This is a genomic window from Salinisphaera sp. T31B1 (assembly GCF_040361275.1).
Taxonomy (GTDB): domain Bacteria; phylum Pseudomonadota; class Gammaproteobacteria; order Nevskiales; family Salinisphaeraceae; genus Salinisphaera.
The window spans coordinates 514,132-571,802 of sequence record NZ_APNH01000001.1 but is presented as its reverse complement, the minus strand read 5'-3'; the positions used below and the strand labels follow the sequence as shown (position 1 = coordinate 571,802).

Genomic DNA, 57,671 nt, shown 5'->3' with positions numbered 1-57,671 from the left:
GGAAGGCGGCCGTGTAACCGCCCGGGCCGGAGCCGAGGACGAGCACGTCGCAATCGTAGTCGTGATCGCCGCCGGCGGGATTTTCGGCCTTGTCTTTCGTTTGTTTCGATTCGGACGACTGTTTCTTGTCGGCCGATTTGTCCTTGGAGGCGGACTTCTTGTCGGATTGGGCGGACGATTTCTTGTCGTCCGACTTGTCGGACTTTTTCGATTTCGCCGCCTGGGCGTCCTCGTCCTTCTCGTCGTCGCTTTCGGATTCGCCGTCGTCGCCGTCATCCGCGTCGGCGTCGTCCGAATCGTCGTCGCCCTCATCGTCGCCGCCGTCTTCATCCGCGGCTTCGATGAGCGCGATCACGTCGCCTTCGGAGACGGTATCGCCTTCCGAGACTTTCAGCTCGGTGATCTTGCCGGCGACCGTGGACGGCACTTCGAGGGTGGCCTTGTCGGATTCCAGCGTGATGAGCGGCTGTTCTTCCTCGACCGTGTCGCCCTCGGCGACGAGCACTTCGATGATCTCGACGGAGTCGAAATCGCCGATGTCCGGAACCTTGATTTCCTGCGCCATGGTTTAACTACCTTGACCGGCCCGCAGGCCGGATTGTGCGTTCAAGAAGCGGGCCATCGAAGCGACAGGCTTCAGATCGCCCGGCGCGAGCGATGAGGCTGCAAGCCAAGGCGTCGAGAGCGCTGTGTAGCAACGCTACATAAGCGATCGGCAACGCCGTATTGCAGCCCCATAGCCGCGGCCTAGAGCAACAACGTCCTCAAGTCAGAGAGTTTCTCGCTGATGAATCCCGTAATCCGTGCCGCCTTGGCCCCGTCGATCACGCGGTGATCGTAAGAGAACGACAGCGGCAGAATCAGCCGCGGCTCGAACTCGGACCCGTTCCAGACCGGCTGCCAGCTGTGCTTGGACACGCCCAGAATGCCGACCTCGGGGGAGTTCACGATCGGCGTGAACGCCGTACCGCCGACGCCGCCGAGGCTGGAGATCGAGAAACAGGCGCCTTTCATGTCGTCGCCCTTGATCTTGCCTTCGCGGGCCCGGCCGGAGACCTCGTCCAGATCGCGGGCGATCTCGTAGATGCCTTTCTTGTCGACCTCCTTGATCACCGGCATGAGCAGGCCGTTGGGTGTGTCCACCGCCACGGCGATGTTCACGTACTTCTTGTGCACCAGCGATTCGCCGTCGGCCGTGAGCGAGCTGTTGAGGTCCGGGAAGGCCTTGAGCGCGGCCGCCGAGGCCTTGAGCAGGAAGGCCAGCGGCGTGAGCTTGACCCCATCCGCCTTGGCCTTTTCCTTGTTCGCCTGGCGGAATTCTTCCAGATCGGTGATATCGGCGTTGTCGAACTGGGTGACATGCGGAATGAGCAGCCAGTTCTTATGGACGGCCTTGGCCGAGATCTTGCGGATGCGCTCCAGCGGGACGGTTTCAACTTCGCCGAACTGGCTGAAATCGATATCCGGCTGGGCGGGCACGCCGCCCCCACCGCCGGCCGGTGCCGATGCACCGCCGCCGCTCTGCACCTGCGACAGGGCATTCTTCACATAGGACTGGACATCCTCGGCGGTGATCCGGCCCTTGCGTCCGCTGCCGTCCATTCGGCCCAGATCGGCCCCGAGCTCGCGCGCGTACTTGCGCACGCTGGGCGAGGCATGGGCCTTGCCGAAACGCTCTTCGTCGACGTTGTCGAGCTTGGAGGAATCGCCGCTGTCGTCTTTCGACGCCTGTTTCTTCGGCGCGTCGTCCTTTTTCGACGCCTTGCCGTCGGACTGCTTCTTGTCCGCCTTGTCGGCTTTCTTGGTGTCCTTCTTGGCGCGGTCGGCGCCGCCGGATTGCTTGCTCGACGCCTTGTCCTGTTTGGATTGCTTCTTGTCGCCGCCGGAGGATTTGCCGCCGGCTTTTTCCAGCATCGCGATCACGTCACCTTCGGAGACGGTATCGCCTTCCGAGACCTTCATTTCGGTGATCTTGCCGGCTGCGGACGAGGGCACTTCCAGCGTGGCCTTGTCGGATTCCAGCGTAATCAGCGGCTGTTCTTCCTCGACCTCGTCGCCTTCGGCCACCAGCACTTCGATGACTTCGACCGAGTCGAAGTCGCCGATGTCCGGCACCTTGACCTCGACGGTCTCGCCGCCGGCGTCTTCCTCTTCGTCGTCTTGGTCCAAATCGTCGGTCTCGGCGTCGTCCGACTCGTCGGCGTCGTCCTCGGCCTCATCTGCGGCCTGTGCCTCGTCGTCGCTGTCGTCTTCAGCGGCCTCGTCGTCGTCATCGCTGTCGTCGGCGTCGTCTTCGCCGGCCGCCTCGACGAGTGCGATGACGTCACCTTCGGAGACGGTGTCGCCCTCGGAGACCTTCATTTCAGTGATCTTGCCGGCCATCGTGGAAGGCACTTCCAGCGTGGCCTTGTCGGATTCGAGGGTGATGAGCGGCTGCTCTTCCTCGACCGTGTCGCCTTGTGAGACCAGCACTTCGATGACTTCGACCGAGTCGAAGTCGCCGATGTCCGGAACCTTGATTTCCTGCGCCGCCATAAAGCGTTTCCTTAAGCTCTGGGCGGGAAGGCCCGCAGGCCGTCCCGCCGTATCAGTCGATCATGCGTCGTCCGGTCGTCTCCCGCAGCGATCAATGCGTGATCGGCTCCGGCTTGTCCGGGTCGATGCCGTACTTGCGAATGGCTTCGCCGACGACCTTGCGTTCGATCTTGTCCTCGTCGGCCAGTGCCTTGAGCGCACAGACCGTGATCCAGCGCCGGTCGACCTCGAAGAACTCGCGCAGCGCCTCGCGTGTATCCGAACGGCCGTACCCGTCGGTGCCGAGGGTGTGATACGCCACCGGCATGTAGGGACGGATCATCTCCGGCAGACCGCGGACATAGTCGGTGGCAGCGATCGCCGGACCCTTGGCGTCGGCGAATTTCTTAGCCACGAAGCTCTGGCGCGGGTCCTCTTCGGGATGCAGCATGTTCCAGCGCTCGATCGACGCCCCGTCGCGCTTGAGCTGGGTGAAGCTGGGCGCACTCCAGACGGCGGTGCCGATACCGAATTCGGTTTCGAGCATCTCGGCGGCGGCGATGACTTCGTGCAGGATCGTGCCCGAACCCAGCAGGTTGACCTGCAGATCCTTGTCGGCGCCGGACTGCGAGAACTGGTACATGCCGGCGATGATGTCGTCTTCCACGCCTTCCGGCATCGGCGGATGGCTGTAGTTCTCGTTCATCATCGTCAGGTAGTAGTAGACGTCCTGCTGCTCTTCGTACATCTCCACCAGCCCGCGGTGCATGATCACGGCCATCTCGTAGGAGAAGGTCGGATCGTAGGCCCGGCAGTTCGGTACGAAGTCGAACATCACATGGCTGTGGCCGTCCTGATGCTGAAGGCCTTCGCCGTTGATGGTGGTCCGACCGGCCGTGCCGCCCAGCAGGAAGCCGCGTGCGCGCATGTCGCCGGCGGCCCAGCAGAAGTCGCCCACGCGCTGGAAGCCGAACATCGAATAGAAGGCATAGAACGGGATCATCGTCTTGCCGTGGTTCGAATACGACGTGGCCGCCGCGATGAACGACGAGATCGCGCCCGCTTCGGTGATGCCTTCCTCGAGAATCTGACCGGTGATCGACTCCTTGTAGAAGGCGAGCTGGTCGGAGTCTTCCGGCACGAACAGCTGGCCGACCGGCGAATAAATCCCCAGCGAGCGGAACATGCCTTCCATACCGAAGGTCCGCGCCTCGTCGGGAATGATCGGGACGATGCGGTCCTTGATGTTCTTGTCGCGGGTCAGGATCTGCAGGATGCGGGTGAACACCATGGTGGTGGCCATCTCGCGATCGCCGGAGCCCTGGAGCAGCTTGTCGAACACGCTCAGCTCGGGGATCTCGAGCTTGTCGCCCTGCGTGCGTCGCTGCGGCAGATAGCCGCCTAGCGCGGCGCGCCGCTCGTGGAGATACTTGATCTCCTCGGAGTCTTCGTCCGGCTTGTAGAAGGGCGCATCGGCGATCTTGTCGTCGTCGACGGGGATCTCGAAACGATCGCGGAATTCCTTGAGCGCGTCCTCGCCCATCTTCTTCTGCTGATGGGTGATGTTCTGGCCTTCACCGGCCTCGCCCATGCCGTAGCCCTTGACCGTCTTGGCCAGGATGACCGTCGGGCGACCATTGTTGTTGTTCACGGCCGCGTGATAGGCCGCATAGACCTTGTGCGGATCGTGGCCGCCGCGGTTGAGCCGGCGAATGTCCTCGTCGGACATGGACGCCACCATCTCTTCCAGCTCGGGATACTTGCCGAAGAAATGCTCGCGGGTGTAGTCGCCCCCGTTGGCCTTGTAGGCCTGGTATTCGCCGTCGACGGTCTCGTTCATCAGTTCGACGAGCTTGCCGTCGTGGTCCTGGGCGAGCAGACCGTCCCAGAGCGCGCCCCAGATCACCTTGATGACGTTCCAGCCGGCACCGCGGAACGAGCCTTCCAGTTCGTTGATGATCTTGGAGTCGCCGCGGACCGGGCCGTCCAGCCGCTGCAGGTTGCAGTTGACCACGAAGATGAGGTTGTCCAGACCTTCGCGCGCGGCGATATCGATCGCGCCCATGGATTCGGGCTCGTCCATCTCGCCGTCGCCGCAGAAACACCAGACATGGCGGTCGCTGGTGTCTTCGATGCCGCGGTTGTGCAGGTAACGCATGAAGCGCGCCTGGTAGATCGCGTTGATCGGGCCGATGCCCATCGACACGGTCGCGAACTGCCAGTAGTCGGGCATCAGCCAGGCGTGCGGGTAGCTCGACAGGCCCTTGCCGCCGGCTTCCGAGCGGAAGTTGAGCAGCTGGTCTTCGTCGATCCGGCCTTCCAGATAGGAACGCGCATAGATACCCGGCGCCGAATGCCCCTGGATATAGACCAGGTCGCCGCCGTGCTCTTCGGAGGGCGCATGGAAGAAGTGGTTGAAGCCGACTTCATAGAGCGTCGCCGCCGAGGCGTAGCTGGCGATATGGCCGCCCACACCTTCATGATGGCGGTTGGCCTGGATGACCATGGCCATCGCATTCCAGCGGATGATCGAGCGGATACGCCACTCGATGGCCGGATCGCCCGGGGAGCGCTCTTCCAGGTGCGGCGGAATCGTGTTGATATAGGCCGTGTTGGGCGAGTAGGGGATATAGGCCCCTGAACGCCGCGACCGCTCGATGAGCATTTCCAGCAGATAATGCGCCCGTTCCGGGCCTTCGATCTCGATGACGGCGTCGAGCGCGTCACGCCATTCGGCGGACTCCTGCGGATCGACGTCTTCTACGTCGTCGGCGTGCTCTGGGTGCGAACTCGCCTGGGCCATACGGCGCTCCTTGTTCAAACTCGTGAAAACGATTTGTAGTCGATGTTACGCCCGCCTCCCGAGCGCCGACAACTAGCCGTCGGAGGGCGTCAATGGCATGCTGGCACGGTTTCTTATTTATGCTGCGGTGCACGATACAATGAACGAACCTGAAGACGGTTCCGCCGATGCACCGCTGGACCGGCCATCGCGTATCCATACGACAGCGCACGGACAGCGTCGCGTGGGCGTGGAACTTGAATTTACCGGGCTGTCCATCGAACGCATCAGTCAGACGCTGCAGGCCACCTACGGCGGCGAAATCGTCGCGCACAGCGCCTACGAGTACAGCGTCAAGGACACCGAGCTGGGCGATTTCGCGGTCGAACTGGATTATGCCTACCTCAAGGAACGCGGTCGGCGCGAGCCGGAATCCGGCCTGCTCGAGGATATCGAGAAAGCCTCCGAAGACTTGCTCGGCGCCCTCGCCAAGCGCGTGGTCCCGCGGGAGATCGTGTGTCCGCCGATCGAGATCGACCAGCTGCACCGTATCAACACGGTCATTCGGGCATTGCGCGCCGCCGGGGCCCGCGGTACCAGCGACTCGGCGATCTATGCGTTCGGGTTGCACCTGAACCCGGAGCTGCCGGATCTGGAAACCGAAACGCTGCTGGGTTATATCCGTGCGTTCGCGGTGGCCTACGACTGGCTCAAGCGGGTCAGCGTCATCGATATAAGCCGCCGCGTATCGCCGTATATCCAGCCGTATCCCAAACCCTATGTGCGCACGGTCTGCGATCCGGGCTATCTACCCACCCGATCACGGCTGATCGGCGATTACCTGGCCGAGAACGCCAATCGCAACCGGGCCCTGGACATGCTGCCCGTATTCGCCCATATCGACGCCGACCGGGTGCGCGCAGCGGTTTCGGACGGGCTGGTCAATGCACGGCCAACGCTTCATTACCGGCTGCCGAACTGCGAGATCGAAAAGCCGGGCTGGGATCTGCGCGCCAGCTGGCGCGACTGGCTGGTCATCGAACGGCTGGCGGCCGACCCGGATCGGCTGCTGACAATCTGCGACGACTATTGCAGCGCGCTCGACAAGCCGTTCGGCGACTGGCTGGGGCGTTGGAGCGATGGGTTCGAGCGCTATCTCTGAACCAATGTCACGCCCGCGAATCGCGGTGACCGGCAAGGCCAGCCGCTGGGCGCCCGGCTGGTGGTTTGCCTGGCTGGCGATCTGGCTGGCCGGAGGCCGCGCGATACGAGCCACGCCGCGGCATCCCATGCCGGCAAATATCGATGGCGTGGTCATCGGCGGCGGCGACGATATCGCCAGCGATCTGTATGCCGCCACCGCTGCGTTCGACCGCCATGCCGATCGCCAACGCGACGCCTTCGAGCTGGCCGCCATCGAGGCGGCCATCCGCGACGGTCGGCCGTTGCTGGGCATATGCCGGGGCGCCCAGCTGATCAACGTCGCCGCGGGCGGCACGCTCTATGCCGACATCAGCGAACAACGCCGACACACCTCGAACCGCGCCAACCCGTTGGCCTGCAAGACGATTACGGTCAGCGGCCGGGCCCGGCGAGTGCGGGCGGCGGCCGGCGCCCGCCGAATACGTGTGAACAGTCTTCATCACCAGGCCGTGCACCGGCTGGGCGGCACCCTGTTTGCGGCCGCCCGCGATGCCGACGGCTTCGTTCAGGCGATCGAAAGCCCACGCGACGCGTTCGTGATCGGCGTGCAATGGCACCCGGAATATCTGTTCTACCGCGCCCCCCAGCGACGCCTGTTCGCCGCGCTGATTGCCGCCGCCCGGGCGTTCCGGGCCGGCGGGACGGGCCCGGCCTGTCCATGAAAAAGCCCGCCCGGGGCGAACCCGGGCGGGCTTGAACGATCGCACAACCGCGATCGGCGCGGCTACAGGTACTTGCGTTCGAAGTCCTTGAGCAGCGCTTCGGCGTTTTCCTTGGTCTCGCCGTACTTCTCCTGGAGCTTGCCCAGGAAGTTCTCGCGCTTGCCGCGGGCTTCTTCGACGTCGTCGTCGGTCAGCTTGCCGAAGTGCTCACGCGCCTTGCCTTTCACGCGGTCGAAGCGGCCTTCCCATTTATCATCGGATTCGGTCATGTCGAATATCCATCACTAGAGAATGTGGACGTCATACTGCAACGCAACAACGATGACAGTCAATAATGGCAACTAATCCTTGTCGACGTCGGTTTCGTCCCGGTCGGAGTCGCTGTAGGCCACCTGAGCATAGTTGACCACGGCCACCAGCATGATGCCGCCGATCATGTTGCCCAGCAGCGTGGGGAAGAAGAAGCTGCCGAAAAACGCGCCGATACCGTGCATGCCGGTAAACACGGCATAGAGTGCGGCCACCGACCCGGCGATGATGTGGGGGAAGTGGGCCAGCCCGATCAGATAGGTCACGAGGATGATCACGCCCACGCGCGCGGTTTCGGCGAACGGCATGAGCCACAGCATCAAGGCGACCAGCCAGCCGGCGAATATCGCCCGGATCAGCATCGTGGTGAAGGGGGATTCGTATTCGCGGGCGGCGATCGAGGCCAGTGCTTCGTTGATTTTCGGGTCGAGCACGTCGAAATAGGCCAGGGCAGCGCCGAAGATCGCGGTACCGATCATGTTGCCGATCAGCACCACCAGCCATAAGTTGATGGTGCGGGTGAACACGCTGATCGAGCGTACACGGAGCATCTCCAGTACCGGCGTGAGCGTGTTCTCGGTGAACAGCTGCTGGCGGCCCAGAATCACGAACAAAAAGCCCATCGAATAGCCGAAGCTGGCGATGATCGGGCGCCAGGCCGATTCCGGCGTGTAACTGTAGAGCAACGCTTGGGCGATGAGTGAGAACCCCATCGACAACCCCGCGCCCAGGGCCGAGAACCACAGCCCGGGCAGCGGCCGGGTCAGCTCGGACTCGGCCTCACGACGGATCGCTTCGTAGACCACCGCAGCACTGGGCGCCTCGCGCCGACGGGCATCCCGCTTCTGACGGTGATCGAGATCGTGTTCTGTATGTTGTTGTTCGGCCATGCGGCTCTCGGCGTTTATGATTAAAACACTCTATCTTAAGTGTATGGATGGCCCCGGATGTACGGCGCGCCGTTTTTTTTTCGCAGCATCGCCCGCGCCGGCATGCCGCTATTGCTGGCGGCGATTGCCTTGTGGGCCGTGGCCGGCTGTGCCGAACCCGTGGCCCAGGAGCGCGCGCGTATTCTGGCCAGCTACCCCCACGACCCCGGCGCGTTCACCCAGGGGCTGCTGATCCACGACGGGAAACTGTTCGAATCCACCGGCCAGTACGGGCAGTCGACGCTACGACGCGTGGATATCGACAGCGGGCGCGTGGAGCGATCGGTGGCCCTGCCCGAGACGTTCTTCGGCGAAGGCCTCGCACTGGTCGGCGACCGGCTTTATCAGTTGACCTGGAAACAGGGCGTGGTCCTGGTCTACGACCGGGCCAGCCTGCGCGAAGTCCAGCGGATGCACTATGAGGGCCAGGGCTGGGGCCTGACCTGGGACGGCCAGGACCTGATCATGAGCGACGGTACCGCCACCCTGCGCCGTATCGATCCGAACGGTTTCCGGGTGATCGGGCGGCTGACGGTACGCGACAACGGCACGCCGGTGGAGCGGCTCAACGAACTCGAATACATCGACGGCGAGATCTGGGCCAACGTCTGGTACGAGAACCGGATCCTGCGGATCGATCCGGATACCGGACGGGTCGTGGCGCGCCTGGACGCCAGCCCGCTGGTGTCCGCTCTGCCGCCGGACGGACGCCCGAACGTGCTCAACGGCATCGCCTGGGATGCCGAGGCCGATCGGCTGTACCTCACCGGCAAGTACTGGTCACGCCTGTTCGAAGTGGCGCGGCCGAACACGGCTGCGGCAGCGCCCGGCCAGACAACGCCCTAGCGACGCATGACCGTACCGTCGTCGTCCAGCAGCGGGTAGCTGCCCTGCTCGTCGTGCGATTCAGGCCCGACCAGCGCCGGGGAGAAGGCACAGATCACGGTCATGCCCTTCTCGCTGGAGAGGATGTGCTGCTGGTTCTTGTCCAGCGCGTACAGCACGCCGGGCTTGAGCTCCCATTCCCCGCCTTCGGTCAGGTCCTGGATTTTGCCTTCGCCTTCGATGCACAGCACGGTTTCCTTATGGTTCTTGTACCACATGTGGAGTTCCTTGCCGGGCTTGATATAGGTCTCGTGCATCGAGTGGCCCATGCCGTCGGCACGCAGCGTATAGCGGCGGCTGATCCACTTGTCGTCTTCGACGGCGTCCTGTTCGGCATCCTCATGGGTACGGATAAGCATGGCGTTTTCCCCTGGCTGTCTGATTCGAATCGCCCGCGCCGGCCCGGGGCGTACGCTGACGCCGCCGGCGGGACCGAACCGGGTGGCACCCGGTGAACGGGGCGCCACCCTAGACATCCGAACAGCCCGGCTGAATCCGTTCGACTACGGACGCCCGCGCAGCGGGGCGAATGACGCGGCGCTGGCCATCGACCAATCCTCTCGATAGACGTCGGGAATACGGTCTTCGAGGAAGTCGCCGGCCACCACCGCCGGTTCGATATCGGCGAAGGTCGCCGCATGCCCGTGCTCGGGGCGATGCTGGATATGAGCCAGAGTGAGATCGTCGGGGCTGTCCAGGCCCATGGTGCCGACGATATCCAGGAACGAATCGATCGTGGCATGGTGGAAATTGCGAACATGCAGGGACTTGGCCATGACATCCACTGCCGCGCCGCGATGGCGATCCTGGGTGGCCACCCCCGTTGGACAGGTATCGGTATGACACCGGCGCGCCTGGATACATCCGACCGAGAACATGAACGCCCGGGCGGCATTGCACATGTCCGCGCCCAGCGCGATCTTGAGCACCATGTCGAAGCCCATCACCACCTTGCCGCTGGCGATGACGGTGACCCGGTCGCGTACGCCGATCCCGACCAGACAGGCGTGTACGAAAGGCAGGGCATCGTTGATATAGGTTCCCACGAAGTCGGAAAACTCCGCCGGTGCAGCGCCGGTGCCGCCTTCGGCGCCGTCCACGGTGATGAAGTCCGGCACGATGCCGGTTTCGACCATGGCCTTGCAGATGCCCATGAACTCGGAGCGGCGGCCCAGACATAGCTTGAAACCGACCGGCTTGCCGTGGGTGAGCTCGCGCAGGCGCGCCACGAACTGCAGCAGACCGATCGGTGTGTCGAACTGGGAATGGGTCGCCGGGGACTGACAGTCCTGGCCAGCCTCGATCTCACGGACCCGGGCAATCTCCTCGGTCACCTTGGAGCCGGGCAGAAGCCCGCCGTGGCCGGGTTTGGCGCCTTGGGATATCTTGATCTCGATCATCTTGACCTGATCGGTATTGGCCTTGCGCGCGAACTCGTCGGGGTCGAAATCACCGTCTTCGGTACGACACCCGAAATAGGCCGAGGCGATCTCCCAGATCAGGTCGCCGCCATGCTCACGGTGATGATCGCTGATCGCGCCTTCCCCGGTATCCTGGGCGAACTGCCCGAGCGCTGCGCCGCGGTTCATGGCCGCCACCGCGTTGGCCGACAGCGAGCCGAAGCTCATCGCCGAAATGTTCAAACGCGACGAATCATAGGGCTGGCGACATTGGTCGTTGCCGATGATCAGCCGTGCATGGCGCTTGTCCACCGTTCTCGGCGCCATGGAATGCATGGTGAAGTTGTAGCCGGCATCCTCGTAGTCGCGAATGGTGCCGAACGGCGAGGTATCGCCGCGACCGGCCGCGCGCGAGTAGACGATCTCACGCTGCTCGCGGGAAAACGGTCGGCCGCTGGTCTCGGATTCGAAGAAATACTGGCGCAGCTCGGGCCGCATGAACTCCAACATGTAGCGCAAGTGCCCCAGGATCGGGAAATTGCGCAACACGTTGGCCTGCGAGCGCAGATCGAACGCGCCAACCACCGCCAGCGCGGCCAGTATCAACCACAGCCACAGCCAGTGGGGCGCGAACAGCGCCAACACCAGCCCGAGCAGCAGGGTGGCAACGACATAACCGACATAAATGACCCGCGGATATCCGAACATGGACGGCCCTCTTTTGTAGTGGCGAATGCATCATGCATCGGTTGCCGGGGGCGCTCAATCAGCAGTCGTGCGGAGCCTCGGTCACTTGCCGATACAAAAGCTCGAAAAGATCTCGCCGAGCAGGTCGTCGCTGGTCACGGTGCCGGTGATCTCGCCGAGTGCGTTCTGGGCCTGGCGCAGCTCCTCGGCCAACAGATCGCCAGCCGCATCCTCGAGCAGCCGTCGCCGTCCGGTATCCAGTGACGCCGCGGCCCGGGCGAGTGCTTCCAGATGGCGAGTGCGGGCAACGAACGCCGGCTCAGCCCCTTCGGTCAGGCCGGCGCAGGCCTTCAGATGGCTGGCCAGCGCGTCCATGCCGACACCGTCGACCGCCGATAAACGGACCATCGGCCGACCGTCGCGTTCGGCCAGCCCGGGCGCCTCGCTGCAGAGATCGATCTTGTTGGCGATCAGCGAGACCGGCACCCGGCTGCCGATCTCGGCAAGCAATTCGTGTTCCGCCTCGCCCAGGCCGGTGCGGGCATCGAATACCAGCAGCACCCGGTCGGCACGCGTGAGTTCGGCACGCGCCCGGCGCACGCCCTCGGCCTCGATCGGGTCGTCGGTCTCGCGCAGGCCGGCGGTATCGATCAGCGTCAGCGGCAGGCCGTCGATGGACAACTGCTCTGCCAGCACGTCGCGCGTGGTGCCGGCGATTTCAGTCACGATCGCCGTATCGCGACGAGCCAATCGGTTGAGCAGACTCGACTTGCCGACATTAGGACGCCCGAGGATCACCACCCGCAGGCCATCGCGCAGACGGGCGCCCTGGGCTGCCTCCGAGGTCAGGTCGGCCAACTGGCCACGAATCTCATCCAGGCGTGCTGCGATCGCACCGTCGCCGAGAAAGTCGACGTCGTCCTCGTCCGGGAAATCGATCGCCGCTTCGGTATAGACCCGCAGCGCGGTCAATGCCTCGACCAGGGCATCGATACGCTGCGAGAACGCGCCCTCGAGCGAACGCATGGCCGCACTCGCCGCTGCAGCGCTGCCGGCATCAATGGCGTCGGCGATCGCCTCGGCCTGGTCCAGGCTCAGCTTGTCGTTGAGAAAGGCCCGCTCGGAGAATTCGCCCGGACGCGCCAGACGCGCGCCCAGCGCGACCAGACGCGCGAGCAGCCGCTCCACCAGCACCGGGCTGCCGTGGCCGTGCAGTTCGACGACATCCTCGCCGGTGAACGAGGCAGGCGCGGCGAAATAGAGCATCAGGCCATGGTCGATCGCCTGGCCGTCGGCGTCGGCGAAGGCAGCCAGCCGGGCCTGGCGCGGCTGCGGCAGGCGGCCGGTCAATCCGCGGGCGATGGCGCCGGCCTGAGGCCCGGACAAACGGACCATGGCGACCCCGGCACGACCGGCCGCACTGGCGAGTGCCGCAATCGTGTCGGCGCCGCCGTTCATCCGGACGCGGTCAGCTGCTGGCGGCCTTGTGGCCCAGGCCCTCGGCATCCAGCTTGCGGTAGATATACCACTGCTGGGCAATCGAGAGCATGTTGTTCGTGCACCAGTACAGCACCAGACCGGCCGGGAAGAACGCAAAGAAGACCGCCAGGCCCACCGGCATGATCTGCATCATGCGCTGCTGCATCGGGTCCATGGTGACGTTCGCGGTCAGCCGCTGCTGCAGGAACATGGTCAGACCGAAGACCACCGGCAGGATGTAGTACGGGTCCGGTGCCGACAGATCCTGGATCCAGAGCATGAACGGCGCATGGCGCAGTTCGACGGATTCGCGCAATACCCAGTACAGGGAGATGAACACCGGCATCTGCACCAGCATGGGCCAGCAGCCGGCCAGCGGATTGAAGCCTTCCTTCTTGTAGAGCTCCATCATCTTCGATTGAAGCTTCTGACGGTCGTCGCCGTACTGCTCCTTGAGCTGCTGCATGCGCGGCGCGAACTTGCGCATCCGGGCCATGGCACGGTACTGGGTCTCGGAAAGCTTATAGAAGCACAGCTTGATGAGGAACGTCAGCAGAATGATCGCCACGCCCCAATTGCCCACCAGCGCGTGCAGGTGTTCCAGCACCCAGAAGATGGGCTTGGCCAGCACGGTCAGCCAGCCGTAGTCCACGGCCAGCCCGAGACCGGGCGCGACCGAGTCCAGCTGGTCCTGAAGCTTCGGGCCCACGAACAGCGTGGTCTCGAAGTCGGCCTTCGAATCGGCGGTGATATCGCGCTGTGCGCCGATGAACCCCGAAGCGAAGCCGCCGCTGGCATTGGGCACGTTCTTGGGCGTGGCAAAGAAACGCGCCTGACTGTCGGGCGGCGGAATGGCCGCACCGATGAAGTAATGCTGGATCATGGCGACCCAGCCGCCCTGCTGGGTCAGCTCCAGCGGGTTTTCGGCCAGATCTTCGTGGCTTTCGGTACGGTAGCTGTAGCTGTCGCCGCCGTCCTTCTTCTGGTACCAGCCCACGCCGAAAAAGGCCTGGGCGAAAGGCACGTCGCCGGTGATCTCATAGGGCGCGCGCCAGAAACGAACGTATTGAGAGACCTTCCAGTCGTCGGCGGCGTTGTTGACCACCTCATGACGCAGCCCGATCTTGTAACTGTCGCGATTGAAGGTATAGATCTTGGTGACCTGGTGCCCGGCGTCGTTGGTCCAGGTCAATGGCACGTCCAGCGTGTCCTGACCGTCGGCGAGCCGATACTCGGTCTGGTCGGTCTGGTAGGTGGCGTTGTGGTCGGGCGCCTTGGCGCCCTTGGCAACCAGCCCGCTCTGGGCGATGAAGAAGTTCGGTGCGCTGTCGTTGATCAGGCGCAGATTGGTATCGGGCTTTTCCGAGGACACCGGGACACCGCGCAACTCGACCTTGCGCAAGTCGCCGCCCTTGGTGTCGATGATGACATCCAGCTTGTCGGTGACCACATGTACGCGCTTGGCCTGGGCCACCACCGCTTCGCCAGTGTCCTGGTCGATGTCCGAGGTGTTGCCGGGGGCGGTATCTCGCCCGCTGCTGTCGCCCTGGTCGGTCGAACTGGGCGCCGAATCCAGCGAAGGCACATCATCGGTGTCCGCCTCGGCGTAGTTCTGGCCGCTGCTGGGCTGGTTCGATGCCGTGGCGTCGGCCTCGGTCGGCGCGTAGTCGGTCTGCCACGCCTGATACAGAAAGAAGCAGATGACGCCGATGGCGCACAGCAGGCCGAAACGAATATTTTCCATGCGCGGGTCGATCCCTAACGTTGTCCGGCGCCGGCCGGCGGGCTCCGGTCGCCGTGCGACAGGCCGCCCGACCGGGCGATAGATGGCCAGATGGTGGCCAGTTGAGCGAACAGCTCGGCGTTGCTCATCGACGCGGTACGGCTGCGAGCCAGTACCACGATATCGACGTTGCCCAGCCCCTGCTGATGGCAACGAAACGACTCACGCAGCACCCGCTTGACCCGGTTGCGATCGACCGAACGCGCAATTCTGCGCTTGGCCAGCGCAAGCCCGAGCCGGGCGCGCATGGCGCTACCCGGCGCGAAGATCACCACGAAGCCGGCGCTGACTTTCTTGCTCCCGTGCTTGAACACGGCCCGAAAGTCGCCGGCGTTCCGCAGGCGAGCGGTTTTTGGAAACGCCGCCTGCGTCACCGGACAATCGCTACGGCGTCAGGCGCTTGCGACCCTTGGCACGGCGCGCGGACAGCACGGCACGGCCGTTCTTGGTCGCCATGCGCGCACGGAAGCCGTGGGTGCGCTTACGGTGCAGATTACTGGGCTGGTAGGTTCTTTTCATGGCGGTCACGACCCGGCGCCGGAATCGGCGCTGCTTGGTAAAAGACCGCGGATTCTAGTCGCCTGACTGGCCTGGTTGCAAGCACTGAACAAGGCTGTGGATAACTTGTGATGGGTGCGCTAGGGTAGAGCGCCGACGCGCCCGGATGGCGCGTCTGTTCGCGGTTATGGAGTTCACCCCTTGGCTGATTCGCTCTGGCAACGCTGTCTGGCGCATATCGAAACCCGCCTGCCTGAAAAGGATGTCAATCTCTGGCTGAGGCCGCTGGAAGCTCGATTCGGCGACGACGGGCTGGACCTGATGGCGCCCAACGAAGTCGTCCGCGATCAGGTCGAACGGGAACTTCGAACGCCGATCGCCAACGCGCTGAGCGATCTCGGACAGGTGCCCAAGCGTATCCGCGTGCTCGTGGGTGGTGGTCAATCGCAGCCCGCGGCCAGCGCCGAGCCGGCCCCAGCCCCACCGCCGGCCGCGCGACACAATCTGGACAGCCGCTATACGTTCGAGGCCTTTGTTCAGGGCAAATCGAACCAGATTGCCCGAGCCGCCGCCGAACAGGCCGCCAACCCCGAAAACATCGCCTACAACCCGCTGCTGATCTACGGCGGCGTAGGTCTGGGCAAGACCCATCTCATGCAGAGCGTGGGCAACCGCCTGTTGGCCAACAATGCCCAGGCCAAGGTGGCCTATGTGCGCTCCGAGCATTTCGTCAACGAGATGGTGACCGCGATCCGGCATAACCGCATGGATCGGTTCAAGGCGCACTACCGCTCGCTGGATGCGCTGCTCATCGACGACATCCAGTTCTTCGCCAATAAGGACCGCTCCCAGGAGGAGTTCTTCCACACCTTCAACTCGCTGCTGGAATCCAATCAGCGGATCGTGATTACCTGCGATCGATTCCCAAAGGAAGTCGAAGGGCTCGAGGATCGGCTCAAGTCCCGTTTTTCATGGGGGCTGTCGGTAGCCGTCGAGCCGCCGGAACTGGAGACGCGTGTGGCGATCATGCTCTCCAAGGCCGACTACCACGGCGTGACGTTGCCCCAGGAGGTGGCGTTCTTCATCGCCAAGCGGGTGCGCTCCAACGTGCGCGACCTGGAAGGTGCGTTGCATCGGCTCAAGGCCTCGGCTCAGATTACGGGCACGCCGATCACCGTGGACTTCGCCAAGCAGGCCTTGCACGACATGCTGGCCGTCTACGATCGACTGGTGACGCTGGAAAACATCCAGAAGACCGTCGCCGAGTACTACAAGATGCGGCTGGCCGATCTGCTTGGCAAGAAACGGACCCGGTCGGTGGCCCGACCACGACAGGTCGCCATGGCGCTGGCCAAGGAATTGACCAATCACAGCCTTCCAGAGATCGGACAGGGTTTCGGCGGCCGTGATCATACGACCGTCCTGCACGCCTGTCGCAAGGTCAAGGAGCTCCGCGAAACCGACGCCCGAATCGAAGAGGATTACGTCAACCTGAGCCGTACACTGACGAGTTAGTTGTGGATAAGCCTGGGACAACTGACTGGAACAGGCCAGACACCTGTCCGACGCCGGTTTCGAACACAGTTTGTCCACAACCCGGCAACAGCCTGCACAGCCGTTCTGAACAGACTTTAATGAATCACAAGCAATTGATTTAATTGATTAAAACTGCCTTTTCAACAGGTTCGCGCGAGCCTATTGCTACTATTACTAGCTTTTCTTAAAGACCTTTTAATACAACAAGACTGACCGCCTTCGGAGCCGTCCATGCAATTTTCAGTGCAGCGCAAAGATCTGCTCACCGCTCTACAGACCGTTATCGGTGTCGTCGAACGACGTCAGACCATGCCGATCCTGTCGAACATTCTGATCAAAGCGGAAAACGAGCGGATCATCTTGACCGCGACGGACCTTGAGCTCGAACTGGTTACCGAGTGTCCCGCGGTGACGACCACGCCCGGCTCGGCAGCCGTACCCGCGCGCAAGCTCTTGGATATCTGCCGTGGGTTGCCGGACGACGCCGAAATCCAGCTGTCACAAGATCAGCAGCAGACCCGAGTACAATCGGGACGCTCGCGGTTCACTCTTGCCACGCTCTCAGCTCAGGATTGGCCATACCTGGACGAAGTCGAAGAAGGCCAGCGTTTCAGCCTACCGGAAGGAACATTCAAACAGTTGCTTGATCGAACCCATTTCGCTATGGCGCATCAAGACGTGCGTTATTACTTGAACGGTCTGCTCTTGGCCCTCCGTAGCGATCGGGCCCGGTGCGTGGCCACCGACGGCCATCGACTGGCGTTGAGTGATGCCATGATCGATATCGATCTGGCTGAACCGGTACAGGCGATCGTGCCACGAAAGGCTATTACCGAATTGGTCCGCCTGCTCGATCAGAGCGATGCGGAAATTACCCTACAGATGTCCGGAAAACACTTGCGGCTTCAGCTGCCAGGCCTGGTGTTCACCACCAAACTCATCGACGGTCGTTTCCCGGACTATGAACGAGTGATACCGGAAGCGGCCGACAAACATATGCATGCCGATCGCGACATGATTCGTCAGGCGCTGTCGCGTACTGCCATTCTGTCGAATGAAAAGTTCGGCGGGGTTCGCCTGGCGCTCAGTGACCATACGCTGAGGCTTCAGGCCCAGAACGTCGAACGCGAAGAGGCCGAGGACGAGTTGCAGGTCAGCTACGACAGCGATCCGATCGAAATCGGATTCAACGTGAATTACCTGCTCGAAGCATTGGGCGCCATGAGCGCATCCGAGTTCACGTTGTCTTTATCCGGGCCGGACAGCTCGGGGCTGCTGCAAGCAACGGATGATCCGGCGACACGCTATGTCGTGATGCCGATGCGTCTCTAGCGCATTCATCGACGCCATAAATGATCGAACGCCTTCGCGCGTTGTCGTTCCGCTGCTTCGAGGCGGTGGATATTGCTCCGTCGGCCGGCGTCAACGTCATTACCGGTGATAATGCATCGGGTAAGACGAGCCTGCTTGAAGCGATCTATTTTCTCGGGCGCGGTCAATCCTTTCGGCAATCCGGCCCGCGGCCGGCTATTCGTCGCGGCGCGGCGGCGTTCACCATCAGCGCCGATCTGGCCGTCGACGAAGGACGCGCCCACCGGGTCGGCGTACAGCGAGATCGGCAACGAATCGAGTTCCGTATAGACGGCGAATCGGGCGCTTCGCGTTTGGATCTTGTCAATCTATTGCCTTTGCAGCTCGTCGATCCGAATGTTCACCGCTTATTGGAGCAAGGACCCCGTTACCGTCGCCATTTTATGGATTGGGGCGTGTTCCACGTGGAACACGCCTTTTTTCCGGCTTGGCGGCGGTACCGGCGGGCGCTCAAGCAACGCAACCGAGCGCTGAAGTCACGGCGGCCGAAGACCGACGTCATTGCATGGGACGCGGAATTGGTGCGCAGTGGCGAAATCGTCGATGCGTCTCGACGCGCGTATATAGAGTATCTCGAGCGCAAACTGCCAGCGCAGGCGAAACAGCTGCTAGGTGATGAGGCGGTTCATCTTGATTACGCGCCCGGCTGGTCGGGCGATGATGGGTTCGGCTCGGCCCTGGTGTCGCATCTGGAACAGGACCGACGGGCCGGGTTCACACAGCAAGGGCCGCACCGGGCGGACCTGAGAGTATCAGTCGCGAGTGCCTCGGCACGCGACTGGGTTTCACGTGGACAGCAAAAGATCCTGACGACCGTTCTCCTACTAGTCCAGGCACGGATTCTTTACGAGCGCCGCGGACTCCAGCCGATTCTGCTGATCGACGATATGGCCGCCGAACTTGGCCGACATTACAGGGAAGCGCTTGCCGAGGAAATCGTGGCCGCTGGCGGTCAGTGTTTCCTGACATTTCTCGAGCCGGCACTTGTGCCGGAAGCCCTTGCCGACGCGCGAATGTTCCACGTGGAACATGGGGGTATCGCTCAGGTGAGCCGCCGTCCGACATGCTAAACTTCGACGGTTAGGCACCCGAACTCCACTCTCCGAAGCACGGTCAGCTATGTCAGAATCGAACGGCGACTATAATTCCAGCAGCATTAAAGTTCTCAAGGGACTGGAAGCCGTTCGGAAGCGGCCCGGTATGTATATCGGAGATACCGATGACGGCACCGGTCTGCACCACATGGTCTTTGAGGTGGTTGATAACGCCATCGACGAGGCGCTCGCCGGTTATTGTGATGAAATCCAGGTCGTGATTCACCGTGACCAGAGCATTACAGTGACCGACGATGGTCGCGGTATCCCGGTCGACATGCACGAAGGGGAAGGTAAACCGGCCGCTGAAGTGATCATGACGGTTCTCCATGCCGGGGGGAAGTTCGACGCCAATTCCTACAAGGTATCCGGCGGGCTCCACGGTGTCGGAGTGTCGGTGGTCAACGCGTTGTCCGACCGGCTCGAACTGAATATTCACCGAGACGGGCATCACTACCGCCAGTCTTATTCGATGGGCGAGCCGCAGGATGAACTGACCGAAATGGGTGAAACGACCCGGACGGGTACGTCGATCCATTTCCATCCCAGTGCCGACGTTTTTGCCAATATCGCCTATAGCTATGACATCCTGGCCAAGCGGCTGCGCGAGTTGTCCTTTCTCAACTCCGGTGTGCGTATACGACTGAGCGAAGAGGCCAGCGAGCGCGACGTCGTCTTCGAATATGAAGGCGGTATTCGCGCGTTCGTGGAAAACCTCAACGAAAACAAAACCCAACTCCACGATACCGTGTGCTACTTCACCGCCGAGCGCGATGAGATCGTGGTCGAGGTCGCCATGCAGTGGAACGATTCCTATCAGGAAAGCGTGTTCTGCTATACCAACAATATCCCGCAGCGCGATGGCGGCACCCATCTGGCAGGTTTTCGTGGTGCGTTGACCCGGTCCCTGAACGGCTATATCGAATCCGAAGGGCTGGCCAAGAAAGAGAAAGTCAGCCCGGCCGGCGACGACGCGCGTGAGGGCCTGACCGCTGTGATTTCGGTCAAGGTGCCTGACCCGAAGTTCTCGTCGCAGACCAAGGAGAAGCTGGTTTCCTCAGAAGTTCGTGCGGTCGTCGAGTCGACGGTCAACGAGCACCTCAGTGACTTCCTGCTGGAAAATCCGCGAGAGGCCAAGGTCATTGCCGGCAAGGTCATCGACGCCGCCCGCGCCCGCGATGCCGCCCGCCGCGCCCGTGATATGACCCGACGAAAAGGTGCGCTGGACATCGCCGGCCTGCCCGGCAAACTTGCGGACTGCCAGGAGAAGGATCCCGCGCTGTCGGAACTCTTCCTGGTGGAGGGTGATTCGGCCGGCGGCTCGGCGAAACAGGGCCGGGACCGACATAATCAAGCGATCCTCCCGCTGAAGGGCAAGATTCTGAACGTCGAAAAGGCGCGTTTCGACAAGATGCTGTCGTCTGCGGAAGTGGGCACACTGATCACCGCGCTTGGTTGCGGGATCGGTCGCGACGAGTTCGATCCGGCCAAACTGCGGTACCACCGAATCATCATCATGACGGACGCGGATGTCGACGGGTCGCATATCCGCACCCTGCTGTTGACCTTCTTCTACCGTCAGATGTTCGCTCTGATCGAGGCGGGTTATGTGTATATCGCGCAGCCACCGCTTTACAAGGTCAAGAGCGGCAAGCAGGAATATTATGTCAAGGACGATCGCGAGCTGGGCAACTATCTTCTCCGGCTCGCGCTGAGCAAGGCTGAGCTACGGCTGAGCGCCGATACGCCGCCCATCGCCGACGATGCGCTGGCCGATCTGGCCCATCGGTATATGGGTATGCTCGAGGATATCGACCGGCTGACACGTCGGTTCGATCCGGCCACGCTCAAGGAGATGACCTATCTGTCGCCGATGACGCCGGAGTTGTTCGGCGATGGCGCACGCATCCGTGAGTGGGCCGAAGCGTTGCAGGCCCGTCTCGATGCACGTGGCGAAGCGCGCCACCGTTACGAGGTGCAGATCAATCCCGCAACCGATGAGCGGCCGTTGCATCTGCAGGTGACCCGCTATAGCCACGGTATTCCGCATACGTTCGTCTGGCACGAGGATTTCTTCACCGGCGACGAGTATCAGCGCATGGCAAAGCTCGGCAACGAGTTGCTCGAGCTGTTCGGAGATGAGGCGCAAGTCTCGCGCGGCGAGCGGAGTGAGACCGTGCATTCCTTCGAGCAGGCCTACGACTGGCTCCTGGCCGAAGCCAAGCGTGGCCAGCATGTCCAGCGTTATAAAGGTCTCGGGGAGATGAATCCCGGCCAGCTCTGGGAGACGACGATGGATCCCAACAGCCGCCGGCTGATGCAGGTGAAGATCGACGACGCCGTGGGCGCCGACCAGATATTCACGACGTTGATGGGCGACCACGTCGAGCCGCGTCGAGAATTCATCGAACGCAACGCGCTGATGGTGTCCAATCTGGATGTTTAGCGCCGGGCGGCGGTCGGTTCGTTTGGCCGTTCGGCTATACGCACCTTGCCGCGGTATCGTCAGCTTTGGGTCTTGTGAGCGCGTTCAACAGCGCACGGTGGCCGGGTGAGAGCCGACGGTCGCCTTGGCCGCTTTAGTGGCGTGACAGGGCTGTAAGAGCCGGCAATCGGCTCGTGCGGCCGGCCTGCTAGCGGGTCGCGCGGCGAGCGCTCTTCTTGTTCGATGTTTCGGCGATCAACGCCCGCGCAGCCGTTGCAAGATCGGTAAAGACATCTGCCGTCGGCTGACCCGCCATATCGCGTGTGGATTTACCGCTCTTGACTCGAATCGGCCGCGCGCCGGCCGTTTTAGCGGCCGCCATGTCGCTGGCACTATCACCGATAAACGGGCAGCCGGCGATGGACCGCCCGAACCGGCGCGCAATGTCGTCGAGCATGCCGGTCTTGGGCTTGCGGCAGGCGCAATCGTCATCCGGCCCATGCGGACAGAAAAATATTCCATCCACGCTCGTACCCAGGTCGGCGAGCATCCGCGTCATCTTGTCGTGGATCGCAAACAGCGTGTCGTAATCGAACAGGCCCCGGGCGAGGCCCGATTGATTGCTTGCCACCACCACGCGGTAACCGGCGTGCTTGAGTTTGACGATCGCCTCCAGACTACCGGGAATCGGGCGCCACTCGGCCGGCGACTTGATAAAGTCGTCGCTGTCTTCATTGATGACACCATCACGATCGAGTATGACCAGCTTCATGACGCCTCCTCGGGCTTCGTCCCAGTCTAGCGGCTAATCCAGAGCGATACGCGAGATGTCGGCCACGCGTCGACACAGTGCGTCGAGCTCGGCCAGCAGGGCCAGACGATTCGCCCGCAACGCCGGGTCCTCGTCCATGACCATGACGTCGGCGAAAAAACGGTCGAGCGGGTCGGCCAGTGCGGCCAGGCTGTTCAGCGCCTGTCCGTAGTCACCGGCTGCCGAGGCCTGATCGATTGCCTCACGGTGATCGATCAGCGCGCTGGACAGGGTTGTCTCTGCCGGCTCGACGAGGCGCGCGGTATCGAACGCGCTCTCCGCCAGCGCGTCCGCGTTGCGACGCAGGATATTGCGGATACGCTTGTGGGCGCCGGCCACGAGGTTGGCTTCGGGCAGCGCCGCAAAGCGGTCCACCGCGTGAATCCGCCGGTCGAAGTCGACCATGTCGTGGATTTCCAGCGCTTGAACGGCCTCGAACCGGTCGACTGCAATCCCGCTGTCGACATAGTAGCCACGCAGACGTTCCATGTGGAACATCCAGAGGGCTTCAACGGTATCCGGCGCGGCCGCCACTGGCTGCTGTTCGACAGCAGCGTTCAGCAGGGCGTGAAGATCGGCGACGATCGGCCCTTCGATCAGGGTTCGCAGCGCGCCGAGCGCAGCACGCCTGAGCCCGAACGGGTCCTTGTCGCCGCTGGGTCGACGATTGATCGCGAAAATTCCGGCCAGGGTATCGAGGCGGTCGGCCAGCGCCAGACAACGTCCGGCGGGCTCGTCTGCGATCGGCGCGCCCGCTCGGGCTGGCGCGTATTGGCCGGCCAGAGCCCGTGCCACGGCGTCCGGCTCGCCGTCGGCCTGCGCGTAGTAATGGCCCATGACGCCCTGCAGGTCAGGGAACTCGCCGACCATTTCGGTCAGCAGGTCGGTCTTGGCCAGCAATGTAGCGCGTTCGACAATACCCGGATCGGCGCCAGCCGGCTCGGCCAGCTGACCTGCGATCGCTGCCATGCGGCGGCTCTTGTCTGCGAGCGAGCCCAGCTCCTTTTGAAAACTGACGCGTGCCAGCCCGTCCACATGGGCTTCGAGTCCGCGCTGGCGATCCTGGCGCCAGAAAAACAGCGCATCTTCCAGCCGGGGGCGTACCACGCGCTCGTTACCGGCGATGACCTGGGCTACGTCACGACTGACGAGATTGGCGACCGTGACGAAGCCGGCCAGCAGATCGTTGGCCGTATCCTCGATCGGGAAATAGCGCTGATGGCTCTGCAGTGTGGAAATGAGCACTTCGCGCGGCAGCTCCAGAAAACGCGGATCGAACCGACCCGCGATGCCGACCGGCCATTCGACCAGCGCGGTAACCTCTTCGAGCAGCGAATCATCCATGAGCGCTGCGCCGCCGAATTCCGCCGCGGCACGCTCGACTTCGGCTGCGACCGCCGCCCGTCGTCGATCTGGATCGGCGATGACATGACCGGGGTGCTCCAGCTGCGCGGCATACTGTTCGGCATCGGGGAGCTCGATAGCCTCTGGGTGGTGGAAACGGTGCCCGCGGGTGGTGCGGCCAGCCTGAATGCCGAACACGTCGAGTTCGATTACGCTCGCTCCGTGAAGCGCGACTACCCAGTGGACCGGGCGAACGAAGGCGGCGTCGCCCTCGCCCCAGCGCATGAGCTTGGGAATCGGTAGGCGCTTGAGAGCCTTGTCGACAATCGGCTGAATCAGCGACGACAGTGGCTTGCCGTCTTCGACGCCTCGATATACCAGCCGTTCACCCTTGTCGCTGTCTTCGCGATCGAGCGCGTCGACCGTAGTGCCCAGCGAGCGCGCGAAGCCTTCGGCCGCCGGCGTGGGATGGCCGGCATCGTCGAACGCGATCGCGACGGTCGGCCCGCTTTTTTCAACGGCGACGGGCTCGGTACGTTCGGCGGCATCGGTGAGCGCCACAGCCAGACGACGAGGCGTGGCGTACCGGGCCTGGCCGGAGAACGTCAGACCGGCCTCGCGACATCCGTCCGCGATATGTTCGGCGAAGGCGTCGGCCAGCGGACGCATGGCGTGCGGCGGCAGTTCCTCGACGCCGATTTCTATGAGTAGCGTAGCGGTCATGCGGCCTCGCTTTTGGCGAGCATGGGGAAACCAAGCGCTTCACGCGAGGCGTAGTAGGCCTGTGCGCAGGCGCGTGCCAGGGTCCGTACCCGCAGGATATAGCCCTGTCGTTCGGTCACCGATATTGCGTGGCGGGCGTCCAGCAGATTGAACGTATGCGAGCATTCGAGCATGCGCTCGTAGGCCGGTAGCGCAAGCTTCCGCTCGACCAGTTCGCTGCATTCGCGTTCGAGCCCGTCGAAACGGGCGAACAGCGCGTCGACATCGGCATATTCGAAGTTGTAGGTCGACTGTTCCACCTCGTTTTGGTGAAACACATCGCCGTAGTAGATACGGCCGGCCGGCGAGTCCGACCAGACCAGGTCGTAGACGCTTTCGACGTTCTGTATATACATGGCGATCCGTTCCAGCCCGTAGGTGATCTCGCCGGAAACCGGGCGGCAATCCAGCCCGCCGACCTGCTGGAAATACGTGAACTGGGTGATTTCCATGCCGTTGAGCCAGATCTCCCAACCCAGACCCCAGGCACCGAGCGTCGGCGACTCCCAGTTATCCTCGACAAAGCGTACGTCGTGGATCGACATGTCCAGACCGAGATGCGCAAGCGAGTCCAGATAAAGCGCCTGGATATCCTTGGGCGCGGGCTTGAGCAGGACCTGGAACTGGTAGTAGTGCTGCAAACGGTTCGGGTTGTCGCCATATCGGCCATCGGTGGGCCGACGCGACGGCTGTACATAGGCCGCACGCCAGGGCTCAGGGCCAATCGAGCGCAGGAAGGTCGCCGGGTGGAACGTTCCGGCGCCGACCGGCATGTCCAGCGGTTGGACGATCGCGCAGCCGCGATCGGCCCAGAACTGCTGCAGCCGGAGGATGAGCTGTTGGAAATCCATGCAAACTGTCCTTTATTCGAGCGCGGAGTATAACGGATGGCCCGGCTCGCCCGTTGCCCGCTTTTGGTGCACTGTTTTCGTGCGTACGTGACATATGCACTGTTTTGGTTTTATGGCGCCCTTTTGTGGTGCGTTGACGTGCGTATCTGCCTGATCCCTGGATAACGTGACGTGGCACGGAAACTGCCTTTATAGTGGCTGTCCTCATCGGTCTGCCAGACATGGGCCGATCGGGTTACTTATACAAGGAGTCATCAATGTCGAGTAGCGAAGCGGTCAAGCTGATCAAGGAAAGCGAAGCGAAGTTCGTGGACTTCCGTTTCTGCGATACCCGAGGCAAGGAACAGCACGTCACCATGCCGGCCCATGTCGTGGACGAAGAGTTCATGGAGGAAGGCAAGATGTTTGACGGCTCGTCGATCGACGGCTGGAAAGGCATCAACGAGTCCGACATGGTGCTCATGCCGGATGACTCCACGGCGCTTCTGGATCCGTTCTTCGAAGAGCCGACGGTCATCATCCGCTGCGACGTCCTCGAACCCAACACCATGATGGGCTACGAGCGCGATCCGCGGACGGTCGCCAAGCGTGCCGAAGCCTATCTGGCCTCGACCGGCATCGCCGATACCGCCTATTTCGGTCCGGAAGCCGAGTTCTTCGTGTTCGACTCGGTGACCTGGCAGAACGAAATGAAGGGCGCCGGTTTCGCGATCGACTCCGAAGAAGGCTACTGGAACAGCGCCAAGCAGTATCCGGAAGGCAACATGGGCCATCGCCCGGGTATCAAGGGCGGTTATTTCCCGGTACCGCCGGTCGACTCCCATCAGGACATGCGCTCGGCCATGTGTCTGGCCATGGAAGAAATGGGCCTGACCGTCGAAGTGCATCACCATGAAGTGGGCACCGCGGGCCAGGGCGAGATCGGCATGCTGTTCAACACGCTGGTCAAGAAAGCCGACGAGACGCTGGTCTACAAGTACTGCGTACATAACGTGGCCCACAGCTTCGGCCGGACTGCGACCTTCATGCCCAAGCCGCTGGTCGGCGACAACGGCTCCGGCATGCACGTGCATCAGTCGCTGTCCAAGGATGGCAAGAACATCTTTTCCGGCGACGAGTACGGCGGTCTGTCCGAGGAAGCGCTGTACTACATCGGCGGCATCATCAAGCATGCCAAGGCGATCAACGCCTTCGCCAACGCGTCGACCAACAGCTACAAGCGTCTGGTCAAGGGTTTCGAAGCGCCGGTGCTGCTGGCCTACTCGGCACGTAACCGCTCGGCCTCGATCCGTATCCCGTGGGTGTCCAGCCCGAAGGCGCGTCGTATCGAGGTCCGTTTCCCCGATGCCACCGCCAACCCGTACCTGGCGTTTGCGGTCATGATGATGGCCGGTCTGGACGGTATCCAGAACAAGATCCATCCGGGCGAAGCCATGGACAAGGATCTCTACGATCTGCCGCCGGAAGAGGAAAAGGCGATCCCGACCGTCGCCCAGTCGCTCGAAGAAGCACTGCAGGCGCTGTCGGCCGACCGCGAGTTCCTCAAGAAGGGCGATGTGTTCACCGACGATCTGATCGATGGTTATATCGAACTCAAGATGGAGGAAGTGCTGCGCATGAAGATGAGCACGCATCCCGCCGAGTTCGACATGTACTACTCCTGCTAAGCCGCAGGACCCGCCTCAGGGGAGACCGATGCCGCCCGATCGGGTGGCATCGGTCGGCAGGGCGTATCCGATCGTCGGGTGCGCCCTTTTTTTGCGCGCCGGTTCGGGCATCATGACGTCCATGAAAGCCGTGATCGTCCTTGTGTTGCTGTGTACGGCGATGGCCGCGCACGCCGAGATCTATACCTGGGTGGACGCTCAGGGCGTTCGTCATTACAGCGATAGTGCCGCCACACGCCAGGCAAAACCGGCGGATCTGCCCGGTCTGCAGAACGTCGACGGCGACCCGGACGCGCTCGAGCGTTTGCGTCGACAGGAGCAGGCGATCTCGAACGGGCTCGAGTCGACCCCCTCGGGGGCCGTGGATTCGCGCACGCCCGTGTTGGTCGAACCCCAGTCGGAAGCCACCTTCCGCGATGCCCGGGGGCTGGTGCCCGTAACGCTGACCATCGGCGGCGCGTCGGATCTGCGAGCCGGCGAGCAGATCACCTATTACCTGGACGGCAGCCCCATTCCGCAGTCGCCCACCGAACAGACCCAGCTGCAGCTCGGCAACGTCGCCCGGGGCAGCCACACGTTGAGTGCCGCGCTGCTTTACCAGGGCCGCGAGATCCGTCGTACTCCGCCGGTCACGTTCTACATGCAGCCACCGGCCGCCATTTCGCCGTTGAACTCGGACGCGGCGGACGGCGACAGCGTGCCCGGCGCCGCCACCGCGCCGGCTGCCGGCAATACCGGCGGCGCACCGGCCGCGCCGCGGCTCAACAACAGCGCCACCGGGAGCGCGCCCACCGCGATGTAGATGCACCAATATGGTGCGCCGCGAGCCGGTGTCGGCTAGTGTAGATGACTCGACACTGGCCCAACTCTTGCTTTTGCACCCTACATGAGTCCCCGCGACAGCACCGGCGTCCGCCCGGACACCATTCTCGACAACCTGAAGACGGCGGTGGTCTGTCTGGATGCCGAACTTCGGGTGACCTATCTGAATACCGCCAGTGAAATGCTGTTCGGCGTCTCGGCGCGCCACTGCGGTCGCGAACCCTTCGACAAGGCATTGCCTTATCTCGTCGATCACCGGCACAAGCTCACCGGTGCGCTGGCCGACGGCGCGGCCTTCACCGAGCGCGAGCTGCATCTGCGGGCCGGTGGCGGTGATCCAATGATCGTGGACTGCACGGTCACGCCGTTCACTGATCGCAACGGCGACTCCGCCCTGCTACTGGAGTTCCTGTCGTTGGATCGCCAGCTGCGTATTTCCCGCGACGATCAGATGCGGGTCCAGAATCTGGCCAACCGCGAAATGCTTCGCGGGCTGGCGCACGAGATCAAGAACCCGCTGGGCGGGCTGCGCGGCGCCGCCCAGCTGCTCGAACGGGAGATTGGCGACGACGGCCTCAAGGAGTTCACCACGGTCATCATCCGCGAGGCCGATCGGCTGCAGAATCTCGTCGACGGCATGCTCGGGCCACGGCGGCCGCCGAACAAGCAGCCGTTGAACATTCACGAGCCGCTCGAGCACGTGCGCGCGCTGATCAGTGCCGATCTGCCGGATGGCATATCGCTGGCGCGAGACTACGATCCCAGCATTCCCGAGATCCATGCCGATCGCGAACAGATGATCCAGACCCTGTTCAATCTGGTCGGCAACGCGGTGACCGCGCTGGGCGATTCGGGCGACATCCTGTTGCGTACGCGCACCCAGCGGCTGTTCACCATCGGCGGCAGTCAGCACCGGCTGGTGGTACGCATCGACGTGATCGACAACGGCCCGGGCATCGCCCGCGAGCTGTTGCCACGGATATTCCACCCGATGGTCAGCTCGCGTGCCGAGGGCACCGGCATGGGCCTGCCGATCGCTCAATACCTTATACATCTGCACCAGGGGCTCATCGAATGCGAAAGCCGACCCGGGCAGACGATTTTCAGCGTATTTCTGCCTCTGGAGACGCCCGATGGCTGAGTTGACCGCTTGGGTCGTCGACGACGACGAATCCATCCGCTGGGTACTCGAACGCGCCCTGAAGAATGCGTCCATCGCCGTGCGCAGCTTCCCTGGCGGCGCGGAAATGCTGGATGCGATCGAGGACGACGTACCCGACGTGTTGCTCACCGATATCCGCATGCCGGGTATTTCCGGGCTGGATCTGCTCGAACGCGTACGCGGGGTCTGTCCGGACCTGCCGATCATCATCATGACCGCGCACTCGGATCTGGACAGCGCGGTATCGTCGTATCGCGGTGGTGCGTTCGAGTATCTGCCCAAACCCTTCGATCTGGACGAAGCCGTCGAATTGATCACGCGCGGGGCGCGTCTGGCCCGCGAGGAAGAGCCCAGCACCGGCCAGGCGCGTACCCAGGAGTCGATCATCATCGGCGAAGCGCCCGCGATGCAGGAGGTTTTCCGGGCGATCGGCCGGCTGTCGGCATCGAACATCACGGTCCTGATCACCGGCGAATCCGGCACCGGCAAGGAGCTGGTTGCCCATGCGCTGCACGAGCACAGTCCGCGTGCCGCCCGCCCGTTCATCGCTGTCAACACGGCCGCGATTCCCAAGGACCTGATGGAATCGGAGTTCTTCGGCCACGAGAAAGGCGCGTTCACCGGCGCAGCGGCCCAGCGCCGCGGACGCTTCGAACAAGCCCACGGCGGCACGCTGTTTCTCGACGAGATCGGCGACATGCCGGCCGATCTGCAGACGCGTCTGCTGCGCGTGCTCCAGGACGGCCAGTTCTATCGCGTCGGCGGGCACACACCGGTGACCGTGGATGTGCGCATCATCGCCGCGACCAATCAGAACCTGGAAGCCGAGGTCAAGAAAGGCCGGTTCCGGGAAGATCTGTTCCACCGGCTCAACGTCATTCGGCTACGGGTACCGCCGCTACGCGAGCGCCGCGAGGATATCCCGCTGTTACTGGAGTTCTTTCTCGGCCGGGCGGCCCGTGAGCTGCAGATGGAGCTCAAGACTCTGAGCGCTCAGGCCGCCCGTTTCCTGGCCGCACTGGACTGGGCCGGCAATGTCCGGCAACTGGAAAATCTGTGTCGGTGGCTGACGGTGATGGCGCCGGGCCGCGAGGTCGTGCTCGAGGATCTGCCCCACGAGCTGCGCGACGATCGCGCCCTGCCGGCCGCAGCCGGCGAAGCCCCGGTGGCCGCGGTGGGCGAGCAGGTTCCAGCCATCGCCGAGTCGCCGACATCGACACCGCCGGAGGGTGTGCCGGCCCACAGCTGGGACGCCGAGCTGGCCCGATGGGCGCAACTGCGGCTGGCCGAAGGCGCCGATCACCTGCTCGACGAAGCCATTCCCAGCCTGGAACGCGTGATGATACGGGCCGCGCTCGATCAGACCGACGGCCATCGCCAGGAGGCCGCCCGGCTGCTCGGTTGGGGGCGTAATACGCTGACCCGCAAGATCAAGGAACTGGGCATGGCATCGGAAAAAGCCTGATCAACGACGCCCGGCCTGTGGTCGCCGGACACGTTGAATTCCGAGCCACCGCGTGTCGCCGTGGCACGCGGTAAAGACGATATCCGGGGCGTACGTGCGTGCTGTCGTATTGTTGCCGTGCGATGGGTGTCGCGTCCGGGTTCAACCGTCGCCCGAGTTGGCCTGTCCGGCCGGCTGATGCTGTTCGTGAATACGGCGCGTATTCGGTGGCTGGCCGGTGATCAACCGGTCGCCGGTGCGACGCGTGAAATATTTCCATACCCACTGCAGCATTACCCGAAGACGGCGTTCGCTGCCGATCAGGGCATAAATGTGCACGACCACCCAGAGCAGCCAGGCCGAGAAGCCGGCTACCGACATCCAGGGTAGTTGACCGACCGCACGGTTGCGCCCGATCACGGCCATGCTGCCCTGGTCCTTGTAGGCGAAATCCCGCCCGGTCTTGCCCGCGGCACGCTGCTTGAGCTGCTTGGCCAGATACTCGCCCTGCTGGATCGCGGCCGGTGCCAGCCCGGGTACGGTCTGGCCCTTGCGATCGGTCACCGCCGCCAGATCGCCGATCACGAAGATATCCGGATGCGACGGCAGCGACAGGTCACCGCCGACCTTCAGCCGGCCACCGCGTTCGCGCGCAGCGTCGGTGCGCTCGGCGAGGATCTCGCCGAACCGGGAGGCGCGTACGCCGGCGGCCCACAGCACGGTCCGTGCTTCGATCCGGCGCTCGCCGTCGGGCCCCTTGGCCGTTACGCCCTGCGCGTCGATGGCCGAGGCCATGGTATCGGTGACGATCTCCACGCCCAGCTCCGAGAGCATGTTCTCGGCCTTGCGCGCCAACTTGGCCGGATAGACCGGCAGTACCTGTTCTGCGCCTTCGAGCAGCACGATTCGCGCCTCGCGCGGGTCGATGCGGCGGAAGTCCTCGACCATGGTGCGATGCGCCAGTTCGGCGATCGCGCCGGCCAGTTCCACGCCGGTCGGCCCGGCGCCGACGATCACGAACGTCAGCAGGGCCGTCCGTTCGGCCGGGTCGATGGTCATTTCCGCGGTTTCGAAGGCCAGGAATATCCGCCGACGCATGGCCAACGCGTGCTCGACGGTCTTGAGCCCGGGCGCATCGCCGGCCCATTCGTCGTGGCCGAAATAGGCATGCTTGACGCCGGTCGCCACGATCAGCGTGTCGTAGCCGAGCTCGCCGGACTCGTGATAGAGCAGGCGACGGTCCGGATCGATATCGTAGACGGTGCTCATCAGCGTGCGCACGTTCTTCCGATGCCGAAGCGCCACGCGCAGCGGGGTACAGACATCCCCGGTGGTGAGCATGCCCACCGCCACCTGGTAGAGCAGCGGCTGGAAGGTATGGAAGTTGCGCTTGTCGACCAGGGTGACATCGAAATCGCGGCCGCCGAGCTTGCGGGCGGCGAACAGGCCGCCGAACCCGCCCCCGACGATTACGATACGGTGTTTTTGCCGTGCCGGGCCTGTTTCTTCCATGATGGGCGTCCCCCGTCTTCTTTGAGCAGTAAACGACTCGCATGATATTGCATTCTGCAGCGAGCGAACCGCGTCGCCGATGTGCCTGATCGTATTCGCCTGGCATCGCCATCCGCGTCACGCGCTGGTCGTAGCGGCCAATCGCGACGAGTTCCACGGCCGCCCCACCGAGCCGGCACACTGGTGGTCGGAGCCGGACGGCCTGTTCGCCGGACGCGACCGCCGTGCCGGCGGCGCCTGGTGCGCCATGGGCCGCGGCGGCCGATTCGCGGCGGTGACCAACGTCCGTGAGCCGGACGCATCGAACCCGGAGCTGCGGTCGCGCGGCTGGCTGGTGCGCGACTATTTCGCCGGTGTCGATAGCGCGGCGGATTGGGCCGCCCGTATGTCCGCGGAAGGCCCCGCCTATGGGCCGTTCAATCTGTTGATCGGCGATCTGCATACGCTATGGTTCGTCTCCAACCGCGGGCCGGTGAGACAGCGCCGGCTGCGGCCCGGTGTGCACGCCGTTTCCAACGGTCATTGGGGCGAACACTGGCCCAAGACCGATCGGAGCGAAGCCGGCCTGTCGGCCCGGCTCGACGACGATCCGATCGAGGCCGGCGCCCTGTTCGATCTGCTGGCCGATGCCGAACCGGCTCCGGATGCCGAGCTCCCGACCACCGGTATCGGCACCGAGCGCGAACGATTCTTGTCGGCGCCGTTCATCGTGGGCGAAACCTACGGCACGCGTGCATCGACTGTCATCACGCGGGATCATGACGGCGCCGTCGACGTCCACGAGCGTGGTTTCGGCGTTGCCGGCATGCCCATCCACCAGCGCCACGCGCAGTGGCGTATCGACCCGGACGACAACGCATGACCCAAGCGCTTCCCCACGGCAGCTGGCCGTCGCCGGTGACGGCCGATCACGTGGCCGCGGCCGGGCGCCGCATGGCCGATCTGCGTATCGATACGGCCTGTTCACCGCCACGCCTGTACTGGATCGAAAGCCGACCCGACGAGGCGGGTCGCAACACCGTGATGTATCTGGGTGATGACGGCCAGGCGCAGTCGCTGCTGGACGCACCCTTGAGTGCACGCAGTGCCGTACACGAATACGGCGGCGCGGCGATCGCGGTTCATGATGGCACCCTGTGGTTCGTCAATGCCGCCGATCAGGCGATCTGGCAGCGGGCGGCCGGCGCTGAGCCGACCCCGCTCACCGATACCCGGGACATCACGCGGTTTGCCGATCTGCAGGTCGATCCGGTCAATGACCGTTTGATTGTGGTGGCCGAAACGCCGCAGGCCGATCGGCAGCCGCAAGCGAGCATCGAGACCGTAGCCCTGGCCGACGGACGCCGTCGATCGATTGCCTGCGGGCATGATTTCTATGCCAGTCCGCGGCTGTCGCCGGCCGGCGATCGGCTGGTATGGCTGGCCTGGCAGCATCCGGACATGCCCTGGGACGCTACCGAGCTCTGGCAGGCGTCGATCGATACCGACGGGACGATCGGCGAGCCGGTACGGCTGTGGGCACCGTCGGTATCGCTGTTCGCCCCTGTATTCGACCCGGACGGACGCCTGTATGTGGTCTGCGACGCGGACGACTGGTGGAATCTCTATCGCGAGGCCGTGCCGACGCCGGCAAGCGCCGTGAGCGATGACCGGGTGTTCGAACAACTCACCCATGAAGCCGGCGAGTTCGGTGTACCGCAGTGGGTGTTCGGCCAGAGCACCTACGCCTTCACTGCCCAGGGCCGGCTCTATGCCATGCTCACCCGTGACGGGCGTTGGGAACTGGGCGAAGTCGACATCGACGACGGCACGTTCACGCGCTGGCCGGTCGCGCATGATTTCTTCGAGCACCTGCACGTGCTGCAGGAGGATGTGGTCGTGGTCGCCGCCGATGCGGCCACGCCCAAATCGATCGTTCGTGTGGCCGCCGACGGCTGCCCAACGGTTCTGCGGGCCGGCGACGGCCTGAGCGACGTTGCCCGCCTGTCCGAGCCGCGTTCGCTGAGCTGGCCGACCAGCGACGGCGAGATCGCCCACGGGCTGTTCTACCCGCCCAGCCACGATGAATGGGTCGGCCCGGCGGACGAGCGACCGCCGCTGATTCTCAAGTGTCATGGCGGGCCCACCGGGGCCACCAGCACGGCCCTGGATGCGCGCATCCAGTACTGGACATCGCGCGGTTATGCGCTGCTGGACGTCAATTATCGCGGTAGCACCGGTTACGGACGGGCCTATCGAGCCCGGCTGGACGGTGCATGGGGCGTAGCCGATGTCGCCGACTGTGTCCACGGCGCGGCATATCTTGCCGAACAGGGCGAGATCGATGGTGGGCGGGTACTCATCTCGGGCAGCAGCGCCGGCGGCTACACGGTGCTGTGCGTGCTGACCTTCACCGAGGCGGCCGCCGCCGGTGCCAGCTACTACGGTATCGGCGATCTGCGCCGGCTGATGGCGTCGACCCACAAGTTCGAGTCGCGCTATCTGGACCGTCTGATCGGCGCGGATCCGGCTTTGCTGAGCGAGCGCTCGCCGCTGGCTCACGCCGATCGGTTGTCGTGCCCGGTGTTGTTCCTGCAGGGGCTCAAGGACCGGGTCGTGCCACCCGACCAGGCCGAGACCATGGTCGCGGCCCTGCGCGAACGAGGTGTGCCGGTCGCCTATGTTACGTTTGCCGAGGAACGCCACGGCTTTCGCGATGCGGCCAATATCCGGACCGCGATCGAATCGGAGCGCAGCTTTTATCGTCGGGTGCTGGGTATCGTCGCCACCGAGGATGAGATCGATCTCGCCATCGACAATTTCGATGATTCGGCGCGACAGGGTGCCCCGTGACATCCGGACGGCCGGTCGCAGCGTACACTGGCCCAGGGGCGACTACGATAATCTGGCGTTCAGAGCGGCTCACGGGTCGTGGCCAGGGTATTGATCGGAAGGGGTTTGCCGCGTCTGTCGCGGCACGGTAGAGACAACGTGCGGGTATTTCGGGCCACGTGACACAGCAGCATTGCCATCTTTCGCGCGGCCGGATGGTCCGGCGCATCCTGCCGCTGGCTCTGGTCTGCGTGCTGATTCATCCGGCAATCGCCGATACCGTGAACGTGCGTATCCGTGGTGTGGACGATCCCCTGCTCGAAAACGTCCGCAAGTCGCTGTCGGTGGCTGACAAGCACGAAAAGCCATGGGCCGCGGGCCAGATCCGTCGCCTCTACCGGCTGGCGCCCAACGAGATCAAGACCGCGCTGGAGCCCTACGGCTACTACAACCCCACGATCGAGACCGATCTGGTTGAGCCCGAAGGCGACAGCAAGACATGGCACGCCACGTTCGCCATCAAGCACGGCCCGGCCACCCGGGTCACCGAAGTCACCCTGGGCGTCAACGGCCCCGGCGACGAGCTGTCCGATATCCAGGAAGCGTTGCGAACCACCCGGCTGGCCAAGGGCAAGCGGCTCATTCACGCTGACTACACCGCTACCAAGACCGCGCTTTACAACGCCGCCTACGAGGCCGGTTATCTGGATGCGCATTTCACCGAGTCGGCGATCCGCGTCAATCCGAGCGACAACACCGCCCGGATAGATCTGGTCATGGACACCGGTGAACGCTATTACTTTGGCGATGTCACGTTCGATCAGGACGTACTCAACGACGATCTGGCCCAGCGTTTCGTGCCGTTTTCCGCCGGTCAGCCGTTCAACGCCGAGCGCCTGGTGGATCTCCAGCTGTTGCTGGGCGATACCGACTATTTCAACGAGATCGAGATCTCCGCGCCGCGGGGCAAGGCTGACCGCGAGGCTCCGATCGACGACTGGCTGTTCGATATTCTGTACCCGCCGGAGGATCCGCTGGTCAGTGTCGGCCGGCTGCAGATCCCGGTGACGGTCAAGGCCGCGCCGAGCAAATCGCAGAGCTACAAGCTGTCTGGGGGCTACGGTACCGATACCGGGCCACGCGTGGGTGCCGGCGTGAAGTTCCGTCATCTCAACAAGCGCGGCCACCAGTTCTCGACCGATCTGCGGCTGTCGGCGGTCAAGCAGAGCCTGCAGTCGTCCTACGACATTCCGATCCAGAACGTCGCCCAGGACAAGCTCAGCTTCACCGCCAAGTTGGCCAACGAGGAGTTCGGGGATATCACCTCGATCAACTACGGCCTGGGTGTCGTGCGCGACACCGGCTGGTCGCTGGGGCGTAAACGGGCCTATTTCAACGCCGAACGGGAAACCTACGATCTCGGCGACGGCGCCGGCAATCGTACGTCGACCCTGCTCTACCCGGGCTACACGATCACGCTTCAGAAGGCCGACAACCTCCTGGATACACGCAAGGGCGTGAGTGCGTCGCTGGACGTTCACGGGGCCAGCAAGACGCTCGGTTCCAGTACCGATTTCATCCAGGCCAAGCTGTCGGGTAACGCCGTATTGCCGCTGACCTCACGGTCGCGCCTGCTGCTGCGCAGCCAGTTCGGTGCCACCGAGGTCAGTGATTTCGACAAGCTACCGCCGTCGCAGCGCTTTTTCACCGGCGGCGATCGCACGGTGCGCGGTTATTCGTATCAGTCGATCAGCCCCACCAACGACGATCTCGAAGATATCGGCGGCCAGTATCTGGCGGTCGGCAGTGTCGAGACCGACTATCGCGTCTACAAGCAGTTCGGGGTGGCGGCCTTTTTCGATGCCGGCGATGTCGCCAACGATATCGGCAGCTTCGATTTCAAGCGCGGCGTGGGCATCGGTTTTCGTTATGCCTCGCCGGTGGGCATGATCCGACTGGATCTGGCGCACCCGCTGGATGACCCGGACAGCAACTTCCGTATCCATTTCAGTCTTGGCCCCGACCTTTGAGTAAACAGCCGGACAACTCCGAGCCACGCGCCACGCCGGCCCAACAGCCCGAGGGCGGTAAACACACGACTCGGCGCAAGCGTTCGCGCATCTGGCGTATCGTCAAATGGAGCCTGCTGGTCCTGCTCCTGCTTGTCCTGGTCCTGCTCGGCCTGATCGGCTGGGTCGCCACGACGCGCAGCGGCCTGGATTTCGCCTGGAGCCAGATCGGGCCGCGGCTGCCGGCGGGTATCGAGGTCGCCAGTGTCGAGGGCCGCCTGATCGGGCCGCTGGCAGTGCGGGGCGTCAAGGTTGAAACCGATACGATGGATCTGTCGGTGAATGCCGTGGACCTGGACTGGACGGCCAGCGAACTGCTCTCTCGCACCGTGCACGTGAAGAATCTGGACGTGCGCGGTGTGGACTACACCGTCACCAAGGTGGTCGAGCCCGCGCCCAAACCCGAGCCGAGCGAGCCGTTTTCCCTGCCGGATGCAATCGACCTGCCGGTGGTCGTCCAGATCGACCGGGTCGCGCTCGACGATATATCCGCCATCACCGCGCCCGAGGCCGAGCCGTTCGTCGTCGATACGGCTCGCCTGGTCAATGCTCGCCTGGACGGCGAGGACTGGAAGATCGAATCGTTGACCGGTCATGGGCCCATGTTCGATATCGATGCCGGTGCCCGGCTGGATCCGCGCGGGCGCTATGCCACCAATCTCAACCTGAACGCGGCGCTGCGCCTGCCGGACCTGGCGCCGATCAAGGCAGACGCCGAAATCAAGGGCGATCTGTCCGATCTGGGCATTCAGGCCAATGTGCAAGCGCCGTACAACCTGGCGCTCAAGGCCCAGCTCAAAAACGCGCTGGACAAGCCCACGATCGACGCCACCGTGAAGCTCGACGACACACGTATCCAGAATATCCGCCAGGACCTGCCCGTCGCCGCGATCACCACGACCGTCGACGCAAAAGGGTCGGTGGACGATCTGGCGGTCACCCTGGCCGCGGATGCCGACAGTGCTGACTACGGCAAGGCCACGGTCGATGCGCTGATCCATTACACTCCGGCTGCGGTCATCGTGGACCGGCTGAGTCTGACCAGCCCGGACATGCCCGGCAGCCTAGCGGCCAAGGGTCAGGTGGCGCTCGCGCAGGGCAACGCCATGGATCTGACCGTGGACTGGTCGAAGCTGCAATGGCCGCTCAAGGGTGATCCGGCCTACCGATCGGCCAAGGGGCAGGTGCGGCTCACCGGCGAGATGACCGACTACAAGCTGGCGACCGAGCTGGCCTGGCAGGTCGTCGGTCAGACCGAGGGCCAGCTGAGTCTCGACGGCAGCGGCACGATGGAGGCCTTCGATCTCGCCAATCTGTCCATCAGCGGCGGACCCGGCGATATCAGCGGCCAGGCGCAGGTACGCTGGGCGCCGGCGCTGGATGTGACTGCCCATCTGGAAGGCAGTCATATCAATCCGGGCGCGATCGTGGCCGATGTGCCGGGCGATTTCAGCCTGCTTGCCGATGTGCGCGCGCGCCAGGACGGCGACACGCTCACAGCGGACGTCGACAAACTCACGGCCAACGGTCGCCTGCGTGGCCAGCCTCTGCGCCTGAACGCGAAAGCGCAGTATCTCGGGGACCATGTACAGGTCGACGATTTCACCCTCGTCTCGGGCGCGACCACGGCCAAGATCGGGGGGCGGTTCGGCTGGACACCGGATGCCGCACTGGACGGACGCTGGGATATCGACTCCACCGACCTGTCCACGGCCTGGCCGACGCTGGCCGGCCGGCTGACGACCCGCGGCACCGTCAAGGGCCGCGTCTCGGCGCCGAACGTCAATGCCACGCTCGATGCGAACGATATCGCCTTTGAGCAGAACAAGGTTTCCCGCGCCTCGCTGGATGCCAAGGTCGACTGGTCGGGCAATACGCGCTCGAACGTTGATCTCAAGATCGCCGGCGTGGAGGCGGCCGGGCAGGCGATCGACGACGTGGCGTTGACCATGAACGGCACGCCGTCTGCACACGCGATCACGGCGAGCCTCGACAGCGATATCGCCAAGGCCGATCTCGCCCTCGACGGTGGCCTGAACAAGCAGAGCATGAACTGGCGCTTCACGCTCAACCGGCTGACGGCCGCCTATGAAAAGCTGGCGCCGCTCACACTGGCCGCCCCTGCATCCGGGCGGGTCTCGGCGAGCGCCCAATCGATCGACAATGCCTGCCTGACTTCGGGCGGTTCGCGGGTGTGTCTGCGCGGCTCGCACGATGACCGGGCCAGCGTGGCTCATGTCGAACTCGACGAGTTCGCCTACGACTATGCCAAGCCGTTCTTTCCAGAGAATCTGGATATCGCCGGCGCGATCTCGGGCACGATCGACGCGCGTCTGCCGGCAGCCGGCAACCCGGTCGTGAATGCCGCGCTGACCACCAGCGCCGGGTATGTCGACATGACCCAGCCCGACGAGAGCGTGGTGCGCGTGGTCTCAATGGAACCCGGCCGCATCGCGCTGAGCATGAACGATGCCGGCCTGGACGGATCGGTGAATCTGCCGTTGGCCGAAACCGGTGGCCTGCAGGCCGACGTGCGCGTGGGTGGCGGAGCCGAGCCGTTGACCGAACGGGCGCTGTCGGGCCAGGTCAAGCTGGATGTCACCAGCCTGGCGGTTCTGGAAAAGCTTTCGCCGGAGGTCGATGAGATCAACGGCGGGATACAAGGCGACCTGCGTCTGGACGGTACGCTGGCTCGGCCCAATGTGCTGGGTAACCTGGCGCTCGACGCCTCGCGCATCGTGCTGGTGACCCCGGGCCTGGTGTTGTCGAAAGTGCGCGTCGCGGCCACCGGTCGCGGCGATACCATCGATATCGACGCAGCGGCGACCTCCGGTGGTGGTCAGCTGACCGCCAACGGGGCCATCGCGCTCAACGACAACGGCCAGGATGTGGATCTCACCATCCAGGGTGAGCGCTTCCAGGTGGTCAACATTCCCGATGCGGTGGCCTATGTCAGCCCCGATCTGAAAGTGGCCGTGACGCCCGATCGTATCGACGTGGGCGGCAGCGTCACGATTCCCGAGGCCGCGATCACGCCGCGCGATCTACCGGCCTCCGGCGTGACGACGGTGTCCAGCGACCAAGTGGTGGTCGAGCCGAACGGCAGCGAGCCGGCGTCCGAGGCCGTCTCTCGTGCCATTCATGCCGATGTGAAGGTCATTCTCGGCGACAAGGTCCGTATCGATGGCTTCGGGCTGACGGCCAATCTGACCGGCGATCTGCGTGTGGTGCAGCAGCCGGGCGAAGCGCCGACGGGCAGCGGCGAAATACAGATCGTCGATGGCGCCTACCGCGCCTATGGCCAGAGCCTGGACATTCAGGAGGGCCGTATCCTGTTTGCCGGCGGCCCGGTAAGCTCGCCGGGGCTGGATATCAAGGCCGCGCGCTATCCCAACGAGGATGTCACCGTCGGCGTACAGGTACGGGGCCCGATCAGTCAGCCGACGCTGACGCTGTTCTCGGATCCCGGAATGAGCCAGTCGCAGCAGTTGTCTTGGCTGTTGCTGGGGCGGCCGCTGGATGGTGCCAACAGTCAGCAGGCCAGCCTGGTCGCACGCGCGGCGCTGGCGCTGGGCAGCAGCCGCGGCAATCGTATTCTCAACGATGTCGGCGACCGCCTCGGCGTGGACGAAATCGGAATCGGCGCAGGGGCCGGGGAAGGCAGCGATCAGGCCGCGTTCACGGTCGGCAAGTACTTGTCGCCGAAGCTGTATGTCAGCTATGGCATCGGCCTGTTCGAACCGGTCTCGACACTGTCGATGCGCTATACGCTGTCTTCACGCTGGCGGCTGGAAACCTCGTCGAGCGGCGTGGCCACCGGCGGCGATATCATTTATTCGATCGATCGCTAAGCGATGAGGCCGGGTCCACGGGTTCCGTGACCCGTTCAGCCGCGGTCGATGTCGGTGGATTGCGCTCGCCGGCGGCGACGGCGCAGCCAGTACACGCCGTAGCCCAGCAGCGCGGCCAACACGACGACGATCACCAGTCCCTGCTCGACGCTCTGTATATGGCCAAGCGCGCGCTGCACGGCGCTCGCCAGGTACACGCCGATCAGTGTGATCGTGCCGGCCCACAGCAGGGTGCCGATCGCGTCCAGCAGGAAAAAGCGCAGCGGCGAGATGCCCAATGACCCGAACACGAACGGGGTGACATAGCGCAGGCCGTAGAGGAACCGGAAACCGATCATCACCGGTGCGCCATGACGGTCCATCAGACGCTCCACGCGCGCGACCTTCGGTCGCCAGGAGGGGCGCTTGTCCAACGCCGGCCGGCCCATGTAGCGACCGACATGAAAACAGATGTTGTCGCCGATCATCGTGCCGCATACGGCGGCGATGAAGACGCCTTCGGGTTCCAGAATGCCGCGATGTGCAGCGAAAATGCCCAGCAGGATCGACGTCTCGCCTTCCAGAAAACAGCCGATCGCGACCGCGAAATAGCCGTACTGGGCAATCAGATGCTGCAGTGTCTCGACCATCGGATCAATCGGCCAGCCGCTGCTTGAGCCAGCGGCCGATCTCGGCGATCTGCGGCAGACAGACCTGGTGCTGCATGGGATATTCGTGCCAGGCCACTGCGTAGCCGGCTGTCTCGAGCCGCTCGCGACTGGCCTGGCCGAGGCTGATCGGCACGACCGGATCGGCGTTGCCGTGAGCCATGAAGATCGACACGTTGCGGTTGGCCGGGCTGGCCTCGGCCTCCAGAGTCTCGGCCAGCGGCAGATAGGTCGACAGCGCCATCACACCGGCCAGCGGCCGATCATGGCGCAGTCCGGTATGCAGCGCCACGGCACCGCCCTGCGAGAAGCCGGCCAGCACCACGTGTTCGGCGGTCACGCCGCGTTCTGCCTCGCGTGCGATCAGTGCCTCGATCTGCCCGGCGCTTTCGCGGATGCCGGTATCGTCCTGCTTGTCGGCGATCGCCATGCCCTTGATGTCGTACCAGGCCCGCATCGGCATGCCGTTGTTGACCGTGACCGGGCGGACCGGGGCATTGGGGAACACGAAGCGCACACGATGATCGGTGCCGAGCCCGAGTTCGTCGACAATCGGCACGAAGTCGTTGCCGTCGGCGCCCAGGCCGTGCAGCCAAATCACGCTGGCGGTGGCGGGCTGGTCGGGTTCGAGTTCGATACAGTCGAGCATGGCGGGATCGGGTCGTCAGGGTTCAGGCGCGAAAGTCTGTACAGCGGCGCACGGGCATGCAAGGAAATTTTGGTTGCGTATAAGGATGGCCGATGCGCTAGACTCGATTCCTGTGTTTCATACAAGAACGAATCAGCGCTTTTTGCGTTTACGGAAGGAGAAGCCATGAAATCTCGCGCAGCCGTTGCCTGGGAAGCGGGCAAGCCGCTCAGTCTGGAAGAAGTCGAAGTCGCGCCGCCGAAAAAGGGCGAAGTGCTCGTGCGTATCGTGGCCACCGGGGTGTGTCATACCGACGCCTTCACCCTGTCGGGCGCCGATCCTGAGGGTTTTTTCCCGCGCATTCTCGGGCATGAAGGCGGCGGTGTGGTCGAGGAAGTCGGCGAAGGCGTCACCTCGGTCGCCCCCGGCGATCACGTCATTCCGCTGTATACCGCCGAGTGCGGCGAGTGCAAATTCTGCAAATCCGGCAAGACCAACCTGTGCGGCGCCGTTCGCGAGACCCAGGGCCAGGGTCTGATGCCCGACGGCACGAGCCGGTTCACCTGCAAGGGCCAGGAAATCTACCACTACATGGGGACTTCAACGTTCTCCGAGTACACCGTGGTTCCTGAAGTCTCGTTGGCCAAGGTCAGCAAGGAGGCCCCGCTGGACAAGGTCTGTCTGCTGGGTTGCGGTGTGACCACGGGCATTGGCGCGGTGTTCAATACCGCCAAGGTCGAGGAAGGGTCCACCGTGGCAGTATTCGGGCTGGGAGCGATTGGCCTGTCGGTGATCCAGGGCGCGCGCATGGCGAACTGCTCGCGGATCATCGCGATCGATATCAATCCCGACAAGTTCGAATTCGCCAAGCAGCTCGGTGCGACCGAATGCGTCAACCCGAAGGATTACGACGATCCGATCCAGCAGGTCATCGTCGAACTGACCGATGGCGGCGTCGACTATTCGTTCGAGTGCATCGGCAACGTGAATATCATGCGCAGCGCGCTCGAGTGCTGCCACAAGGGCTGGGGTGAGTCCACGATTATCGGTGTCGCCGGTGCCGGCGAGGAGATCAGCACCCGTCCCTTCCAGCTGGTGACCGGGCGCGTATGGCGCGGCTCGGCTTTCGGTGGTGTCAAGGGTCGGACCCAGCTGCCGGGTTATGTCGAGCGTTACATGAACGGCGAGATCAATATCGATGATTTCGTCACCCACGATCTGCCGTTCGAGAAGATCAACGAAGCCTTCAAGTTGCTGCACGACGGGGAAGCCATCCGTTCCGTGCTGCACTTCTAGGCCCGCCGGCAACACCTCGCGCCGCGGCATCGCTATCGGTGCCGCGGCGTCGTTGCGAAACGACACAGGAAATCGGTGATGGAAAAGATCGACGAACACAAGGCCTTCGGCGGCTGGCAGCGCCGCTATACGCACGCCTCGAAGACCTGTAATTGCGATATGACCTTCGCGCTCTATCTGCCGCCGCTGGCCGATACGCGGCGGGTACCGGTCGTGTACTGGCTGTCTGGGCTGACCTGTACCGACGAGAATTTCGTCAACAAGGCCGGCGCCCAGCGCGTGGCCGCCGAGTTGGGTGTTGCGATCGTCGCCCCCGATACCAGCCCCCGAGGTGACGATGTCGCCGACGAGGACAGCTATGACATGGGCAAGGGCGCGGGCTTTTATGTCAACGCGACCGAGTCGCCGTGGGCGGCGCACTATCAGATGTACGACTACGTCGTGAACGAGCTGCCGGCGTTGCTGGCCGACGAATTCGGCACCACGCTGGACCTGGCTCGCGAGGCGATTTCCGGCCATTCGATGGGCGGCCACGGTGCGCTGGTCATCGGCCTGCGCAATGTCGACCGTTTTGCGGCGATCTCGGCGTTCTCGCCGATCTGTGCGCCCACCGAGGTGCCCTGGGGCATGAAGGCGTTCCCGAAGTATCTCGGCGACGATCGCGAGAAATGGCTGGCCTACGACGCGACCGCGATCATGAATGCGGCTGACAACGGCGAATCGCTGCCCCCGATCCTCATCGAGCAGGGTCTGGACGATCAGTTCTATGAAGAACAGTTGCATCCGCATCGTCTGGAAGAGGCGGCCGACAAGGTCGGCGCCCAGGTGGACGTACGGCGGCGTGACGGCTACGACCACAGCTATTTCTTCATCGCGAGCTTCATGGAAGATCATCTGCGCTTCCTGGCCAAGCATCTGGGGGCGACCGGCTGATCGTCTTGGCGCCGGACGCTGTTAGAATCCGCGTTCATTCAGAGGGCCTGCCACCGATGAAAGCGCGTATTCCGGCGATTGTTCTGGTTGTTGCGACCGTCCTGCTCCTGGCCGGTTGTGGCCAGAAGGGACCGCTGTACTTGCCGGGCGACGAACCGGTTTCACAGACCGACGGCCCGTTCGGGTCGGGCAGCGGCGAGGATTCGTCCTCGACCGAGGCCGATGCACGCAGGACGCGCAGCCCGCTCGACGACTGATCGCCATGGACCATTTCGATTATCGCGACGGCGTTCTCCATGTCGAAGACGTCGCCCTGGCCGATATTGCACATCGTTTCGGCACGCCGACCTATGTCTACAGTGCGGCGACCATTCGGCGCCATTATCGGGTGTTCGACCAGGCGCTGGCGGATATCGATCACGAAATCTGCTTTGCGGTCAAGGCCAACGGCAATCTCGGAGTGCTGGGCCTGCTCGCCGATCTGGGCAGCGGCTTCGATATCGTTTCGGTGGGCGAGCTCGAGCGGGTGATCACCGCCGGCGGCGACCCGGCCAAGGTGGTGTTTTCCGGTGTCGGCAAGCGCGTCGACGAAATCCAGCGCGCGCTGGAAGTCGGTATCGCCTGCTTCAACGTGGAGTCCGAGGCAGAGCTGGACCGTATCGACACGGTGGCGCGCCGGCTAGGCTGTCGCGCGCCGATCTCCCTGCGGGTCAATCCCGATGTCGATGCGCAGACGCATCCCTATATCGCCACGGGCCTCAAAGAGAACAAGTTCGGTGTGGATTTCGAACGCGCCGAGGCCCTGTATGTACGGGCTGCCACGCTCGACGGCATCGACATCCGGGGTGTGGACTGTCATATCGGCTCGCAACTGACCCGTCTTGCACCGTTCCGGGACGCGGTGGAGCGCGTGCTCGCCCTGATCGACCGGCTGGCCGAGCGCGGTATCGTCATCGAACACCTGGACGTCGGTGGCGGTCTGGGCATTCGCTATCGCGACGAGACACCGCCTTCGCCCGCGGAGTATGCCCAGACGATCGGCGCGCTGGTCGCCGGCCGCGACCTCAAGCTCGTGGTCGAACCCGGCCGCGTGCTGGTGGCCAACGCCGGCGTGCTGCTGACCCGCGTGGAATTGCTCAAGCCCGGCATCGCCCCCGACGACAAGCATTTTGCCGTGGTCGATGCGGCCATGAACGACCTGCTTCGGCCGGCCCTGTATGGCGGCTGGCACGAGATTGTCGCGGTCGACCAGGCGTCGACCGCAGATGAGGTGCGCCGCTGGGAGGTCGTTGGGCCGATCTGCGAGACCGGCGACTTCCTCGGCCACGAGCGCGAACTGGCGCTGGCGGCAGGCGATCTGCTGGCGGTGCGCAGCGCCGGAGCCTACGGCTTCACCATGGCCTCGACCTATAACGCACGGCCGCGGGCCGCTGAGATCATGGTCGACGGCGAGGCCGTCTTCGAGGTGCGCAGGCGGGAAACCATCGCCGAGCTCATGCACGGCGAGCAACGGCTGCCGTTCGCCTAGTCGCAGCCGGCTGTGGTGTGCCAGCCGGGCGCGTTAAGCTGTCTGTCTCGATTTCGCCTGGGGGTGCCAAGGTCCCCGGGCTCGTCTACCGATTTGCATGTCCCAAACCGATGTATCGCCCAAGGGCCCTCTGATTCTCATCGACGGCTCGTCGTGGCTGTATCGCGCCTATCACGTGCTGCCGCCGCTGACCAACGGCAACGGCGAACCCACCGGCGCGATCTATGGCATGACCAACATGCTGCGCAAGTTCCTGCGCGAGTACGAGGCCGATCGCATCGTCGTGGTGTTCGATCCCCGTGGGGGTACATTTCGCAACGAGTTGTTCGCCGACTACAAGGCCAACCGGCCGCCGGTGCCCGAAGAGCTGTCGGCTCAGTTCGAGGGCATCAAGGCGGTCATCGAAGCGCTGGGCCTGCCCATGCTGCAGGTCGCCGGCGTCGAGGCTGACGACGTCATCGGCACGCTCACCGCGCGGGACCCCGGCGAGGTGCTGATCGTCACGGGCGATAAGGACATGGCGCAGCTGGTCAACGAGCGCGTGGCCCTGCTCGACACGATGCAGGATCGCGTCACCGATGTGGCGCGCGTACACGACAAATTCGGCGTCGGCCCGGAGCTGATCACCGATTTTCTGGCCCTGGTGGGAGACTCGTCCGACAATATCCCGGGTGTTGCCAAGGTCGGACCCAAGACCGCGGCGAAGTGGCTCAATGAGTACGGCTCGCTGGCCGGCGTGATCGAGCATGCCGACCAGATCGGCGGCAAGGTTGCCGACAACCTGCGTGCCAAGCTCGATGAGCTACCGCTCTACCAGGATCTTGCGACGATCCGGTGCGAACTGGACCTGGCCGACGAGGCCCGCGAGCTGAGCCGCCGCGCGCCCGATACCGCAGCGCTGGCCGAGCTCTACCGACGCTACGAATTCAACAAGTTTCTCGAGGACCTGGATGCCCCGGCGCCGCAGACCACGCCGGCAGCCGCGCTCGAGCAGGCGAGCTATCACACGGTGCTGGATACCGCCGGCCTCGACGCGATGATGGCCAAGCTGGAGGCGGCGGACCTGATCTGTGTGGACACCGAGACCGACGCGCTGTCGGCCATGGCCTCCAATCTGGTCGGGCTGTCGTTCGCGGTCGCGCCCGGTGAAGCGTGGTATGTGCCGGTCGCCCATGACTATATGGGCGCGCCCGAACAGCTGCCGATGGCGACCGTGCTTGAGCGCGTGCGCGGGGTGCTTGAAAACCCGGATATTCCCAAGCTCGGTCAGCACATCAAGTACGACATCAACGTGCTGCGCCGGCATGGCGTGGATGTCCGCGGCGCGGATTTCGACACCATGCTCGAATCCTATGTGCTCGACAGCACGGCCACGCGCCACGACATGGACTCACTGGCGCAGAAGTATCTCGAGCGCAAGACCACCAAGTTCGAAGAGGTCGCCGGCAAGGGGGCCAAGCAGATCACCTTCAACCAGGTCGATCTGGATGTTGCCACGCCTTACGCGGCCGAAGACGCCGACGTTACCCTGCAGTTGCACCAACTGCTCTACGGCCGGCTGTGCGAAAACGCGCGCCTGAAGGCGCTGTTCGCGGATATCGAGATGCCGCTGATGCCGGTATTAGCCCGGGTCGAGGCCAATGGCGTGCTGGTCGATCGCGATCTGCTTGCCCGGGTCAGCCAGGAGATGGCCGAGCGCATGGAGCAGATCAAGCAGGCCGCCTTCGAGGCGGCCGGCGGCGAGTTCAACCTCGGCTCGCCCGCGCAGCTCAAGGAGATCCTGTTCGACCGGCTGGAGTTGCCCGTCATTCGCAAGACGCCCAAGGGCGCGCCGTCGACCGCCGAGGACGTGCTGCGCGAGCTCGCCGACCGGCATGAACTGCCGGCCATGATCGTCGACTGGCGGGAGCTGTCCAAGCTGCGTTCGACCTATGCCGACAAGCTGCCCACCCAGATCAATCCGGTGACCGGACGTATTCATACGTCGTATCACCAGGCGGTGGCGGCGACCGGGCGTCTGTCGTCGTCGGATCCGAACCTGCAGAACATCCCGATCCGTACCGAGACCGGTCGCCGTATCCGTGAAGCGTTCATCGCTCCGGAGGGTCAGCAGATTCTGGCGGTGGACTATTCCCAGATCGAACTGCGCATCATGGCCCATCTGTCGGGTGACGAGGTTCTGCTGGCCGCTTTCAACGATGGGCGCGACGTGCATGCGGCCACCGCTGCCGAGGTCTTCGACACGCCGCTCGATCAGGTCAGCAACGACCAGCGTCGGGCGGCCAAGGCGATCAACTTCGGTCTGATGTACGGCATGTCCGCGTACGGCCTGTCCAAGCAGCTGGATATCGGCCGCGAGGAGGCCGGCGCTTATATCGAGAAATTCTTCGAGCGGTTCGCCGGCGTGCGCCGTTTCATGGACGACACGCGCAGCGCCGCCCGTGCGCAAGGCTATGTAGAAACGCTATACGGGCGTCGCCTGTATCTGCCGGAGATCAACGCCAAGAACGGCCAGCGGCGCCAGTATGCCGAACGTACCGCCATCAACGCGCCCCTGCAGGGGACCGCGGCCGATCTGATCAAGAAAGCGATGATCGACGTGGATGCCTGGTTGAGCGAGACCGGCGAGCCGGCGCGCATGGTCATGCAGGTCCACGACGAACTGGTCTTCGAGGTACCGCGCGATCATGCGCAGCGCCTTGGTCAGGCCATCGGCGACCGCATGAGCCGGGTGGCCACGCTCGACGTCCCCCTGCTCGCTGAAGCCGGCGTGGCGGACAACTGGGAACAGGCTCACTGAGCCCGATCGCCGGGCCCAGAAGTGCGAGCGTCGGGATCGATGGCGATGGGCCCTCGAACCGCCCAAAAATTTTTTTGCCGACTGCGGAACTCGCGATGCGCCGTGCGGTCTCAACACCATAAGCGATGCATAGCGCTTAGCCGCTTTACTCCCTGAGCGGTCATGGAATCCGGTTCTCCCCCAAGACCGGCAAAAATTGACCCTGGCGATACTCCCCCTATCGCCAGGGTTTTTTTTTGCGCTCCAACCGCTTCGCCCCCGCGAATGGTCGTTTGCAACCCCCTGAATTCGAACGCGTCGCTCGATCCCGTAAAACAGGACGAAAATATTTTCGAGTTCATCGGAACTCTGCCGATCGTCCTCGGTCTGATTCTGTGCAAGCAACGCGCTTGCCCGCTTTTCTCCCTGAGCGGTAATCGAATCCGGTTCCCCCCAATGACCGGAATCTTGCCCCGACGGTACTCCCCCTACCGTCGGGGTTTTTTTATGCGATCTGTCTCGATTCCCTGAGCAATCAGGCTGCCCACGGTGTCCGGCTCCCCAGCCGGATCGGGTACGAAAAAAAATTTCGAAATATTTTTCGCAACCGTGGAACTCGACCGAAATAGCCCGGTCTTACCTTACGCAAGCAACGCGCTTGCCCGCTTTTCTCCCTGAGCGGTAAAACCGGTTCGGTTCCCCCCCAAGACCGAACCTGTCGCCCCGGCGGTATTCCCCCTGCCGCCGGGGCTTTTTTTATCCCTGAGCAATCAGCAATCTGCGCTCTTTATGACACAGAAAAACCGCCGCGTCGATCAAACGCGCCGGTTTCCCGACAAGTGGTCGGTCTGGGTCGATGAGCGCGCGTTCAGTTCACGCCTCGGGTGGGCCCGTTTGCCAGATTCTCTCGCACGCTCAGTAACATGAGCTCGTGGAACAACGCCTTAATCTCGCGCGAACGGCCACTGCTCGGTGCCCAGGCAAGACGTATGCTGCCCGAGTCGCGGTCGATGATTTGCAGTTGCGGGTGTCCTTCCCGATCCAGCCATGCACGAATATCGTAGGCCATGTCGATCTCCTGCGAGGATTTCGACACAGAATACATAGGAATGATTCTCATTTGCAATTATGGCGCCGCATCGGGCGTGGCCAGATGCGCGATCGCCTTGCGCGCGATATCGATCCCCTGTTTCTTGCTGGCAGAGAACAGTTGGGCGGTCGGTCCGCTCACTGCCTGCTCGACCGCGCGCAGCGCGTTGACCTGCTGGTTACGCGACAGTTTGTCGGCCTTGGTGAGAATCAGGTGGAAGGCCAACCCGAATTCGCTGCCCCAATCGAGCAGTTGTCTGTCGAAGGGCGTCAGCGGCCGGCGTGCATCCATGACGAGTACGACGCCGGTCAGCGTCTCGCGGCGGCTGAGATAACCCTCGATCAGCGCCTGCCAGGCCGCCTTGGTGGCGGGCGGCACCTTGGCAAAGCCGTAGCCGGGCAGATCGGCGAAGCGCCACGGCCCGCTTTCGAAGAAATTGATCGCCTGCGTGCGGCCCGGTGTCTTGCTCGTCCGGGCCAGCCCGACGCGATCGCAGATCGCATTCAATGCACTGGACTTGCCCGCATTGGAGCGGCCGGCGAAGGCGATCTCTGGGCCTTCCGGCGCAGGAAAGGCCCGGGCATTGGGCGACGAACACACGAATCGCATGTTTCGGAAATCCGTGGGCGTCAAAACGGTCATGGACAGCTACCGGTCGTTGCAAGAGGATGGCCCTAAAAGGCCGGCTTTCCCGGCAGGCTGTGGCAGTCGCACCGGGTGGTATACAATAAATGCGATTTCCAGTGGGCAGCCATGTTCCGGTCTAGCGTCGGATGGCCATCATTGTGCTGCTGTTTTGCGTCGGAGACGAGTACGACATGACCAAGCGCTTTTTTGTGTTGTTCGGGCTGATGATGTGTGCGGGGGCGGTCAGCGCCGATCCATTACTGGACGGCGATGCCGAAGCCGGCCAGCAGAAAGCCGCGGTCTGCGCTGCCTGCCACGGGCCGAAGGGCAATATGGAGTCGGCCCAGTTTCCCAAGCTCGCCGGCCAGGGCGCGCCGTATATCTACGAGCAGCTCAAGCTGTTCAAGTCCGGCGAGCGTAACAACGCCATCATGATGGGCCAGGCCAGCGGCCTGAGCGACGCGGACATGAAGAATCTGGCGGTGTACTTCGCCGCCCAGCAGACCAAGCCCGGCGTGGCCGACGAGACCATCGCGCCGGCCGGCGCGGTGCTTTACCACGGCGGTAATCCTGATAAGAACACCCCTGCCTGTGCAGGCTGTCACGGGCCGTCGGGGCTGGGCAATGCGGCGGCCAAATTCCCGCACTTGTCGGGCCAGAACCCGCAGTACATCGTCACCCAGCTGACCGCCTATCGCGATGGCACGCGCAGCGGCTATCGAAACGCCACCATCATGAATGGCGTGGCCGAACGTCTGTCGGACGCCGACATCAAGGCGCTGGCGTCCTACGTGTCCGGCCTGGCCCCCAGCGACGGGAAGGGCGGTGGCAACGGTCATGGGGCGTTGATGCAGGGCGTCGGCGGCCCGGGTGCTGCGGCGGGCAACGCCGCTGGAGCCGGGGCAGCGGCTGGCGGTCAGTCGCCGAGCAGCGATGACCAGAGCGGCGAACAGCCGCCTGCCGCGGCCGGTCAGGATGAGGCCGGCCAGAGCGAGAACGGCAACGGGGGCGGCGAGCAGGCCGCGCCGAAGCCGGCCGATCAGGCCGACGCGGCGGCCAAGCAAAAGGCCGATGCCGCAGCCGGCACCGAGAACGGCGCAAACGCCGAGGGCGGCAGCGACAACGCGTCGTCGGACGGCTCGACCGACACTAGCGGCGACGGTGCGAATGCATCGGCCGACAACGCCGGCGACAACAGCCAGCCCTGAACCGGGCCGGCGGGATCTCGACGATGGGTCAGCGTATTACCGTTTTAGTCGCGTTCGGACTCATGCTGTTTGCCGGCTGGGCCAGCGCGCAGTCGCTGGTCACCCGTTATGTCGCCGGCGATCACTACCAGGTCGTCGATCAACCGGTCGCCGAGCCCGACGACGGCAAGATCCACGTCGTCGAGTTCTTCCTGTACAGCTGTCCGCACTGCTTTCATCTCGAGCCCGAACTCAACGAGTGGCGCGCAGGCCTGGGCGACGACGTCGTGTTTTCACGTGTACCGGCCCTGTTCGGCGCGGGCGGCCAGATGTATGCACGCCTGTACTACGCCGCTCAGCAGCTGGGGGTCCTCGAAGACGTGCATGAGGACATATTCGATGCCATCCACGAACAGGGGCGCCGGCTGTTGTCCGAGACCGACATGCGCACGTTCATGGAGGCGCACGGTGTCGACGGTGATCGCTTCGAGCGGGCCTTCAAAAGCGATGCGGTGAGCGCAAAAGTGCGCCAGGCCGGCGAGATCATGCGCGCCATGCATGTCACGGCCACACCGAGTCTGGGTGTCGCTGGACGCTACTACATCAGCGGCCGTACGGCCGGCAGCAATCAGCGCATGTTCGATGTCGCTGATTACCTGATCGCCCAGCAGCGCAGCCAGGCCCGCTAGCGGAGCGGCGGTCTGCCGCCGGCGCTCGGCGCGTGCCGAACTGACGAGCGTCAGTCTTTTTCGGTTTCGAGCACGATCTGCCAGTCGCCCTGATCGTCGAGCTGCCAGTACTGGGCCTTCTGATCGGTTTCGTGATAATTGTTGCTGCGATAGTTCTGGGTGAACATCGCTTTCACCATGTTCGGTTTGCCGGGATAACGGAACAGGCTGATCTGGCTGATATCGACTGCTATATCCGTCTTTTCGGCGTTGAGCTTCTTCTTGTAGGCCGCGAACGTGGGCTTGTCGCGACCGGCGGCGCTGACGAACTCTGGCGCGTAATACGCAAGGTAAGTGGGCGTATCGATGGATTGCCAGCTGTGGCGCCAGCCCTCGATCGCGGCCAGCAGTGACGTGCGCTGCTGTTCGATGCGCGCCACCGGCACCCAGTTCAGTCCGGCGGTCAAGACCACCGGCGTGCGGCCCACGATCACGTGGTCCCGGAGCGTTTCGAAGTCGTCGTTGGCAATGACCACACAGCCTTCGCTGGCGCGCGGCGTACGAGAGTAGGTGGTGCGCGGTACGCCGTGCAGCCAGATGCCATGGCCGGTTCGTCCTTCCGCCCGATCCAGCGCGTTGGGATAGTTGACCGGCAGCGCGCCCACTCCGTAGAGCTCGGGCAGCATGTTGTCGTTGAGATAACGAGTCACGTGATAGACGCCGATCGGCGTGCGCATGTCGCCTTCGACCTGCTTGCCGGCGCCGCCCTGGCCGATGGTGGCATAGAAATCCGATACCAGCCGCGGCACGCCGTTGTCGTTTTCAAACAGATACAAGCGGTTGCTGGATAAATCCACGACAACGACATGTTTGAATTCGGGCGCGATCTGCAGGATCACATCCGGCACCTTGCCCGCGTTGGAGGCCGCCATGCGATGCGCCCAGCGAGTCTTGGCCTCGTCGAGCAGAGCGTCACGCTGGTCGCGCATCTGTGCGCTGATATCCGAATCGATACTTCGTCCGGTGCGGGCGACCATCAATTCGCCGTAGACGAGCTGGGCAAGCCGGAAGTTCGGTCGTGCCTCGATCAGCGCCGATAGATCGTCGAGCGCGCCGTCGTAGTCGCCCTGACGCGCCATGTTGAGCACCGCCAGCAGCTGGGACTCGGCGTCTGCATGCTGGATCGCAGGGGCATTGCCGGCCGGGGTGTCGGCCGCGAACACGGCCGGGATTGCCGGCATCACGGCCAGGACAACGACAAACAACAGACAACGACAGCGGATCACGGGGTGGAGCTCGACTCGCGCACAATCCGCCAGCCGGCGGGCGTGCGCTCCAGGATCAGACGTTTTCGGACCCGGTCACTGTAGCGCGGTGAGTCGTAGTCCTGCACGAAATCGACGCGGGCCCGGTCGTCGGTGAGCTGGGTTATCGACGGATCCTCGATCCGGATATGAATCTTGTCCGGCCGCTCGAGACGAGCGCGGCGCAGCGCAAGCCATTGGCTGCGATCCATCCCGTCGCCGGGTTCGAATTCGGCGCCGTAGAAATCGGTGTAAGCATCGAAGTCCTGCGACGACCAGGCCAGTGCCCAGGCGCGAACGGTCTGAACGAGGCTGTTGCTGGCGTCGGCCGCCGGCAGCGGTGGCGGCTCGGCCGGCGATGCTACGGCCGGCTGCCCGGCATCCGACGGGCTTTCGTGCGCGATCGACTCGGCCGGGGACGACAGCATTTCCGGCCGGGGCCTGGCGGGCGTAGGCGCCGGGGCCGTCGCATCGCCCGGCGCCACCGATTCCTGGGCATAGTAGAGCCGATCGAGCAGCGTCAGTGCGACATCCGCTGTTTCCGTGCCGCTGCCCAGCGCGCGCCGGTAGGCCAGGTCCGCGAGGGCGGTATAGATATCGCCGAGATTGCGATGCGCCACCGCATACGCCGGCTGTGTGGCCAGCGCCTTGTCCAGCCATTGACGGGCGGTATCGTAATCGCCCTGGCGCGCATACAGCACTGCCAGGTTGTTGGCCGGCTCCGGGCGTAGCGGGTAATCCGCGGCAAGTGATTCGAAGGCCGCGATGGCGTCGTCGTTGCGGCCGAGCCCTGCCAGCGCTCTGGCGTGGACAAAGCGGGCATCGCGATTGCCAGGATGCGTCTCGAGATAGGCATCGCTCTGGCGTACGGCCTCATCGAAGCGCTGACTGTCGACCGCCTTCTGCATCGACGCCAGATCCGCACTCCAGCCCACCGAGGACACCAAGGCCAACAGGCCCAGCCCGCAGGCGAGCGACTTGGTGTTGTGTGGTGGTCTCACGAGTTCATTGCCCTGTCCCCCATATGAAAGCACGGCGTCCCCTGGCCGGACGCTTTCGGTTGTCTGCCGAGTACGTTGCCGTGATGATGGGTCGTCGCCGGTATGCTCACAAATTATACTAGAGACGTATACGCGCCTCGTGAGTGCGCGATCGCGGCTTGAACGCCGCTCGCCCCTGCGTCGAATTGTTCCAAGGAGTAGCCCTGCATGTTGATTCCGGTATTGCTCGCAGGCGGAGTCGGCACACGCCTGTGGCCGTTATCGCGCGAGAGTCGTCCCAAACAGTTTCTCGCCCTGACCGGCGAAGATAGCCTGCTGGGCCAGGCGCTGGCGCGTATCGGCGATGTGCAGGATCTGGGCCCGGCGCTCGTGATCGGCAACGACGAACATCGCTTCGTCATGGCCGAGCAGCTGCGCGCGGCGGGGATGCCCGGGCGCGTGATGATCGAGCCGGCGCGGCGCAACACTGCCCCGGCGGTCGCGGCTGCGGCCTTCGAGGCGCTGGCCGAATACGGCGAGGATGTGCAGCTTCTGGTGCTGCCGACCGACCATGCGATCGGCGATGTGAACGCCTTCGTCGAGGCCGTGGAGACCGCCCGCGCAAGCGCCGATAATGGACGCCTCACGCTGTTCGGCGTTGCCCCGGACCGGCCCGAGACAGGCTACGGGTATATCCAGGCCGGTGCGACGCTGGCTGCGGGCGTACGCACGGTGCAGCGTTTCATCGAAAAGCCGGATGCGCAGCGGGCGGCCGAATATGTCGCCGCGGGCGATTATTTCTGGAATGCCGGCATGTTCCTGTTCGGTGCGCGCGATTATCTGGACGCGCTGGCCGATCAGGCGCCGGCGATCCACCAGGCAGTCGCCGCCGCGCATGCCGGCGCGGTCACCGATATCGATTTCCTGCGCCTGGACGCCGATGCGTTCGCGGCCAGCCCGGGCGACTCCATCGACTATGCGGTCATGGAAGGCACCGATCGGGCGGTGATGGTGGAACTCGCCGCCCAATGGAACGACCTGGGCAGCTGGTCGGCGGTGGCCACCGCGGCCGGTCACGACAATCGCGGCAACAGCGCGCGTGGCGATGTCTGGCTCGAAGACAGCGACCATTGCGTGGTCTACAGCCAGTCGCGGCTGGTCGCCACGCTCGGGCTGCGCGATCAGATCGTGGTCGAGACCGACGACGCCGTGCTGGTGGCCGATCGCTCGCGCGAGCAGGACATCAAGTCACTGGTAGGCCGTCTGGCCGCGGCGGGGCGCTCTGAGGCGGTCGAATACCGCAAGGCCTATCGGCCCTGGGGCAGCTACGAGCAGATTGCAGCCGGCGAGCGTTTCCAGGTCAAGCATATCCGCGTCAAGCCCGGCGGACGTTTGTCGCTGCAGAGCCACCATCACCGGGCCGAACACTGGGTAGTGGTGCATGGCACGGCGCTGGTTACCTGCGACGAGCGTCAGATGCTGCTCACCGAGAACGAATCCACCTTCATTCCGCTGGGGGCCGTCCACCGGTTGGAAAACCCGGGCAAGGTCGAGCTCGATCTGATCGAGGTCCAGTCCGGCAGTTATCTCGGCGAGGACGATATCGTGCGCTATGACGATGTCTACGGGCGCGCCGATGCGCCGGCCGCCGCCCCTACCGACAAGGAGTAGTTCCCGATGGGTCAGTATTATCCGTTCTTCAAGGCCTATGACGTACGCGCGCGCGTGCCCGACGAACTCGATGCGGCCCTGGCCGAGCGCATCGGTCGCGCCTATGTGGCCGAGATCGGTGCACGAACCGTGGTCGTGGGCCGCGACATGCGCCTGTCCAGCGCCGAGCTGGCCGATGCGCTGATCGCCGGGCTGAACGCTGCCGGTGCCGACGTGCTGGATATCGGTCTGTGTGGCACCGAGGAGGTCTATTACGGCACCTTCTCGCAGAATGCCGATGGCGGCATCATGATCACGGCCAGTCATAATCCCAAGGATTACAACGGCCTGAAGTTCGTGCGCGAACAGGCGCGCCCGATCTCGGCCGACAACGGCCTGTTCGATATCGAAAAACGCGCCTTCGATGCCGACTTCACCGATGCCGCCACGCCCGGCACCCGGCGCGCGCTCGACCAGCGTGATGACTATATCGAGTTCCTGCTCGGCCAGATCAAGCCGGATCAGCTCGCGCCGCTCAAGGTCGTGGCCAATCCGGGTAACGGCTGTGCGGGGCTGGTGGTCGACAAACTCGAAGCGCATCTGCCGCTGGATATCGTGCGCATGCATTTCGAGCCCGACGGCACGCTGCCCAACGGCATTCCCAACCCGCTGCTGGTCGAAAACCGGGAGTCGACTGCCGCGGCGGTCCGCGAGCACGGCGCCGATTTCGGCGTGGCCTGGGACGGCGATTTCGACCGCTGCTTCTTCTTCGACGAAAACGGCGAGTTCATCGAGGGCTACTACATCGTCGGCCTGATCGCCGAAATGCTGCTCAAGATGAACCCCGGGGAGGCGATCGTCCACGACCCGCGGCTGACGTGGAACACCTTGGCCCAGGTCGAGGAAAACGGCGGCCGTGCGGTACAGTCCAAGTCGGGCCATTCGTTCATGAAGCAGGTCATGCGCGACACCGACGCGCTTTATGGCGGCGAAATGAGCGCCCACCATTATTTCCGTGCCTTTTCCTATGCCGACAACGGCCATATACCCTGGCTGGTCATGGCCCAACTGATCTCGGAGACCGGCAAGCCTTTGTCCACGCTGGTGTCCGAACGGATCGCGGCCTTTCCGGCGTCCGGCGAGATCAACCGCGAGATTGGCGATCCGGATGCCGCCCTGGCCGATCTGGAGTCGCACTACAGCCCGCACGCCGAGTCCATCGAACACGTCGACGGCCTGTCGATGGACTTCGGCGCCTGGCGCTTCAACCTGCGTAAATCCAACACCGAGCCGGTCGTGCGCCTGAACGTGGAAGCGCGCGGCGATACTGGCCTCATGCGCGACAAGACCGACGAACTGCTTGCGCGCCTGGGCCAGCACTAAGGCGCGCTGTGCAGGCCTATGTCCGCAGATCGAACCCGATGGTCGTCGTCGCGGCGGTGTCCGTGGTGAACGGTCTTGACTGTCTTGTCGTTTGAGCTGACGAGAATAGCCGTCATGATCACCTGCTATCTGCGCTACGAGATCGATCCGCACAAAACGCGCGAATTCGAACACTATGCCCGCCTGTGGATACCCCTGGTCGAGCGTTTCGGTGGCCGGCATCACGGCTATTTCCTGCCGCATGAAGGTGCCAACGATATTGCGCTGGCGCTATTCAGTTTCGATAGCCTGGCCGACTACGAAACCTA

General features: G+C 63.8%; 45 protein-coding genes and 1 pseudogene (2 of these 46 only partly in view). 25 read left to right on the top strand and 21 right to left on the bottom strand.

All coding sequences use genetic code 11. The features are described 5' to 3' along the window. From lpdA to aceE, 3 genes are all read right to left on the bottom strand, one after another. Positions 1–565, bottom strand: partial view of a dihydrolipoyl dehydrogenase gene (gene lpdA / locus T31B1_RS02575; RefSeq protein WP_353247896.1) — the 5' end (the start) only. It extends 1,343 nt beyond the left edge of the window; the window shows 565 of its 1,908 coding nt (coding positions 1–565); it begins with the start codon at positions 563–565; its stop codon lies beyond the left edge, outside the window. A gap of 182 nt (positions 566–747) precedes the next feature. Then, positions 748–2,535 carry a dihydrolipoyllysine-residue acetyltransferase gene (locus T31B1_RS02570; protein WP_353247895.1) on the bottom strand — a complete coding sequence of 596 codons (1,788 nt, stop codon included), beginning with the start codon at positions 2,533–2,535 and terminating at the stop codon, positions 748–750. Between the two features lie 91 nt (positions 2,536–2,626). Further along, entirely contained in the window at positions 2,627–5,317 is a 2,691-nt protein-coding gene (gene aceE / locus T31B1_RS02565; protein WP_353247894.1) for a pyruvate dehydrogenase (acetyl-transferring), homodimeric type, read from the bottom strand. A 139-nt stretch (positions 5,318–5,456) separates the two neighbouring features. Here aceE and T31B1_RS02560 point away from each other — a divergent pair, with 139 nt between their 5' ends. Further along, entirely contained in the window at positions 5,457–6,458 is a 1,002-nt protein-coding gene (locus T31B1_RS02560) for an amidoligase family protein (RefSeq protein ID WP_353247893.1), read from the top strand. A gap of 4 nt (positions 6,459–6,462) precedes the next feature. Then, entirely contained in the window at positions 6,463–7,161 is a 699-nt protein-coding gene (locus T31B1_RS02555) for a gamma-glutamyl-gamma-aminobutyrate hydrolase family protein (protein ID WP_353247892.1), read from the top strand. A gap of 62 nt (positions 7,162–7,223) precedes the next feature. Here the strand turns inward: T31B1_RS02555 and T31B1_RS02550 are convergent, their stop codons facing one another. Both T31B1_RS02550 and T31B1_RS02545 read right to left on the bottom strand, forming a co-directional pair. After that, positions 7,224–7,430, bottom strand: coding sequence for a CsbD family protein (locus tag T31B1_RS02550; protein ID WP_353247891.1), 207 nt, complete (start codon positions 7,428–7,430; stop codon positions 7,224–7,226). Positions 7,431–7,502: 72 nt separating this feature from the next. Further along, a complete protein-coding gene (locus T31B1_RS02545) occupies positions 7,503–8,360 on the bottom strand; it encodes a formate/nitrite transporter family protein (RefSeq protein WP_353247890.1) in 858 nt (285 codons plus the stop codon). A 102-nt stretch (positions 8,361–8,462) separates the two neighbouring features. Between T31B1_RS02545 and T31B1_RS02540 the strand changes: the two genes are divergently transcribed. Further along, the gene (locus tag T31B1_RS02540; protein ID WP_353247889.1) at positions 8,463–9,245 is read left to right on the top strand and encodes a glutaminyl-peptide cyclotransferase; all 783 of its coding nucleotides are present in this window, start codon (positions 8,463–8,465) and stop codon (positions 9,243–9,245) included. Here the strand turns inward: T31B1_RS02540 and T31B1_RS02535 are convergent. The 6 genes from T31B1_RS02535 to rpmH all read right to left on the bottom strand — a co-directional run bounded on the left by T31B1_RS02535 (position 9,242) and on the right by rpmH (position 15,152). After that, complete coding sequence (locus T31B1_RS02535) at positions 9,242–9,643, bottom strand: ectoine synthase (RefSeq protein WP_353247888.1); 402 nt, start codon at positions 9,641–9,643, stop codon at positions 9,242–9,244. The genes T31B1_RS02540 and T31B1_RS02535 overlap by 4 nt on opposite strands. A 144-nt stretch (positions 9,644–9,787) precedes the next feature. Beyond that, the gene (locus T31B1_RS02530; protein WP_353247887.1) at positions 9,788–11,392 is read right to left on the bottom strand and encodes an FMN-binding glutamate synthase family protein; all 1,605 of its coding nucleotides are present in this window, start codon (positions 11,390–11,392) and stop codon (positions 9,788–9,790) included. A gap of 81 nt (positions 11,393–11,473) precedes the next feature. Then, the gene (mnmE, locus tag T31B1_RS02525) at positions 11,474–12,829 is read right to left on the bottom strand and encodes a tRNA uridine-5-carboxymethylaminomethyl(34) synthesis GTPase MnmE (protein WP_353247886.1); all 1,356 of its coding nucleotides are present in this window, start codon (positions 12,827–12,829) and stop codon (positions 11,474–11,476) included. 10 nt (positions 12,830–12,839) lie between these two features. Beyond that, positions 12,840–14,594 (bottom strand): membrane protein insertase YidC, encoded by a 1,755-nt coding sequence (gene yidC, locus T31B1_RS02520; protein WP_353247885.1) that lies wholly within the window; start codon positions 14,592–14,594, stop codon positions 12,840–12,842. 14 nt (positions 14,595–14,608) lie between these two features. Further along, positions 14,609–15,007 (bottom strand): ribonuclease P protein component, encoded by a 399-nt coding sequence (gene rnpA / locus T31B1_RS02515; RefSeq protein ID WP_353247884.1) that lies wholly within the window; start codon positions 15,005–15,007, stop codon positions 14,609–14,611. A gap of 10 nt (positions 15,008–15,017) precedes the next feature. Next, positions 15,018–15,152, bottom strand: coding sequence for a 50S ribosomal protein L34 (gene rpmH / locus T31B1_RS02510; RefSeq protein WP_006914433.1), 135 nt, complete (start codon positions 15,150–15,152; stop codon positions 15,018–15,020). A 180-nt stretch (positions 15,153–15,332) separates the two neighbouring features. Here rpmH and dnaA point away from each other — a divergent pair, with 180 nt between their 5' ends. The 4 genes from dnaA (at position 15,333) to gyrB (ending at position 21,578) form a co-directional block, all read left to right on the top strand. Further along, positions 15,333–16,646, top strand: coding sequence for a chromosomal replication initiator protein DnaA (gene dnaA, locus T31B1_RS02505; protein ID WP_353247883.1), 1,314 nt, complete (start codon positions 15,333–15,335; stop codon positions 16,644–16,646). A gap of 252 nt (positions 16,647–16,898) precedes the next feature. Beyond that, a complete protein-coding gene (gene dnaN / locus T31B1_RS02500; protein ID WP_353247882.1) occupies positions 16,899–17,999 on the top strand; it encodes a DNA polymerase III subunit beta in 1,101 nt (366 codons plus the stop codon). A 20-nt stretch (positions 18,000–18,019) separates the two neighbouring features. Next, a complete protein-coding gene (gene recF, locus T31B1_RS02495; RefSeq protein ID WP_353247881.1) occupies positions 18,020–19,108 on the top strand; it encodes a DNA replication/repair protein RecF in 1,089 nt (362 codons plus the stop codon). Positions 19,109–19,157: 49 nt separating this feature from the next. Beyond that, positions 19,158–21,578: a DNA topoisomerase (ATP-hydrolyzing) subunit B gene (gyrB, locus tag T31B1_RS02490; protein WP_353247880.1), complete on the top strand. Its 2,421-nt coding sequence runs from the start codon at positions 19,158–19,160 to the stop codon at positions 21,576–21,578. Between the two features lie 187 nt (positions 21,579–21,765). On the opposite strand, the gene gmhB is transcribed toward gyrB, so the two are convergent. From gmhB to glyQ, 3 genes are read right to left on the bottom strand one after another with little or no spacing between them, the layout of a single operon-like run. Continuing rightward, positions 21,766–22,329, bottom strand: coding sequence for a D-glycero-beta-D-manno-heptose 1,7-bisphosphate 7-phosphatase (gene gmhB / locus T31B1_RS02485; RefSeq protein WP_353247879.1), 564 nt, complete (start codon positions 22,327–22,329; stop codon positions 21,766–21,768). A 33-nt stretch (positions 22,330–22,362) separates the two neighbouring features. After that, positions 22,363–24,435: a glycine--tRNA ligase subunit beta gene (glyS, locus tag T31B1_RS02480; protein ID WP_353247878.1), complete on the bottom strand. Its 2,073-nt coding sequence runs from the start codon at positions 24,433–24,435 to the stop codon at positions 22,363–22,365. Beyond that, positions 24,432–25,325, bottom strand: coding sequence for a glycine--tRNA ligase subunit alpha (gene glyQ, locus T31B1_RS02475; RefSeq protein WP_353247877.1), 894 nt, complete (start codon positions 25,323–25,325; stop codon positions 24,432–24,434). The genes glyS and glyQ overlap by 4 nt, the downstream gene beginning before the upstream one ends. A gap of 257 nt (positions 25,326–25,582) precedes the next feature. Here glyQ and glnA point away from each other — a divergent pair, with 257 nt between their 5' ends. The 4 genes from glnA (at position 25,583) to glnG (ending at position 30,441) form a co-directional block, all read left to right on the top strand. Continuing rightward, positions 25,583–26,992 (top strand): glutamate--ammonia ligase, encoded by a 1,410-nt coding sequence (glnA, locus tag T31B1_RS02470; protein ID WP_353247876.1) that lies wholly within the window; start codon positions 25,583–25,585, stop codon positions 26,990–26,992. Between the two features lie 112 nt (positions 26,993–27,104). Further along, entirely contained in the window at positions 27,105–27,794 is a 690-nt protein-coding gene (locus tag T31B1_RS02465; protein WP_353247875.1) for a DUF4124 domain-containing protein, read from the top strand. A gap of 84 nt (positions 27,795–27,878) precedes the next feature. Then, complete coding sequence (glnL, locus tag T31B1_RS02460) at positions 27,879–28,955, top strand: nitrogen regulation protein NR(II) (RefSeq protein ID WP_353247874.1); 1,077 nt, start codon at positions 27,879–27,881, stop codon at positions 28,953–28,955. Next, positions 28,948–30,441, top strand: coding sequence for a nitrogen regulation protein NR(I) (gene glnG, locus T31B1_RS02455; RefSeq protein ID WP_353247873.1), 1,494 nt, complete (start codon positions 28,948–28,950; stop codon positions 30,439–30,441). Before glnL ends, glnG begins: the two co-directional genes overlap by 8 nt. 141 nt (positions 30,442–30,582) lie before the next feature. Here the strand turns inward: glnG and T31B1_RS02450 are convergent, their stop codons facing one another. After that, positions 30,583–31,932, bottom strand: a complete 1,350-nt coding sequence (locus tag T31B1_RS02450; RefSeq protein WP_353247872.1) for an NAD(P)/FAD-dependent oxidoreductase — start codon at positions 31,930–31,932, stop codon at positions 30,583–30,585. Between the two features lie 79 nt (positions 31,933–32,011). Between T31B1_RS02450 and T31B1_RS02445 the strand changes: the two genes are divergently transcribed. The 4 genes from T31B1_RS02445 to T31B1_RS02430 all read left to right on the top strand — a co-directional run bounded on the left by T31B1_RS02445 (position 32,012) and on the right by T31B1_RS02430 (position 40,663). After that, positions 32,012–32,794 (top strand): NRDE family protein, encoded by a 783-nt coding sequence (locus T31B1_RS02445; RefSeq protein WP_353247871.1) that lies wholly within the window; start codon positions 32,012–32,014, stop codon positions 32,792–32,794. Then, positions 32,791–34,764 (top strand): S9 family peptidase, encoded by a 1,974-nt coding sequence (locus T31B1_RS02440; RefSeq protein ID WP_353247870.1) that lies wholly within the window; start codon positions 32,791–32,793, stop codon positions 34,762–34,764. The genes T31B1_RS02445 and T31B1_RS02440 overlap by 4 nt, the downstream gene beginning before the upstream one ends. Positions 34,765–34,958: 194 nt before the next feature. Next, positions 34,959–36,773: an autotransporter assembly complex protein TamA gene (locus T31B1_RS02435; protein WP_353247869.1), complete on the top strand. Its 1,815-nt coding sequence runs from the start codon at positions 34,959–34,961 to the stop codon at positions 36,771–36,773. Continuing rightward, entirely contained in the window at positions 36,770–40,663 is a 3,894-nt protein-coding gene (locus T31B1_RS02430) for a translocation/assembly module TamB domain-containing protein (RefSeq protein WP_353247868.1), read from the top strand. The genes T31B1_RS02435 and T31B1_RS02430 overlap by 4 nt, the downstream gene beginning before the upstream one ends. A gap of 35 nt (positions 40,664–40,698) precedes the next feature. Here T31B1_RS02430 and T31B1_RS02425 read toward each other — a convergent pair whose 3' ends face one another. Together T31B1_RS02425 and T31B1_RS02420 are read right to left on the bottom strand one after the other, a co-directional pair. After that, complete coding sequence (locus tag T31B1_RS02425) at positions 40,699–41,292, bottom strand: DedA family protein (RefSeq protein WP_353247867.1); 594 nt, start codon at positions 41,290–41,292, stop codon at positions 40,699–40,701. Between the two features lie 4 nt (positions 41,293–41,296). Further along, entirely contained in the window at positions 41,297–41,959 is a 663-nt protein-coding gene (locus tag T31B1_RS02420; protein ID WP_353247866.1) for an alpha/beta hydrolase, read from the bottom strand. Between the two features lie 165 nt (positions 41,960–42,124). Here T31B1_RS02420 and T31B1_RS02415 point away from each other — a divergent pair, with 165 nt between their 5' ends. The 5 genes and pseudogenes from T31B1_RS02415 to polA all read left to right on the top strand — a co-directional run bounded on the left by T31B1_RS02415 (position 42,125) and on the right by polA (position 48,495). Next, complete coding sequence (locus T31B1_RS02415; RefSeq protein WP_353247865.1) at positions 42,125–43,234, top strand: S-(hydroxymethyl)glutathione dehydrogenase/class III alcohol dehydrogenase; 1,110 nt, start codon at positions 42,125–42,127, stop codon at positions 43,232–43,234. A 78-nt stretch (positions 43,235–43,312) separates the two neighbouring features. Next, positions 43,313–44,167 (top strand): S-formylglutathione hydrolase, encoded by an 855-nt coding sequence (fghA, locus tag T31B1_RS02410; protein ID WP_353247864.1) that lies wholly within the window; start codon positions 43,313–43,315, stop codon positions 44,165–44,167. A 56-nt stretch (positions 44,168–44,223) separates the two neighbouring features. Next, positions 44,224–44,322, top strand: a pseudogene (lptM, locus tag T31B1_RS20055) (LPS translocon maturation chaperone LptM); the annotation flags it as partial. A gap of 107 nt (positions 44,323–44,429) precedes the next feature. After that, positions 44,430–45,695: a diaminopimelate decarboxylase gene (gene lysA, locus T31B1_RS02400; RefSeq protein ID WP_353247862.1), complete on the top strand. Its 1,266-nt coding sequence runs from the start codon at positions 44,430–44,432 to the stop codon at positions 45,693–45,695. A gap of 97 nt (positions 45,696–45,792) precedes the next feature. After that, the gene (polA, locus tag T31B1_RS02395; protein WP_353247861.1) at positions 45,793–48,495 is read left to right on the top strand and encodes a DNA polymerase I; all 2,703 of its coding nucleotides are present in this window, start codon (positions 45,793–45,795) and stop codon (positions 48,493–48,495) included. 847 nt (positions 48,496–49,342) lie between these two features. On the opposite strand, the gene T31B1_RS02390 is transcribed toward polA, so the two are convergent. Together T31B1_RS02390 and yihA are read right to left on the bottom strand one after the other, a co-directional pair. Next, a complete protein-coding gene (locus T31B1_RS02390; RefSeq protein WP_353247860.1) occupies positions 49,343–49,543 on the bottom strand; it encodes a hypothetical protein in 201 nt (66 codons plus the stop codon). Between the two features lie 57 nt (positions 49,544–49,600). Next, positions 49,601–50,206, bottom strand: a complete 606-nt coding sequence (gene yihA, locus T31B1_RS02385; protein WP_353247859.1) for a ribosome biogenesis GTP-binding protein YihA/YsxC — start codon at positions 50,204–50,206, stop codon at positions 49,601–49,603. Between the two features lie 176 nt (positions 50,207–50,382). Between yihA and T31B1_RS02380 the strand changes: the two genes are divergently transcribed. Continuing rightward, complete coding sequence (locus T31B1_RS02380; protein WP_353247858.1) at positions 50,383–51,399, top strand: c-type cytochrome; 1,017 nt, start codon at positions 50,383–50,385, stop codon at positions 51,397–51,399. A 23-nt stretch (positions 51,400–51,422) separates the two neighbouring features. Next, complete coding sequence (locus tag T31B1_RS02375) at positions 51,423–52,067, top strand: thiol:disulfide interchange protein DsbA/DsbL (protein WP_353247857.1); 645 nt, start codon at positions 51,423–51,425, stop codon at positions 52,065–52,067. Between the two features lie 50 nt (positions 52,068–52,117). Here the strand turns inward: T31B1_RS02375 and T31B1_RS02370 are convergent, their stop codons facing one another. Next, positions 52,118–53,332 carry a L,D-transpeptidase family protein gene (locus T31B1_RS02370; protein WP_353247856.1) on the bottom strand — a complete coding sequence of 405 codons (1,215 nt, stop codon included), beginning with the start codon at positions 53,330–53,332 and terminating at the stop codon, positions 52,118–52,120. After that, entirely contained in the window at positions 53,329–54,351 is a 1,023-nt protein-coding gene (locus tag T31B1_RS02365) for a L,D-transpeptidase Cds6 family protein (protein ID WP_353247855.1), read from the bottom strand. The genes T31B1_RS02370 and T31B1_RS02365 overlap by 4 nt, the downstream gene beginning before the upstream one ends. 207 nt (positions 54,352–54,558) lie before the next feature. On the opposite strand from T31B1_RS02365, the gene T31B1_RS02360 reads away from it, so the two are divergent. The 3 genes from T31B1_RS02360 to T31B1_RS02350 all read left to right on the top strand — a co-directional run. Further along, complete coding sequence (locus T31B1_RS02360; RefSeq protein WP_353247854.1) at positions 54,559–56,001, top strand: mannose-1-phosphate guanylyltransferase/mannose-6-phosphate isomerase; 1,443 nt, start codon at positions 54,559–54,561, stop codon at positions 55,999–56,001. 6 nt (positions 56,002–56,007) lie between these two features. Beyond that, positions 56,008–57,363, top strand: a complete 1,356-nt coding sequence (locus T31B1_RS02355) for a phosphohexomutase domain-containing protein (protein WP_353247853.1) — start codon at positions 56,008–56,010, stop codon at positions 57,361–57,363. 114 nt (positions 57,364–57,477) lie between these two features. After that, positions 57,478–57,671: the 5' portion of an NIPSNAP family protein gene (locus T31B1_RS02350; RefSeq protein ID WP_353247852.1), read on the top strand. Its footprint extends 142 nt past the window's final position; only the first 194 of its 336 coding nucleotides appear in the window; the start codon lies at positions 57,478–57,480; its stop codon lies beyond the right edge, outside the window.

Excerpts from the sequence above, each read along its gene's own strand:
- T31B1_RS02450 (WP_353247872.1), bottom strand. The coding sequence starts at position 31,932 with ATGGAAGAAACAGGCCCGGCACGGCAAAAACACCGTATCGTAATCGTC.
- T31B1_RS02570 (WP_353247895.1), bottom strand. The coding sequence starts at position 2,535 with ATGGCGGCGCAGGAAATCAAGGTTCCGGACATCGGCGACTTCGACTCG.
- T31B1_RS02440 (WP_353247870.1), top strand. The coding sequence starts at position 32,791 with ATGACCCAAGCGCTTCCCCACGGCAGCTGGCCGTCGCCGGTGACGGCC.
- fghA (WP_353247864.1), top strand. The coding sequence starts at position 43,313 with ATGGAAAAGATCGACGAACACAAGGCCTTCGGCGGCTGGCAGCGCCGC.
- rpmH (WP_006914433.1), bottom strand. The coding sequence starts at position 15,152 with ATGAAAAGAACCTACCAGCCCAGTAATCTGCACCGTAAGCGCACCCAC.
- polA (WP_353247861.1), top strand. The coding sequence starts at position 45,793 with ATGTCCCAAACCGATGTATCGCCCAAGGGCCCTCTGATTCTCATCGAC.
- T31B1_RS02415 (WP_353247865.1), top strand. The coding sequence starts at position 42,125 with ATGAAATCTCGCGCAGCCGTTGCCTGGGAAGCGGGCAAGCCGCTCAGT.
- T31B1_RS02555 (WP_353247892.1), top strand. The coding sequence starts at position 6,463 with ATGTCACGCCCGCGAATCGCGGTGACCGGCAAGGCCAGCCGCTGGGCG.
- T31B1_RS02560 (WP_353247893.1), top strand. The coding sequence starts at position 5,457 with ATGAACGAACCTGAAGACGGTTCCGCCGATGCACCGCTGGACCGGCCA.
- T31B1_RS02465 (WP_353247875.1), top strand. The coding sequence starts at position 27,105 with ATGACGTCCATGAAAGCCGTGATCGTCCTTGTGTTGCTGTGTACGGCG.
- T31B1_RS02360 (WP_353247854.1), top strand. The coding sequence starts at position 54,559 with ATGTTGATTCCGGTATTGCTCGCAGGCGGAGTCGGCACACGCCTGTGG.
- gyrB (WP_353247880.1), top strand. The coding sequence starts at position 19,158 with ATGTCAGAATCGAACGGCGACTATAATTCCAGCAGCATTAAAGTTCTC.
- T31B1_RS02550 (WP_353247891.1), bottom strand. The coding sequence starts at position 7,430 with ATGACCGAATCCGATGATAAATGGGAAGGCCGCTTCGACCGCGTGAAA.
- yihA (WP_353247859.1), bottom strand. The coding sequence starts at position 50,206 with ATGACCGTTTTGACGCCCACGGATTTCCGAAACATGCGATTCGTGTGT.
- T31B1_RS02355 (WP_353247853.1), top strand. The coding sequence starts at position 56,008 with ATGGGTCAGTATTATCCGTTCTTCAAGGCCTATGACGTACGCGCGCGC.
- aceE (WP_353247894.1), bottom strand. The coding sequence starts at position 5,317 with ATGGCCCAGGCGAGTTCGCACCCAGAGCACGCCGACGACGTAGAAGAC.
- dnaN (WP_353247882.1), top strand. The coding sequence starts at position 16,899 with ATGCAATTTTCAGTGCAGCGCAAAGATCTGCTCACCGCTCTACAGACC.
- T31B1_RS02375 (WP_353247857.1), top strand. The coding sequence starts at position 51,423 with ATGGGTCAGCGTATTACCGTTTTAGTCGCGTTCGGACTCATGCTGTTT.
- glnA (WP_353247876.1), top strand. The coding sequence starts at position 25,583 with ATGTCGAGTAGCGAAGCGGTCAAGCTGATCAAGGAAAGCGAAGCGAAG.
- T31B1_RS02435 (WP_353247869.1), top strand. The coding sequence starts at position 34,959 with ATGGTCCGGCGCATCCTGCCGCTGGCTCTGGTCTGCGTGCTGATTCAT.
- glnG (WP_353247873.1), top strand. The coding sequence starts at position 28,948 with ATGGCTGAGTTGACCGCTTGGGTCGTCGACGACGACGAATCCATCCGC.
- glyS (WP_353247878.1), bottom strand. The coding sequence starts at position 24,435 with ATGACCGCTACGCTACTCATAGAAATCGGCGTCGAGGAACTGCCGCCG.
- T31B1_RS02540 (WP_353247889.1), top strand. The coding sequence starts at position 8,463 with ATGCCGCTATTGCTGGCGGCGATTGCCTTGTGGGCCGTGGCCGGCTGT.
- glnL (WP_353247874.1), top strand. The coding sequence starts at position 27,879 with ATGAGTCCCCGCGACAGCACCGGCGTCCGCCCGGACACCATTCTCGAC.
- recF (WP_353247881.1), top strand. The coding sequence starts at position 18,020 with ATGATCGAACGCCTTCGCGCGTTGTCGTTCCGCTGCTTCGAGGCGGTG.
- yidC (WP_353247885.1), bottom strand. The coding sequence starts at position 14,594 with ATGGAAAATATTCGTTTCGGCCTGCTGTGCGCCATCGGCGTCATCTGC.
- T31B1_RS02535 (WP_353247888.1), bottom strand. The coding sequence starts at position 9,643 with ATGCTTATCCGTACCCATGAGGATGCCGAACAGGACGCCGTCGAAGAC.
- T31B1_RS02425 (WP_353247867.1), bottom strand. The coding sequence starts at position 41,292 with ATGGTCGAGACACTGCAGCATCTGATTGCCCAGTACGGCTATTTCGCG.
- glyQ (WP_353247877.1), bottom strand. The coding sequence starts at position 25,325 with ATGGATTTCCAACAGCTCATCCTCCGGCTGCAGCAGTTCTGGGCCGAT.
- T31B1_RS02530 (WP_353247887.1), bottom strand. The coding sequence starts at position 11,392 with ATGTTCGGATATCCGCGGGTCATTTATGTCGGTTATGTCGTTGCCACC.
- T31B1_RS02420 (WP_353247866.1), bottom strand. The coding sequence starts at position 41,959 with ATGCTCGACTGTATCGAACTCGAACCCGACCAGCCCGCCACCGCCAGC.
- gmhB (WP_353247879.1), bottom strand. The coding sequence starts at position 22,329 with ATGAAGCTGGTCATACTCGATCGTGATGGTGTCATCAATGAAGACAGC.
- T31B1_RS02545 (WP_353247890.1), bottom strand. The coding sequence starts at position 8,360 with ATGGCCGAACAACAACATACAGAACACGATCTCGATCACCGTCAGAAG.
- T31B1_RS02390 (WP_353247860.1), bottom strand. The coding sequence starts at position 49,543 with ATGGCCTACGATATTCGTGCATGGCTGGATCGGGAAGGACACCCGCAA.
- mnmE (WP_353247886.1), bottom strand. The coding sequence starts at position 12,829 with ATGAACGGCGGCGCCGACACGATTGCGGCACTCGCCAGTGCGGCCGGT.
- T31B1_RS02445 (WP_353247871.1), top strand. The coding sequence starts at position 32,012 with ATGTGCCTGATCGTATTCGCCTGGCATCGCCATCCGCGTCACGCGCTG.
- lysA (WP_353247862.1), top strand. The coding sequence starts at position 44,430 with ATGGACCATTTCGATTATCGCGACGGCGTTCTCCATGTCGAAGACGTC.
- T31B1_RS02380 (WP_353247858.1), top strand. The coding sequence starts at position 50,383 with ATGACCAAGCGCTTTTTTGTGTTGTTCGGGCTGATGATGTGTGCGGGG.